This is a genomic window from Nitrosomonas mobilis (assembly GCF_900103035.1).
GTDB classification, from domain to species: Bacteria; Pseudomonadota; Gammaproteobacteria; order Burkholderiales; family Nitrosomonadaceae; genus Nitrosomonas; species Nitrosomonas mobilis.
This window is the reverse complement of sequence record NZ_FMWO01000070.1, coordinates 1-51,312: the sequence shown is the minus strand read 5'-3', so window position 1 is coordinate 51,312 and position 51,312 is coordinate 1. Positions and strand designations below refer to the sequence as shown.

Genomic DNA, 51,312 nt, shown 5'->3' with positions numbered 1-51,312 from the left:
AAGTCTTTTGAGTAGAAGGGCCAGGAAAGCCAAGTGGATGAACTGCAAACTGGTGTTAATCATTCGCTCGCAGTTCTTCCACAGTCTTCTATTCTTTTCCAGCCAGGCGAAACTACGCTCGACGATCCATCGCTTGGGCATGACCTTAAAGGTGTGTAGTTCGCTGCGTCTGGCAATCTGTACTTGCACATGCTTGCCCAGGATTTCGCGCACTCCTTGCGCAAAGGGCGGGCCCACATAGCCGCTGTCGCACAGCAGGCTTTGCACTCGCCCAAGCTTAGGTTTACAGCGGCGCAGCGCCTGTAGCACTCCTTTCCGGTCTGTCACCTCGGCTGTGGTTACGGCCACCGCGTGCGGCAGCCCTTGCGTGTCCACTGCGATGTGGCGCTTGATGCCCGAAACCTTCTTGCCCGCGTCATAGCCCTTCTGGCCTGCCGTGTCCGTGTTCTTCACGCTCTGCGCGTCCACAATCAAGAACGTGCTGCAGGCGTTGCGCCCCCGTTTCTCGCGGGCCACGCCAACCTGATTTTTTTAATGCCTGCTCCAGCAGGCTGCCTCCTTCGCGGGGCTCACTCCAGATGGCCCAGTATGAGTGCACTGTGCGCCACTTGGGAAAATCACTGGGCAGGGCTCGCCATTGGCAGCCCGTGCGCAGCAGGTACAGCACCGCGCAGAATACCTCGTACAGATCTACTTGACGTGGCGCTGTCCTTTTGCGGGCACTCTCCAGCAAAGGCCTGATAACCTCGAATTGCTCCGACTTGATATCACTTGGATAATCTCTTCTCATCTCCCAAGCTTCTCATAACTCGGAGACTTTGAACAGGTTCTAAGGGCCAAAGTAAAGTAGCGATATGAGACCATGTTTAGAAACCGTGCTATAAATCAAAAGCAACTGTATTGAAACCTGCATCCACATAAGTAATTTCTCCGGTAATGCCGCTAGCAAGGTCGCTGCACAAAAATGCAGCAACATTACCGACTTCGTCAATGGTGACATTTTTACGGAGTGGAGCAACTTTTTCTGTATATCCCAGTAATTTTCCAAAATCACCAATACCAGCCGCCGCAAGCGTCTTGATCGGTCCGGCGGAAACCGCATTTACTCTAATCCCATGTTTGCCCAGACTAGAAGCCATGAAACGCACATTAGCCTCCAGACTTGCTTTAGCCAGACCCATTACGTTGTAATTTGGCATGACGCGTACCGCTCCCAGATAACTGAGAGTAAGCAGTGCCGCTTGTCTGCCTTGCATCATTGGCATTCCGGATTTCGCTAACGCTGCGAAACTGTACGAGCTGACATCGTGTGCAATATGGAAAGCTTCGCGAGTAACACTTTGCAGATAATCGCCCGTTAAAGCCTCACGTGGTGCAAACGCAATAGAATGCACGATACCATCGAGACCATCCCAGCAACTGGCCAGTTGCTGGAAACACTGTTCAATTTCTTCATCCTTGCTGACATCACAGCGGAACAAGAGCTTGCTATCGAAATCTGCCGCCAGTTTTTCGACACGCCCTCGCAACTCTTCCGATTGATAGGTGAACGCCAGTGTTGCCCCTTCCCGATACATTGCGCGCGCAATGCCATATGCAATGGAACGATTGCTCAGTAAACCAGTGATTAATATTTTTTTATTGACAAGAAATCCCATGATGTTATTTTCCTGATTATTTTTTTGGTACGTTACATCTTAGAGCGGGTTGCCTTAAAATGTATATAAATTAATTTAATAGATCTCTTATTCGTTTGACTGCCGCCTGCAGGTTTTCCATCGATGTGGCAAATGACAAACGAATATAACCTTCAGACCCAAAAGCAGAACCTGGAACGACTGCAACGCCTGCTTTCTCAAGTAGGTACGCACTGAATGCTACATCACTCGCCTCTGCTATCAGTTGCTGTGCATATAATCGGCTGATTACCACACGCACGTCTACAAATGCATAAAATGCACCCTTGGAATATAGGCAACGAATACCTTTGATGGTATTCAGACTGTCAGTGAGAAAGCGATTACGTTCTTTGAAAGCGGTAGTCATTGGAATAATACAGGACTGATCGCCGTTCAATGCCGTTTCAGCCGCAGCTTGCGCAATAGAATTCGGATTGGAAGTGCTTTGCGATTGAATATTCTCCATCGCGGTAATGATGCTGGCAGGTCCACCGCAATAACCGATCCGCCAGCCGGTCATGGCGTAGGCCTTGGATACGCCATTCAATACCACTGTGCGTTCCTTCAGATCAGGGCAAGCATCGAGAATATTAACAAACTTATCGTCACTGAGCAGGATGTGCTCATACATATCATCGGTTGCAATCAAAATATCAGGGTATTGGCGTAACGCCTCTCCCAGTGCCCTTAATTCGGCCAGGTTGTAAACGCTCCCCGTAGGATTGCTGGGACTGTTGATCACAAACATGCGAGTGCGCGAAGTAATTGCAGCGGCAAGCTGTGCCGGTGTAATCTTGAAATCGTCCTCGATATCGGTCGAAATGAATACCGGCTTACCTTCTGCAATCAGTACAATATCCGGGTAGGATACCCAGTAAGGTGCCGGAATGATTACTTCATCACCGGGGTCAATCGTTGCCAATACCAGATTGAAAAAGCTCTGCTTACCACCACTGGAAACCAATATTTCCTTGCTGGTATAGTCCAGATTATTTTCCCGTTTGAACTTGTTGATGACCGCCTGCTTGAGTGAGGGAGTCCCGCCCACAGCGGTATATTTGGTAAAACCACAGTGAATTGCGGCAATCGCGCTTTCCTTGATATGCTGGGGCGTATCGAAATCGGGTTCACCCGCTCCCAACCCGATAATATCTTTACCTTCTGCTTTAAGTTTGGCAGCCTGAGCAGTAACCATTAGCGTAGGAGAAGGCTTAATGGCTTGAACGCGTTGCGAGAGTTTCACGAATTGACTCCAGAAGTGTGCGATTTACGCATGTTAAAATCAAATGACCGATAACCGGAAAATTATACTGTGATTATTACCTGTCCCGGCAGCCCTTTCAAGCTCAATCAGGCATTCCAGCCTGCGGGAGATCAACCCGAAGCCATCCGCCAGCTCGTAGATGGAGTGCAGTCAGGTTTATCGTTTCAAACTTTACTGGGCGTGACCGGTTCTGGAAAAACATTCACCATTGCCAACATGTTAATGCAGTTAGGGCGCCCTGCCATTATTATGGCGCCTAATAAAACTCTTGCCGCTCAGCTTTACGCAGAAATGCGTGAGTTTTTTCCAGAGAATGCAGTGGAATATTTTGTTTCCTATTATGATTATTATCAACCGGAAGCCTATGTACCTTCGCGCGATCTCTTCATCGAGAAGGATTCCAGTATCAACGAGCATATCGAGCAGATGCGGCTATCGGCAACCAAATCGCTGCTGGAGCGCGATGACGCCATCATTATTGCATCAGTCTCCTGCATATACGGGATAGGTGATCCGGTCGACTATCACGGCATGATTCTGCATGTGCGTGAACAAGAAAAAACTACTCAGCGGGATATTATCAAACGCCTCACTGAAATGCAGTATCAGCGCAATGAATTTGAATTCAGCCGCGGCACCTTTCGGGTACGCGGTGATGTGATCGATGTGTTTCCGGCAGAAAACGCGGAAACCGCGCTGCGCATTTCATTATTTGATGACGAAATCGAGAGTATGTCGCTGTTTGATCCTCTTACCGGACATATATTACGCAAAGTATCCCGCTATACCGTTTATCCATCGAGCCATTACGTCACGCCACGTAGCACGACCCTGCGCGCGATCGAGACCATCAAAACCGAACTGGAACAACGGAAAAACTGGTTCTATGAGAGCCATAAGCTGGCCGAAGCGCAGCGTATCGAACAGCGTACTCGTTTTGACCTGGAAATGATGAATGAATTGGGTTTCTGTAAGGGTATAGAGAACTATTCACGCCATCTGTCTGGCCGACAAGCGGGCGATCCTCCGCCCACCCTGATCGATTATCTTCCTAAAAACGCACTGATGATTATTGATGAAAGCCATGTGACCGTTCCGCAAATTGGCGGCATGTACAAAGGGGATCGTTCCAGAAAGGAGAATCTGGTGGAATATGGATTCAGACTGCCCTCCGCTCTGGATAACCGCCCGCTAAAATTCGATGAGTTTGAGCGACTCATGCCACAAACAATTTTTGTCTCGGCCACACCAGCTGAATACGAAATGGCGCATAGCGGGCAGATTGTCGAACAGGTTGCACGACCAACCGGTTTGGTTGACCCTATCATTATGGTGCGTCCCATTACTTCGCAAGTAGATGACTTAATGTCTGAGGTAACTGTCCGCGCAGCCAAGAACGAGCGAGTGCTGGTAACGACATTGACTAAACGTATGGCAGAAGATCTGACCGATTATTTCTCGGAACACGGTATTCGTGTGCGCTATTTGCATTCTGACATCGACACGGTAGAGCGAGTCGAAATTATTCGTGATCTACGCTTGGGGAAATTTGATGCGTTAGTCGGAATCAATTTGCTGCGAGAGGGACTGGATATACCGGAAGTATCGCTGGTCGGAATACTCGATGCGGATAAGGAAGGATTTTTGCGTTCGACACGCTCTTTGATTCAAACCATGGGACGTGCGGCACGCCACGTCAATGGAAGCGCCATCTTGTATGCTGACAGAATTACCAACTCCATGCGCAACGCGATGGATGAAATCGAAAGACGGCGTACCAGGCAGATATTATTCAATCAGCAGCATCATATCGTTCCTCGCAGTGTAAATAAACAGATAAAAGATATGATTGATGGAATTTACACTACGGAAAACGCATTACAGAATCTTCAAATTGCGCAAACTGAGGCGCGTTATTCCAATATGGATGAATCGCAGCTGGCAAAAGAAATTCAGCTGCTTGAGAAAAATATGCTGGCCGCAGCAAAAAATTTAGAATTCGAGCAAGCTGCACATATACGCGATAAAATCAGGCAGCTTAAAAACAAACTGTTCATCGGTATAACAGCATTACCTGGTGAAGAGACTGCTGATACCGACAACACGCCGGTATCAGCCAGAAAAAAGAGCAGGAGAGTTAGAAAAAGCTAATATTCCAACCAATTTGCCAATCCTGGATTTACGGATTGACTTTAACCTGGGTAGAAGTCACAAAAATCAGCCGATCAAAAGTCCGATTCAGCGTCTTGCTCGTAAAATTGTGCATGGACATACTTTCCACAAAACGCAGGTGATCACCATTTTTTACCTTGGTTAACGGAGCCGCAATCCAGAAAGTCTTACCACCATTGGCCAATTCAATATAGGTGTACCCGGTCGTATCAATTGATGAAACAACGATGCCTTCGTTCGTAGGCAATGTGGTAACCGCTGGCGCAGACTCAGCCTGAAGAGGGAACGAACTTATGGTAAAGAAAAAAATAATGACTGCTGAGATGATTTTTTTACGTAACACTTGATTTTCCTTAAAGAGAAGAAGTAGTTAATTTTGACTGGAAACGAAAATTGTATTGCGCATAAAACAGATCAGGAAATATTCCTGGACGCTGGTTTTTGACAAATTTACCAATAAAGAGTTTGGAATAACCCAACAATAAATGCAACTGTTCTGCAAGCTTATGCTGAATAGTCACGAAGAATTTTGTATAGCAATAAAGCAAGTGACCCAAATCACTAATGCTTCGTTTTAACATATATACAAGATATACCAGATATTAGTCTGCACTGAATTACCCCTTGAGAAATTGCCTGTCGGTAAATCTGCCCAAGATAGGCTGATGCCACCTCATGGCAAAGAAATAACAGGAGATGATGAATATTTCTATATGGTATTGACAGCCACTATACATTCTGTAGCAACAAATCATTGAGCCGTTTTACAAAACCAGCTGGATCTTCGAGCTGCCCGCCTTCTGCCAGTAGCGCCTGATCGTATAGAATCCGACTCCAGTCAGCAAATTTAGTTTTCTCAAATTTTAGACGCTGCACCATGGGGTGATGCGGGTTGATTTCTAGGAAGGGTTTGGTATTGGGGACTTTCTGGCCTGCAGATTTGAGCAAACGTTCCAGATTACCGCTCATGTCGTGCGTATCTGAGACCAGGCAAGCAGGGGATTCTGTCAGGCGGAAAGTTACGCGGACATCTTTAACATGATCTTGCAGAACTTCCTTCATTTTCGTTGCCAATTCCTGAAATTCGCCTGTTTCTTTTTCTTTTATTTTTTTCTCTTCCTCGTCTTCCAGTTTGCCCAGGTCAAGATCACCCTTGGCTATCGATTGTAGTGATTTACCTGAATACTCATGTAGATTAGCTACCAGCCATTCATCAATACGGTCGCAGAGCAGCAAGACTTCAATACCTTTTTTACGGAAGATCTCGAGATGTGGGCTGCTTTGTGCTGCTTTCAACCCATCTGCCGTAATGTAGTAAATCTTTTCCTGCTCCGGTTTCATGCGGGCGATATACTCGTCCAGCGAGACATTCTGTTCATCACTCTCGTCAAAAGTTGAAATAAATCTGAGCAGTTTGGCGATTCGTTCGCGGTTGGTAAAATCCTCGGCAATGCCTTCTTTCAAAACCTGGCCGAATTCACGCCAGAACGTTCTAAATTTATCCTGGTCGGCTTTTTCCTCGTTGGTTGCCAGCGACTCAATCAAACCGAGCACTTTTTTGATGCATCCCGCGCGAATGTTATCGATATCTTTAGATTCCTGCAGTATTTCACGGGAAACATTCAGCGGCAAATCATTCGAGTCAACGATACCGCGAATAAATCGCAGATACGCAGGCAGCAATTTCTCCGCATCATCCATGATAAAAACGCGTTTGACATATAATTTGAGACCGTGGCGATGATCGCGGTCAAACAGATCAAAAGGTGCGCGTGTGGGGATATATAAAAGTTGGGTATATTCCTGTTTACCTTCTACCTTAGCATGCACATAAGCCAGTGGCGGTTCGAAGTCATGCGCAACATGCTTGTAGAATTCCTCATACTGTTCCTGAGTGATTTCACTTTTAGGACGCGTCCAGATTGCGCTTGCTTGATTGACCGTTTCATCTTCATCACTGAGTTTGTAAGATTTTTTCTCCTCATCCCATACCTGCTTTTTCATCAGAATGGGCAGCGTGATGTGATCCGAGTAGCGGCGGATAATTGAATGTAGTTTATGGCCGTCCAGCAAATCTGTTTCATCTTCCCTCAAATGCAACACGATTTCAGTGCCACGGTTATGTTTTTCAACGGTTTCCAGCGTATATTCTCCTTCACCGGTAGATTCCCAGCGAACGCCATGCTCGTGCGTCAAACCCGCACGTCGCGTTGTCAAACTCACTTTGTCTGCCACAATGAATGCAGAATAAAAGCCGACACCAAACTGCCCGATCAGATGTGCATCCTTGGCCTGATCCCCAGTCAGTGCATTGAAAAATTCACGTGTACCGGATTTGGCGATCGTACCGATATTATCGATCACCTCTTGTCTTGACATGCCAATGCCATTATCAGTAATCGTCAGTGTGCGAGTCTCTTTATCAAAAGTAATTTGAATTTTTAGATCGGGATCATTCTCGTACAAAGCTGCATCGGATAATCCCTCGAATCTCAGCTTGTCAGCAGCATCTGACGCATTAGAAATCAACTCGCGCAAAAATATCTCCTTGTTACTGTACAAGGAATGGATCATCAGCTTCATCAATTGCTTAGCTTCCGCCTGAAAACTCATGTGTTCAACATTTTCTGCAACTTGCATATTTTTCTCCTCTTAAAATAGGTTAAGATTATGGGGGGCAAATGATGCGGAATCAAGCCATCTGCTCTAACCGGAATGCTGCGTCACTATTATCTCTTTATACTTACCAATCATTTCATGAAATATCAATGGCTGTTTTTTTATTTATCTCTTCTACAGGCAGTTACACTTCAAGCTCACGCACAAACCCCTCCGCTGCCGCTTGAAAAGATCAATTTACCTCCCGGTTTTACAATCAGCATCTGGGCAGAAGTACCTGACGCGCGTTCCATGACATTGGGTGACAACGGTACTGTTTTCGTCGGCTCCAAATCAGCAGGAAATGTTTACGCCATCACGCAAAGTAGCGGTAAACGGCAGGTTCGAGTTATTGCCAACAAGCTAAAAGAGCCTACTGGCGTCACATTCCTAAATGGTACGCTTTATGTATCGACACCCAGGCACATTCTGCGTTTTCGCGATATCGAACAAAACCTGGAGAACACAGTTATCCCGGAAGTGATCCCTGTCGAGTTACTGAACAAGGATAGCCAAAGTCCAGGATACCTTGCTGCGGGGCCAGATGGCAGGCTTTATCTGTCAATTATCGCGCCCTGCAATATATGCGAAGTCGACCCTGATCAGTTTGCGCTGATAGCCAGCATGCAGCCTGACGGAAGTAATCTGGAAATATTCGCACATGGCGTGCGTCATTCAGCAGGCTTCGACTGGCACCCTACTCAAAAAACGTTATGGTTTACAGACATCAGCCGCAACTGGATGGGTGATAATCTACCACCTGACGAACTCAATCATGCTACCCAAAAAACCATGCACTTTGGTTTCCCCTACTGCCATGGTAGTACTGTACTTGACCCGAAATTTGGCGCAAAACGTGGCTGTGAAAAATTTACGGCGCCTGTTCTCAACCTGAGTCCACACGTTGCTCCTATGGGTATACGTTTCTATACCGGTAGCCTGTTTCCAGAGCAATATCATCAGCAAATTTTTGTGGCTGAGTCCGGTTCATGGAACCGACGCGAGAAGGTAGGTTATCAAATTGAATCAATACAGGTTACCAATGGTCAGGTAGCCAACAAACAAACTTTTGCCAGTGGTTGGCTGGATAACAATGAGGCTTGGGGTCGGCCGATCGACTTGCTGAACATACCTGATGGCAGCATGCTGGTATCTGATGATATTGCGGGAGTGATTTACAACATCCACTATCAGAAACCAGAATAATCAAATCATAGCCTTCTTCTGCGAATTTTTTGAATTACTGTCCGGATAATACCGCGCTTAAGCTAAAATTCATCAGCATTTGCGGAAACATACCTAACAAAATAACAGCCAGACCGTTCATACTGATTAATAGCCGTACTTCTGACGCAAATTTGATAGGATGTACACTTTCTGATTCATCAAAATACATAAACTTGATGATTCGCAAATAGTAAAATGCTCCTATTAGTGACAACATCACTGCCGCGACCACAACCCACAAATACCCTGCTGCCAGCGCTGCCTGCAGTACAGATAGCTTTGCGTAAAAACCGATCATTGGCGGGATACCCGCCATGGACAGCATCACAAACATCATGATCAGGGCAAGCCAAGGGTTACGCTGATTCAACCCCTTGAAATCACTGATTGCATCAGCCTCGAATCCTTCCCGAGATAATAACATGATGACACCAAAAGCCCCGAGCGTCATTAGTACATAAGCACTAACATAAAACATAGAAGCGCTATAGCCATCTACACCAGCTGCCACAAAACCAAGCAGCACGAAACCCATATGGGAAATGGTTGAATAGGCCAGCATACGCTTGATGTTGGTTTGTGCAATAGCGGCAATATTTCCAACTGCCATCGATGCCACGGCTAGTAATACCAGCATACCTTGCCAGTCTGCAACCATATCGCCCAGTCCTTCCACAAGCAATCGCATAATAAAACCAAATGCAGCAAGCTTAGGCGCCGAGCCGATAAATAGCGTAACAGCTGTAGGCGCACCTTGGTAGACGTCCGGCGCCCACATGTGGAATGGTACTGCACTTAGCTTGAAACTGAGCCCCGCGACGATGAATACCAGTCCCACCACCAGAACAGCACGATCGGGAACGCCAGACCGAATAACACCAGCCATTTCTACGAGATGTAAACTACCCGTTGCCCCATACAGCATCGACATTCCATATAGAAGAAATCCAGAAGCAAGTGAGCCCAAGACAAAAAATTTTGTGGCTGCTTCCGTTGCGATAACAGAATCTCGTTGCAGCGAGACCATAGCATATAAAGACAAAGACAGAAGCTCGAGTCCAAGATAGAGTGTAATAAGATGACTGGCCGACACCATCACCATCATCCCCAATGTCGCAAATAGTGCAAGGCTGAAAAATTCACCTCGTATCAGACCTCTTGCGCCAAGATAGCTTCGTGAGTAGATCAATACCAGCGCAACAGTCGGGTAGATCATCAGCTTAAGCGTGTCCGACAGTATATCGTCGATGAACATCCCGGAAAAGGTCAGTACGGGTGCTTCCGAAAAATTCATAAATGTAAGTAGCGCGCTTCCTGCCAGCGCCAGAAGTGACAGAAAAAAGGGTAGTTTTCGGCTTTTTTCGCCTAAGAATAAATCAGCGAGCATTACCACGCAGATCATTATCAGCAAAAAGATTTCCGAATTTGCGGGTGCAAAGTCAGGCGCTTGAAAATCCATTAAATGTCCTCAGGTTCCTAATGAGAAAAAAATCAAACTCAAATATCAATGCTGGTGGCTACGCTCAACAACCCGTAACAAAATTACTCAAAGCTTGCTACGAGACACATGTTCAAGCAGATTATCTATACTGACATGCATCACCTCGGTCAAGGGCGAAGGGTACAGTCCCAACCACAGAACAGCTACGGCAAGAATAGCCAGAATCAAAAATTCACGGCTTCCTATGTCGCTGAGATTTTCTACTTTGGCGTTAGCTACCGCGCCAAATATCACCCTTTTATACATCCACAGCGTGTAAGAAGCTCCCAGAATAAGGGTCAGAGCAGCAAAGAAGGCATACCAGAAATTGACTTCGATGGCTCCCATAATCACCATAAATTCTCCAACAAAACCACTCGTGCCTGGCAAACCGGCATTAGCCATCGCAAACAGCATGAAAAATGCGGCAAAAATCGGCATTTTGTTGACAACACCGCCATAGTCGGCAATTTGTCGGGAATGCAGTCGGTCATATAATACGCCCACACACAGAAACATCGCACCTGAAATAAATCCATGCGAAATCATCTGCACCATGGCACCTTCCAAACCATAGCTGTTAAATAGAAAAAAACCCAGCGTCACAAAACCCATATGAGAAACTGAAGAATAGGCAATTAATTTCTTCATATCCTGTTGCATCAGCGCGACCAAGCCAATATAAACCACTGCAATTAGGGACAAAACAATCATCAAAGTTGCGAGCTCATGGCTGGCATCAGGAGCAATAGGTAAGGAAAAACGCAAAAATCCATACCCACCGAGTTTAAGTAAAATAGCTGCCAGAATAACTGATCCACCTGTGGGAGCTTCGACGTGTGCATCCGGCAACCAGGTATGCACGGGCCACATCGGCACCTTGACGGCAAAAGCGATTAGGAATGCCAGGAAAATCAGAATCTGAGCTGTCATTGGCAAGGGCAAACGATGGTAATCCTCAATCGAGAAGCTTCCATCGGATGTCTGATACAGATAAATCAGGGCGACCAGCATCAGCAAAGAGCCCATCAGTGTGTACAGAAAAAACTTTATCGCCGCATAGACACGATTAGGACCACCCCATATACCAATAATGATAAACATCGGTATCAGCGACGCTTCCCAGAAAGTATAGAACAGAACGGCATCGAGAGAGGCGAATACGCCATTAACAATACCAGACATGATCAAAAACGCACCCATATATTGGGAAACACGCCGCTGTATCACTTCCCAGCCAGCGATGATAACCAGTGGTGTAGTAAAGCAGTTCAAAATAATCAATGGCATTGAAATACCGTCTACACCCAGATGGTAAAAAACATTGAGCCTCTCAAACCATGAGATATGCTCAACAAATTGCATTGAGCTAATCGTTGTGTCAAATCCGCTTAAAAGTGGCAACGCCACCAAAAAACCAACAACTGCGCCTGACAGGGAAAGCCAGCGCGTAATTTTCAAATCGCGATCACCCAGAATCAGAACAGCTAGGCCAAAAATAATAGGTAACCAAATAATCAGACTTATTAGTGGGAATCCAAACAACATGATTTTTTCGTCTCGAATTGCATATTAATGCGTATTAGTAGTCCAAGGATGAAACCGGAGAAATTACGGTATGTTTATCCCGTCCTTGGTGCTCAGTAATAAAAGAGCCACAGGCTCATCAGCAGGAAAACACCCATGATCATGCTAAAAGCATAATGGTAAATATAGCCGGTCTGAAAATGGCGAACAATATTTGCAATCCAAGCAATCATTCGTGCCGTACCGTTGACAAAAAAACCATCAATAATTTTGATATCACCATATTTCCACAAGATCATGCTCAATCCGCGAGAACCACGTGCAAACATCCAGGAATACAACTCATCAATAAAGTATTTTCGATCCAGTAAAGTGTAGACTGGTCCAGATATCTGGCGAATTTTTTCCGGAAGATCGGTTCTGACTCGATATAAAAACCAGGCGCTAAAAATTCCTGCAATCGAGAACCAGAACGGGAGTGTCGTTAGCGCATGTGACATCATGCCAAATACACCAGTATAGGCCTCACCCATCAAGGCAACTGCATCATGATGGTCGTGTACTTGGATGGGGTCGGTGAGAAAACCGCCAAACAGCATCGGCCCAATCACCCAGCCAGCGATCACTGTGGGTATCGCTAAAATGATCAGTGGCAAAGTCACTACCCACGGGGATTCATGTAAATGCTTATGAGTATGGGCATCCATTCGCGGCTCACCGTAAAAAGTCATGAATATCAGCCGGAAAGTATAGAGTGCAGTAACAAACACTGTAATCAGTACACAGAAATAAGCAAACTCGGAACCGGGTATATTCGAAAAATGTACCGCTTCAATAATAGCGTCCTTGGAAAAAAATCCCGAGAAGCCTGGCACACCGGCACTTGCCAGCGCGGCAATAAACATAGTTGCAAATGTGATTGGCATATATTGCTTGAGGCCACCCATCTTGCGCATATCCTGCTCATGATGCATCGCGATGATTACCGATCCAGCTCCCAAGAACAGTAATGCTTTGAAAAAGGCATGCGTCATTAGATGGAAAATCGCTACCGAATACGCTGAAGCGCCCAGCGCAACCGTCATATAGCCCAGTTGCGACAAAGTCGAAAAAGCAACCACTCGTTTAATATCATTTTGAACGACTGCTACCAATGCCATGAACAGGGTCGTAATGCCACCAATCACCAGAATCGTTGATAGCGCTGTTTCAGAATACTCAAACAGGGGCGACATACGCGCCACCATAAAAATACCTGCAGTCACCATGGTGGCAGCATGGATCAGTGCTGAAATTGGCGTAGGACCTTCCATCGAATCCGGAAGCCAAACATGCAAGGGAAATTGTGCGGATTTGCCCATCGCTCCCACAAACAGTAGTAAGCTGATCACTGTCAGCAGCATCCAGGGTTGGCCCGGAATAATATCTATTGTTTTAGATGTCATATAGCCTGCATGTGAAAACACATGTTCATAATCAAGGCTGCCAAATGATGCCAATACCAATCCAATGCCCAACAGAAAACCGAAATCCCCTACCCGGTTGACGAGAAAGGCTTTCATATTGGCATAAATTGCCGTCGGACGTGTATACCAGAATCCGATCAACAGATACGAAACTAAACCAACCGCTTCCCAGCCGAAAAACAGTTGCAGAAAGTTGTTCGACATGACCAACATCAGCATCGAAAAGGTAAACAGCGATATGTAGCTAAAAAAACGTTGGTAACCAGGATCACCACGCATGTATCCAATCGTGTAGATATGCACCATCAACGACACACCAGTCACGATCAGCATCATCAGGGTTGACAAGGTATCAATCAGGAAGCCGACCTCAAATACAGTTTCCCCCGAGATCATCCACGTGTAAACCGTACCATTGTAGATGTTACCTTCGAGTACATCCATGAAGATGATGAGTGATGCAATAAACGATACGATTACCAGAGAAATCGTTACGCGGTGACTCCACACTAAGCCAATTTGCTTGCCAAACAGCCCAGCCATGATTGATCCTAACAATGGCGCTATTGGCACCAGCAAATAAAGATTTTCCATCTATTCGGTCAACTAAATTAGTTCGATTGATAGGCAGTTAAAAGTATCGCGTTTGATCCGGCCAGCCATGTCTAGCCCTTGAGTTCGTTCAGATCATCCACATTGATCGATCGCAAATTTCTGAACAGTGCAACCAGAATTGCCAAACCAATGGCCGCCTCGGCAGCAGCTACGGTCAAAATAAAAAAAACGAAGATCTGGCCAGCGGCATCCTGCAAGTAATGAGAGAACGCCACAAAATTCATATTGACTGCCAGCAACATCAACTCTATCGACATCAACAGAATAATGACATTTTTACGATTCAGAAAAATACCTACCACACCTATAGCAAACAGGATAGCGCCAAGCACAAGATAATGCGACAATGAAACCAAGGTATACCTCTTAACTCGAGTGATCTGTTCTAGGAGTACGCTGATAATTATATAAAAGATTATTCTTTCTTTTCAGCGGACATGGATATGATTTTAAGCCGATCATTACGCTTCACAGCAATTTGTCGGCCAGCATTGGTTAATTTTTTATCTGTACGATGCCTTAACGTTATTGCGATGGCAGCAACCATTGCCACCAATAAAATAACAGCGGCCAGTTCAAAAGCATAAACATAATCGGTATAGATCAATCGGCCTAATTCTTTCGTATTACTGAATTCGATATCTTTGGGTACTGGCTTAGGCAATGACTCAAGGTCAAATTGTCTACTCATTAACACCATCCCCATTTCAACCGCCATAACCAATGCAACAACTGCACCAAACGGAAACCATTTCCAGAAACCTTCACGGAGGCGATCCAGATTAATGTCCAGCATCATCACCACAAACAAAAATAATACCATCACCGCACCAACGTATACTAGAACCAGTGTAATAGCCAAAAACTCAGCCTCCAGCAATAACCATAACCCTGAGGAAGTGACAAATGCGAGCACTAACAGCAATGCAGCATAAACCGGATTTCTGAACGTCACCACACCTAAGGCAGACAACACTAGTACGCTGGCAAAAGTAAAAAAAACGAGATCCTGAAAATTCATGAATAAGTTATCTTTAGTTATCGATAAGGTGCATCGGCCGCTCTATCTTTAGCAATCTGCTCTTCATAACGATCGCCCACTGCAAGCAACATCTCCTTGGTGTAGGTTAAATCTCCCCGAGTCTCGCCATGATATTCAAGCACACGCGTTTCAACGATGGCATCGACTGGACAGGCCTCCTCACAAAAACCGCAAAAAATACACTTGATCATATCGATGTCGTAACGGGTGGTACGACGTGTACTATCTTCCCGCTGATCTGATTCAATTGTAATTGCCATGGCTGGACAGACTGCTTCACATAGCTTGCAAGCAATACAGCGCTCTTCCCCATTTGGATAGCGTCGGAGTGCATGCAATCCCCTGAAGCGTGGAGATTGCGGTGTTTTTTCTTCGGGAAAATGCACCGTAATTTTTGGTGCGAAAAGATAACGCCCAGTTACCTTCATGCCTTGCAACAGCTCAAACAGCAGGAAGGATTTAAAGAATTGTTTAATTTGTTCCATCATTTCTTCTCACTTTTAACCAAACCAGAGATTAAGCGGAAAGCTTCGCTGCACTGATTCCGGTAATTGCATGACAGCACCTAGCAAAACTATCCACACCAAGGTCATAGGAATAAAAATTTTCCAGCCAAGCCGCATAATCTGATCATAACGATAACGTGGAAAAGTTGCACGAAACCATAGGAAGAAAAACAGCATAAAGGCTATTTTGAGCATCAGCCATACCAACCCAGGAACCAGATTAAATGGTGCCATATCTATTGGAGGCAGCCAGCCACCAAGAAACATGATACTGGCCAAAGTGGCTACCAGAATCATATTAGCGTACTCCGCGAGAAAAAAAACGGTAAAGGCCATACCAGAATAATCCACATGAAATCCTGCCACAATCTCGGATTCACCTTCAGCTACGTCAAAAGGAGCACGATTAGTCTCAGCGACTCCCGATATAAAATAAACCAAAAACATTGGAAATAGCGGTATCAGGTACCAATTGAGAAAGCTATCACCCTGCTGACCAGCGACAATATCACCCAGATTAAGACTGGCCGACATCATCAGCACACAAACCAATGCAAACCCCATTGCTAGTTCGTAGGAAACCACCTGAGCTGCCGAGCGCATAGCACCCAGGAATGCGTATTTAGAATTGGATGCCCAGCCAGCAATAATCACTCCATAAACTCCAAGCGAAGTCATGGCCAGAATATAGAGTAAGCCAGCGTTAATATCTGACAAGACTAGTTCGGGTGAAAAAGGAACGACCGCCCAAGCGGCTAACGCTGGCGCCAATGAAAGTATCGGTGCAATAATAAACAGGAATTTGCTCGCTCCTGTGGGCACGATAATTTCTTTCATCACTGCTTTGACAGCATCGGCGATTGGCTGTGCCCATCCTTTCAACCAAGAGATCCCAAAAAAGGTTACTCGGTTAGGCCCTACCCGAACCTGCATGTATGCAATTATCTTACGTTCGGCGAATGTCAGATACGCCACAGCTAACAGCAACGGTACAACAATTGCCAAAATCAGCAGGAGATTTTTTATTAGCAGAGAAAGTGGAATACCCCAGTCATGCCCAAAAATCTGTACAAATAGTTGTTGTAAAGCATCCATTATTTGATCCTGAATTTAGATCTTATAATTTTTCAAGGGTGATCTCGTCAAACATACCGCCCAGCAATGCTGTCGGCAAACTTCCACTAGCCACGCGCAGACAGTTCTCAGGCAGATTGTCATCTACGAATATTGCCAAGGTCGCCGAACCATTACCTTGGATGATTCTAACGTCTTGGCCGGCATCAACACTCATTTTTTCCAGAAGAACGGAAGATGCAAATGCCAATGGTCGTCTGGCATCCTGTGTCGCCTGCAAAGCAGGCGCGCGCCGCACGATTGGATCGGTTTGATAAATAGGTACCTCACCGATTCTTTCCATCGCGCCGGAAGGCGGACGAAAGTTAATGACAGATGTATTCAACTTATTACTTAATCCTTTAGAGATTTGCTTTTCCGATGGAATAGCCTCCATTAATACTTCTTCAGAAGAGTTGAACTCAAACCCGTCCAGCTGCAGCAGATTACCCAGAACACGCAATATTTTCCAGGCAGGTCGAGCCTCTCCCAACGGAGCAACCACACCTTTGAACGACTGTACCCGTCCTTCCATATTGACAAAGGTACCTGATGTCTCCGTAAATGGTGCAATTGGCAGCATTATATCTGCATAATTAGAAATATTACCCTTGTAACTGCTGAGTGAAACCACAAATGCTGTTTTATCCAACGCTTTTCTTGCCTGAAGCCCGTCGTAAGTATCCAGCTCTGGTTCCAGATTTAACAGTAGTAAAGCAGCACAGGCGGCTTCTTCACTGTTATTTGTATCCAGTCTCAACATTTCCGCCGCATTTAAGCCGACATTATTTGATTCTGTTGGAATCGCAGATCCGGACTTCCTATCCCAAGGTATCGCATTTGCTATATACCCCCCCACGCTATTGGCTGCTTCACCTAGAACACCCAATCTAGCACCCGTCACCTCAGCTATCGCCTGAGCAACACTAAGCAGATCAGTATACAGTGGGTGATGCTGCGCCATATTTCCCAGAAAAACTGCTGCCGGCGCCTTTTCTATAAGGCTAACTGCGATAGCCTGAGCTACATCTGTCACCTTAACCTGTTCATTTCCCTGTATGACATTCTCGCTGATTGATTCACCCTTTATTGCTGATGCAGCCTTCAATATCTGTACGAGCATTTCCAACATCGCGCTTGGCGCCACAATGGCACGATTCTCAACTTTCGTTAACAAATCATCATCAATCGGATTGACAAGATTAAGCTGTGCACCCTTACGTACAGCTTGGCGCACCCGCTGAGCAAGTAATGGATGGTCTTTTCGAAGCGTGCTACCGATAATTAAAATAGCTTGCAAGCTGGATACTTCCGCTATCGACATTCCAAGCCAAGGAATACCTTGCATTAAAGAATCCGCACGGAAATCTGATTGACGCAAACGATGATCAACATTCTGACTACCGAGTCCACGCATCAGCTTCTGCAGTAGATACAATTCTTCCAGAGTACTATGAGGCGAGGCCAGTGCGCCGAGTTTTGTCTTGCCATACTTGGTAATCGCACCTTTCATTCCTTCCGCTACACGCGTCAGGGCTTCCTCCCAGCCGCAGTTTTGCCACTGGCCATTTTGCTTGATCATCGGTACCGTCAGACGATCTTCTGAATTGAGTCCTTCATAAGCAAAACGATCCTTATCCGAAAGCCAACACTCATTGATCTCTTCATTTTCTCGTGGCAAGACTCGCATAACACGATCATTTTTAACCTGCACAATCAAATTGCTTCCCAACCCACAGTGCGGACTGATGGATTTACGCCGCGACAACTCCCATGTACGAGCTGAATAACGGAAGGGTTTACTGACCAGCGCGCCTACCGGACAAAGATCGATGACGTTACCGGACAGTTCGGAATCAATCGTTTTACCGACAAACGCCAAAATTTCGGAGTGCTCTCCACGCCCTGCCATACCAAGCTCCATAATGCCGGCAATTTCCTGACCAAAGCGCACGCAACGAGTGCAATGAATGCAGCGCGTCATATCAGTAGAAATCAGGGAACCTAAATTTTTATTAGTGACAGCGCGTTTGGCCTCCTGATAACGAGATCCGCTAGCACCGTATCCTACCGCCAGATCCTGCAGCTGGCATTCTCCTCCCTGATCACAAATTGGACAGTCCAGGGGATGATTAATCAATAAAAATTCCATCACCCCTTTTTGAGCTTTGATTGCTTGCTGTGAGTGGGTTGAGACTTTCATGCCTTCTGTTGCTGGCGTAGCACAAGCAGGCAAAGGCTTGGGCGCTTTCTCTACTTCAACCAGGCACATTCGGCAATTTGCGGCAATCGATAATTTTTTATGGTAGCAAAAATGGGGGATATAGACCCCAACCTGTCTGGCAGCATCCATCACGGAACTGCCTTTAGGTACCGAAACTTCTTTACCGTCTATTTCTATCTTAATCATCAACCGAATACTCTCGGATTAGTGAACATCAAAGTCAAATGAAAATCAGATACCTACACCATGCATTTTTTATGCTCGATGTGGTAAATAAACTCTTCCCGAAAATGCTGCAGCATCGCACGAACCGGCATCGCAGCAGCATCACCCAGCGCACAAATGGTACGTCCTTGTATGTTGTCTGCCAGATTATCCAGCAGATCGATATCCTCGCTGCGGCCCTTACCATGTTCAATACGGTGAACAATTCGATACAACCAACCTGTTCCTTCGCGGCATGGTGTGCACTGCCCGCAGGATTCTTCGAAATAAAAATAGGAAAGACGCTCCAGAGCGCGCACCATACAAGTAGTATCATCCATAATGATAACCGCGCCAGAACCAAGCATTGACCCTGCCTTGGCGATGGAGTCGTAATCCATATCGGTTTCCATCATGATATCTCCAGGCAAAACCGGCATCGATGATCCACCAGGAATACATCCCTTCAGCTTTCTACCGCCTCGCATGCCACCCGCCATTTCCAACAATTTAGCAAATGGCATGCCCATGGGAACCTCATAATTCCCGGGTTTGTTGACATGCCCAGAAACAGAAAACAACTTGGTTCCACCATTATTGGGTTTACCTAACTGCAGATATTGTTCTCCCCCATGACGAATGATCCAGGGAACCGCTGCAAATGTTTCAGTATTGTTGATTGTCGTTGGCTTGCCATACAACCCAAAATTTGCAGGGAACGGGGGTTTAAATCGCGGCTGTCCTTTTTTCCCCTCGATTGACTCCAACAATGCAGTTTCTTCTCCGCAGATATACGCGCCGTAGCCATGATGATTGTAAAGATAAAAACTAAAACCAGACCCCAGTATATTGTCGCCCAGAAAACCAGCTTCATAAGCTTCGTCGACAGCCTCTTCCATACGCTCATAGGTATCCCAGATTTCACCATGAACATAGTTATATCCTCGGCGAACTCCCATCGCATAAGCTGCAATTAACATACCCTCTATCAGGATATGTGGATTAAAGCGCATGATGTCACGATCTTTAAACGTCCCTGGTTCACCCTCATCAGAATTACAAACCAGATATTTCTCGCCATCGTAGTTACGTGGCATGAAACTCCATTTCAGCCCTGTTGGAAAACCCGCGCCCCCGCGCCCCCGTAAAGCAGATTTCTTAACTTCCTCAATCACCGTCTCAGGTGCAATTTTCTGAGAGAGAATTTTCTTCAATGCAACGTAGCCATCACGACGAAGGTAGCTCGCCAATTTCCAATTTCCAGGGTCTTTAGTATCCACCCCCCCCAGGATCACCTGAACAGATTCAGTCATTTGCGTAATTCCTCAATTAGCTGGTCTATCTGCTCATTAGTCATAAAACTGCACATACGTTTGTTGTTAACCAGCAAAACCGGAGCATCCCCACAAGCACCCATACACTCACCTTCTTTCAGAGTAAACAAACCATCAGCAGATGTTTCGTTAAAATCAATTCCGAGTTTCTGTTTTAAATAGGTTGCGGTCTGATTTGCACCGCTCAGCGCACAGGGGAGATTGGTACAGACAGTCAGCTTAAACTGACCAGTGGGTTGCAAATTATACATGTTGTAGAACGTCGCCACCTCATACACTGCAATGGACGGCATGCCCAGATATTTGGCGATATAATCCATGGTTTCCGTCGCTAGCCACCCCTTTTCATCCTGTGCGATGGCCAGCGCGGACATCACTGCCGACTGCTTTTGGTCCTCAGGATATTTGGCAACTTCTCGATCAATTTTTTTTAGCGCTTCAATACTTAACATGAGTGAATTTTTTCTTATCTATCAATTTCACCAAACACGATATCCTGAGTACCGATCACCGCCACGAGGTCGGCAATCATGTGGCCTCGTGTCATTTCATCCATTGCCGACAGGTGCGCAAAACCAGGAGCACGTATTTTCAGTCGATAAGGTTTATTAGCACCATCGGAGATGATATAAATACCGAATTCCCCTTTGGGATGCTCAACTGCTGTATAGACCTCTCCTCGCGGAACATGCATTCCTTCAGTAAACAATTTAAAATGATGAATCATCTCTTCCATATTCTGCTTCATATCCAGACGCGATGGAGGGGCAACCTTATGGTTATCGGTGATAACCGGCCCATCGTTTTTTCTCAACCATTCAACGCACTGTTTAATAATACGATTTGATTGCCTAAATTCCTCGATTCTAACCAGATAACGGTCATAGCAATCACCATTGGTACCTACCGGAATATCAAAATCAACTTGATCGTAAACTTCATATGGCTGCTTCTTACGCAAATCCCACGCCACTCCGGAGCCTCGTAACATCGGACCACTGAATCCCAGCGCCTTGGCGCGCTCTGGTGAGACCACCCCAATATCGACCAAGCGTTGTTTCCAGATACGATTATCTGTCAGTAAGGTCTCGTACTCGTCAACGTACTTGGGAAAGCGGTTGGTAAAGTCTTCTATAAAGTCCAACAGCGTACCTTGACGATTCTCGTTACGCGCAGCCGTCGTTTTTTCGCTATGAATTTTAGATGATTGATACTGTGGCATGGAATCCGGTAAATCACGGTAGACGCCACCTGGTCGATAGTACGCCGCATGCAACCTTGCACCCGAAACTGCTTCATAACAATCCATCAGGTCTTCACGCTCACGAAAAGCATAGAGAAAAACCGTCATGGCGCCCACATCCAGCGCATGCGCACCAAGCCACAACAAATGATTGAGAATACGCGTAATTTCATCAAACATGACGCGAATGTACTGCGCACGAATAGGCACATCAATCTGTAGCAATTTTTCAATTGCCATCACATAGGCATGCTCGTTGACCATCATGGATACATAATCAAGACGATCCATGTAAGGAACCGATTGGATATAGGTTTTATTCTCAGCGAGTTTTTCGGTTGCACGATGCAACAAACCGATATGCGGGTCTGCACGGCGAATTACCTCACCATCCAGTTCCATGACCAGTCGCAACACGCCATGTGCAGCGGGATGTTGCGGTCCAAAATTCATGGTGTAATTACGAATTTCAGCCATTTAGTTATTACTCCTTCAGCCGCAGCAAAATATGATCCAGTTTTCTGAACTCATTATTCCTCCTGGCCGCCATATTGTTCTTCACGAATGATATAAGGCGTGATTTCGCGGGGCTCGATAGAGACCGGTTGATAAATGACACGTTTCTGCTCCTCGTCATAACGCATTTCAACATGACCGGATAAAGGAAAATCTTTACGGAACGGGTTGCCGATAAAACCATAGTCAGTCAAAATACGTCGCAAATCTGAGTGCTGATTGAAAACAATACCATACAGGTCGAACGCCTCGCGCTCGAACCAGTTTGCAACTGGCCAGATCGACATCACAGAATCAACTACTGGAAAATCATCATCATCAGCAAATATTCTCACACGCAACCTGTGATTATGCTGAACAGAAAGCAGATGATAAACCACAGCAAAGCGTCTTTTCTTGCGACATCGACCAGCATGAGTATCGGTTGAATACTCGCTGAAATCAACACCACAGATATCAATTAGCGTATCAAACCCAAGATCGGGGTGGGTTTTTAAAAGCTCCGCAACATCCAGGGAGTTTGCCGAATCTACTACAATGGTAATTTCGTCCAATGCTTGATTAATATCTACCAGCCTCTCACCCAGGATTTGCTGGAGCACTGTTATCTGTTTCTCAAGACGAGTATTTGTCATCACGAATGTTTAGCGTGCGATTGTGTTAGTGCGCAAAATTTTATTTTGCAGTTGAATAATGCCGTAGAGCAATGCCTCAGCCGTAGGCGGACACCCGGGGACATAGATATCTACAGGAACGATCCGGTCACATCCTCGCACAACCGAGTAAGAGTAATGATAGTACCCACCACCATTGGCACAGGAACCCATAGAAATTACCCAGCGTGGCTCGGCCATCTGGTCATAAACTTTACGTAGCGCCGGAGCCATCTTATTACACAGCGTTCCAGCAACAATCATCACATCCGATTGGCGTGGGCTAGGCCGAAACACAATACCGAATCGGTCTAGATCGTAGCGCGAAGCCCCTGTCTGCATCATTTCAACCGCACAACAGGCCAAACCAAACGTCATCGGCCACATCGATCCAGTTCGCCCCCAATTAATCAATGAATCCAGACTAGTCGTTACAAACCCTTTGTCTAAAGCTCCTTCAATACTCATGGCTTAATCCCACTCCAAAGCACCTTTTTTCCATTCGTAAATAAAGCCAACCACAAGAATGCCCAAAAAAACCAGCATGGCGACAAAACCAAACCAACCTATTTCATTTAACACTACTGCCCAAGGAAATAAAAACGCGATCTCCAGATCGAACAGAATAAACAGAATAGCAATTAGATAATAGCGGACGTCGAATTTTATACGCGCATCCTCAAATGCGCTAAATCCGCATTCATACGAAGACAATTTTGCTTCATCCGGCTTGTTCGGTGCGAACAGCCAACCAGCAAGCATTGATAAAATCCCAATAGATAATCCCACAAAAATAAATAACAAAATCGGAAAGTAATTACTAAGCATCGTGTCAACCATGATTAACTCTCGCCATCAACAGCATATTTATAATAAGGAACAAACACCTTCATTAAGTTAAGTTTCCAGCAATTGCCAATTATATTTATCAACAACAAAGCAAAGAATTAAACATCATGCGCATAATTCCTGCCGAAGGAGCATCTTTCTGAGAAGAAGGAATTGTATCATCCCATTCCCTTTCGACGCCACCAGATTGTCATTATTGCAGTCAGTAGCTGGGTACAAAAACAGAATGAACCCGCTATCAACATGGAATTATCCATTTTTTACAGACATGGATTAAACTCCGAAGTGCAACGCTTAACAGTGATTTAGGGCAGCAAACCTGTTTCCGCCGATTTATAAAAACCGAATGCCTCGATTTAGCACCAGCACACGACTAACTTGCCAATTATCAGCAAAGTACCATATAATCACAAATGCTGATCACTAACAATGAATGAAAAGGCATTTAAAAGATATTTGAATTGCATATATGTTGGTGTGATGGGGGCATGCTTATGGATATTTTTGATCATTGCAACGAAAGTTATAATATCGCTTCTCAGGAGGCGCTCTCAATTCAACAAGGGGCACTATGGTAGTAGTAAGGCTAGCACGGAGTGGCGCGAAAAAACGTCCTTTTTATAACATGGTAGTAGCAGATTCCCGTTCACGGAGGGATGGCAGATTTATTGAGCGCGTTGGATTTTATAACCCCAGAGCAACGGGTGGTGAAGAAAATTTGAGAATCCAACTAGACCGGCTAACCTATTGGCAGTCTCAGGGCGCCCAGTTATCTGATACCGTTTCAAGACTCCTTAAACAATTTGGCAAACAGAAAAACGTCTAGCCATAAAGCTGATACGAGCGCAACTTTACAAAAGTTAATAACTGACGAAAACATGGTAATCCTGGGTCATGTTAATGGCCCTCATGGAATTCGAGGACAAATCAAAGTAGTCAGTTATACCGAAAGAAGCGACGGTTTGCGTGATTACCCAATTTGGTGGTTTGGCAAGCAGGACGAGCAATGGATAGCGCTGCATCCGGAAGACTGTTCTGTTTCTGGCAAGTACATTATTGCAAAGCTCAGAGAATACAATGATCGCTTAAGCGTTGCAGCTTTAGCAGGGCAGCAAATAGCCGTACCACGCAGTCACTTACCGTCACTGCCAGATAATGGTGAAGATGGATACTACTGGGCAGATCTTATAGGGTCCAATGTTATTAACCTAAGAGGTGAAATTCTGGGGCAAGTCACTGGTTTGCTAGAAACTGGTGCAAATGATGCGTTACAGATACGATTACCGGAAAGTACGCGAGTGTTATTGATTCCATTTATCGATCAGGTCATTGCCAACGTAGATTTATCATCCAGAGAAATTACGGTTGACTGGAGCGCAGACTATTGAAGATGCCGTACTACTTTGACTTTTGAGTTTGATGTTATTACGCTGCTACCCGGCATGCTGGAGGCAGTTACCCAGTTTGGTGTAACAGGCAGAGCATATAGAAGAGATCTCTATCGTTTACGCACGTGGAATCCACGTGATTACAGCAGCAACCGTTATCGCAAAGTAGATGATGCGCCCTACGGTGGGGGGGCGGGTATGGTTATGATGGCAGAGCCGCTAGACCTGGCTATTTCCAGTGCGAAGAGATGGCAGAACGCTAATCTCGCTGGTAAAACTCGGGCTATCTATTTATCGCCACAAGGTAAACACGTTGACCACGCCAGAGTCTTACAGCTAGCTTCGATGAGTGGAATTACTTTGGTTTGTGGGCGCTACGAAGGCATAGATGAACGTTTCATTGTACAGCATATTGATGAAGAACTCTCGATTGGGGATTATGTCATTTCTGGCGGCGAACTTGCCGCCATGGTGTTAATTGATGCAATAGTCAGACAGCTGCCAGGAGCGTTAGGGGATGCGGAATCTGCTGATAAAGATTCTCTAGTCGATGGCTTACTGGAATACCCACAGTATACGCGCCCCGAGGTTTATCGAGAGCAATCAGTTCCCAGAATATTGCTTACAGGCGACCACGCTAAAATTAAACGCTGGCGATTACAGCAGTCACTTGGTAGAACCTGGCTAAAGCGGCCGGATTTACTAATAAAGAAATATCCTGATGGATTACCTGACCAAGAAAGATTATTATTAGAAGAGTTCAAGCTTGCAGAGAAAAATATAACATCCGGGTAACATAGATTCTTAGTAACTATCTGTTACTACGGCGAACAAATAAAAGTCATCATCCCAATCACAATTATGATTATAAACAGGAGCAAACACGATATGAATCTAATCGCACAACTTGAACTTGAGGAAATTGAAAAGCTAGGCAAGGTTATTCCGGATTTTTCCCCTGGAGACACTATTATTGTCAATGTCAATGTAGTAGAAGGTGACCGCAAGCGTATCCAGGCATTCGAGGGTGTTGTTATTGCCAAGCGGAATCGAGGACTGAATTCTTCCTTCATTGTCAGAAAAATTTCCAGTGGTGAGGCGATAGAACGCACCTTCCAAACCTATTCACCGTTGATTGCCAGCATGGAGGTCAAGCGGCGCGGTGCCGTCAGACGCGCAAAACTTTACTATTTAAGAGACCGATCAGGAAGATCTGCCAGAATCAAAGAGAAATTACCTGCACGTAACACAAAAAAAGCTTCTGCTAAATAAATGCCAGAATAATGATGTCAAGTAGCAAGCTTGTGCTTCTCTACTTGACGTCATTTTAATCGAGAAACCGTTTGATATTTTCAGGTGGACGTCCCAATACCGCCTTAGCACCACGTACAACAATGGGTCTCTGAATCAGATCAGGATGATCCGCCATTAATTGCAATAACGCTTCATCATCCATGGAGTCCGTCCCTCTAGCAAGTGGTTCATCCTGACGCAGCAGTCCTCTGACAGGAATTGCCAGCTTCTGTACTAAATCACGCAGTGCCGTTACTGTCAATGGCGATCGGTAATAATCAATACGTTCAAACTCCTGACCACTCTCATTGAGGATATTCAGTGCAGCCCGACATTTACTACAGGTCGGCTTATAGTAGATCGTCAGTCTGTCTGCCATATCATGCTCCATTAACTATTCTAGTTTATACCACATTCCTTGCTAATCGCCGCATACGCAGCAGACGAACCTTTCAGGCCGAAGGTATCGGTTGTCGGCGTTCCCTTGGCTGATGTACCTTTAACAATCATGCTGCTACCACTGCGAATCGCTGCAGCCAAGCGACTATCCGTCGCGGCATCTGCTGCCCAAGCCGTTTCATTCTGGGTAAACAGTTTAAAGCTCTGTTGACCAATAGTAACATTCACTTCACTGTCTGCTTTATAAGCGTAACCGGCAACAAAGCTAAATACATTGTTACTTTTCTCGGCAGGTCGGTGAGTGACCAGCGCAAAAACATCACCTCGTTTTGCGTAATTACCTTCCTGCTTGTTCGGTTTGCTGACCATATAGCAGACTTTGTTGTTGTCTTCCATGAATAAATAGGCTGTCCAATCACCAAATTCACCAATATTTTTGGGTTCAGCTGCATAAACTAACGTAGCGGATGTTGCAAAAGTTAAAAAGGCTAACGCACAAATTAGATTTTTTTTCATTACCTAGCACTCTCCATGATCATTAGCGACAACCTTCCATTTTATAAATGTAATAACCGCTCTTCCTGATCGCCTCGGTTACCTCTTCAGGCGCAGCCTGACTATGACAAAAGCGGCATTCTTCGCTGGTCACGACCGCATTTTGTTCTCCGATTGAAGCAAGCCATTGTTTGGCATACTCTACGGCTTTTTCGTCATCTTTGACGTCTGTGAATACATCGAAATGCATGGTATGGCCATCACTGGCTTTGACATAGGTATCATAAACATGAATTTGCATATTTTTCCTCTTTAATGAAATCTTAGAACAAGATTGCTACTAGCAAAGTGACATTATGCCATTTTTCGACGCGCAACAATAACGCCGTCACGTGTTGGGTTGATAAAGGCATCAAATTCCGGATCATTGAAAATCAGATGGTTATGTTCTCTGATCGCCTCGGTCCAGCCAGGCTTGACATCGACAAAGCTGCCAGGGGCAAGTACTACGCGGCCATGCCACAACACATTGTCTGCAATATACAAACCACCTGGACGTATGCGGCTTTTTGACATCAACCAGATATCGGGATAACCTCCCTTGTCTGCATCGTTATAGCAAATGTCGAAATCCCCCTTGGTCTGCATAAAAATATCCTGCGCAAATCCAATCTGGAAATCAATACGTTCCCATAAATTAACATTCGTCAAATATTGTCTTGCCGGTTCCTGATTTTGTGGATTGCCATCCGCACAGATGACCTGCCCACCCTCCCCAACAGCTCGTGCAAACCAGTAAGCTGAGTAGCCATAACCACTGCCAAACTCAAAAACCCTTCTAGCATTGATCATTCTTGCTTGTGCTTCTAGAAAAATTCCCACTAATCTACCCACGATGGGAAATCCATTCTGTCGGGCATAAGACTCCATCTGCAGCAGTACAGGATGATCGGTTTGCTCGGCCAAGCTCAGCAAGTAGGTCTCTATTTCAGGATGAACGGGATCAATGAAATTCTGGTTCCCGGTCGTTGGAGTTAGCAAATCATGCATATAATTTACCTTCCACGTTAAGATTTTTTTCTTTCTGGCAACAGACAACGGTTATCCCGGTTATGATCAGCAGCAGAACTGGAATACGATAAAAAATCATCAGCACCTCTGTCAATCCTGATAAAAATATGAAACAAACCATGCTCATGCCTAGCAAGACCATTCCACATCGTTTGAAAGTTACATACCACGCCCAAAATAAATACAACAGGGAAAAAATACCCAGCAGCCCCACATGCATACCAATCTCGACCCAATCATTGTGGTAATGCGCATAGGGTTGGAAATCAAGCAAATCCTTATAAACTCCATCTTTATATTGTGTAATTGTCTGGCTAAAGTAGCGCTCCGGTGAACCCGTACCATGCCCCCACAAAGGTTGCTGCAGAATACCATGCACCCCCACATCCCACATCGCTAGCCGGTAGCCAATGCTACTGCTGTAATCAGCCTGCTGCAATTTCGCAATATCTTGCTGCGCCTGTCCCCATCGATCCTGCATGGCAGGGCTAGTGTAAGCAAACAGTCCAACTAATACTATCAACACTAGTATCAAAGAGACAAATCTACGTATATTTGCCCGGAAATGATTACACACCAGCACCAATAGTGTAAACAGAGTCGCCAGTAGGAAACCACGCGCATTTTGCTGAAATTGCAGAAAAAGCAACGCCAAACCGAACATAAGCAAGGCTATCCTTATCACGCGGTCACGACTGCAACAAGCGAAATAAACCGAAAAAATGGCACCAATGCCCAGGATTGCAGAAAAACGCAAATAGGACAAGCCCAGAGCCGGTATTCCCTGCTCCCTGTCAACCACCCAATAATAAACACCAACAGACAGAATGAATCCATATCCAACAAGCAGGCCACCGATTGCCCAGGGCAGCCGTTCTCGGTTTAACAATGACAGAAATGGCAGGTAAAGCAGGAGCAGCAGATATTTGACCCATTTTTGGTGACCACCCAATGGCGTTTCACTCCATAAAGTACCTATTAGCAATACTGCACACAAAACTAATATGGCTTGGACCAGTGGCTCTTTAAGCAAATATTTAAATTTTGCAATCCCGCCATCTATCAGCCACGCGAATAGGAATAGCGGTATTAAGAATTTATATAGCGGACCAAACCAGAAAATAGCACAAAATATAGCCAGAATGACTTTGACTATGAATTCGCGTTGAGATGGATTGATTATGGTCAGAATTGACAAATTCATTTTTTCAACCAATTAAGAATTGTCTGGTACACAGCACCTCTAAAAGATGAATATTTTAATTAAAATCAGAGATATGTCAGCCAAACTGGTCTTTGAAAAATCTGCCGCCGCCAGTTATTTTCCATGCATGGTTTTTATAATGATAGACATAACATCTAGGAATAATAATTGCCCTGCTATGGGCATCCAATGCCCTCAGTAATTTCTTATTCCTTGTATTATCCGCAGTTGGCTGCAAATTGAATAATCTTAGTTGAAACTCCGTCTCGTTACCTTCGAAAGGAAAATCCGGGTTGAAATAAAGCTTCTCATTGTATCTATTGTTTATGAATGTTTTTGTTGTACAGCCAAAGCAAAAACCATTAACAAACCCAACATTCACAGGATCTTCATCTCTGCTCTTACTGTTACTGCAATATTGTTTCTTTTTGTTACGGCCAAGAAAATGCTTGAGCGTCCAACATTCATGCCTGTTAGTCCAGGCACTCCCAGGGTTATTTGTTATAGGGCCATAAATAACATTATCATCAGCTATAGCCTGCACAAAAAAACACCAGGTATCATTAATCAAAATATCGTCGTTTATGATAAAAATCATTTCACAATCGTGCTGAATGCATAGATCAATACCGATATTCCAAGTAGCTGTCAGCCCACCATTTTCGCTCTGATCATTAATTCTGATATAAAAAAAATCTTTATTTGCATGACAGAAATCCACAACTTTATAATTATCTTTATGTTCAGACTCATTATCAAAAACACATACAAATTTTGGACAATCTATATTCCTGTTTAAAGAATCCAGACAGGGCAAGATAAATTTATTTACAAAATTGTGATAGGTTACAACTATGCCAATCCTCATTGTAGTCTGCTACCAATTTTTTCAATCAATTTCACATAGCGCGGCAATACTTCCGCCCCTCCCACATCCAGCATTTCGCTGAGAAACCGCTCTCGATGCGCAGGTATGTAAAAATTTCGGTAGCCATGCGAGAGAAAAAGGCTGATTTTTTCATAAACATCATCACGACAGCGTAATTCGGTTTCCGGCATGTACGCCGCTACCGCAGAGCGCCCAGCGTGCAGATAATCCGCTGCCAGTACCGGCTGTCCTCGCCTGACCGCTTCAAATACCACTGAAGTGGCGAGATCGATACAAACATCTGCCCAGTTCATCAAATGGATCGAATGCATGTCGTCACTTGCCACACTGACATTGGCCAGTTTCTTCAGCGATTGACTGCGGGTGAGGGACTGCTTCCAGCCGCTGCGGGTATGAGGTTTAATGATGAGCTCAACCTCCGAAAATGCCGCCAGCATATGCACCACCTCGCTGACTTCTTCCCAAAAGGTCGTGAAATTGGCCTTGCGCAGAAACATGACGATCTTGAGCTTGTCTGGATTCGCCGTTAACGGTGCAGGCGGCATCAGCACCGATAGCTTCGCCAACCACGCCTCGCAGTAACGTGGCGAGCCAAGAACCGCAATAGCATCTTGTTGCAGAAAAGGCAGGAAACGCTGTGCACACAGCTGATTCGGCACCACCACACGATCAAAGATTTTTGCGGCGGCAAAAGTTGCATCTGGTCCGAGTCGCCACTCCCCGCGCCGGATCAGCTGGTTGGCATGAGGGCTATCTCCATGCGGCAAAGAAACACACCCTATTCCCTGTGCACGCGCCATTGAGATGACGGTTTCCACCCACTCCAGTGCAATCACGGAATTACGCTCAATCCAATCAAAGGCGACCACCCCCTCTCCATCGTTGGAAAAAGTACGTTTCAGCAGGAATTGCACTATTTTCCGCCACAAGCGTGCCCGCTGTTTCTCATCATAAATTTTTGCAAGATAAGCAATAACTGGTCCCACGGCGAGCCTGCGCAGATTGCCGGTCAATAGCAGCATCTGCAACCGCCAGGCCAGATAAATCCATGCTGAAAACAGCTCACGTATATGCGCAACCCGGACCCCTTGCAGAGTCGCCAGATAATTTACGCGATAGTCACGCCGAAACCTGAATGCACCAATCAGCACCACATCACAGTGATGTCCGGCTGCAACCCATTGGGCAATCACCGGCGTAATATGGTCAATGTCGTTATAATGACGCAGAAAAAAAAGGGCTTTCATCGGTAATGATATGTTCGATTCCAAGATATTGGCATAAACTGGCAGGATTGTCATTCAGGATACTGAATAAGACCGGGCGCGAATAAAGTATGTTGACGCAACATATAATTAATTAATATGTAAGGAAATATTTTTTATAAACAGCACAACATTGTGACGAAATATGGATTTTTAGAGATGCCCACAAATGAATTGTTTGGCCTGCAGCATAATCGGGCATTATATACTGATCACCTCTGTATCTGACTTTCGACTGTAATTGACCAGGCAATATTCACCGTTACTTCAACTCCTATATCTATCCAAGAAATCAGGATTTTAAATACATTCAACTTTCATGCAAACCATCGCCATCATCCCTGCACGCATGGGGTCCACCCGTTTTCCGAACAAACCGCTGGCGCCATTGCTGTCTCGTACCATGCTGGAGCATGTCTACAAACGTGTCGCCATGAGCCAGTCACTGGCAGCCACCTATATCGCCACCTGTGATGAAGCCATCCGGCAGGCAGCAACCACGTTCGGTGCACGTGTCATCATGACATCAGATCGCCACGAACGCGCCAGTGATCGTGTTGCAGAAGCTGCAACGCAAGTCGATGGTGATCTAATTGTCATGGTACAAGGTGATGAACCGATGGTACATCCGGAAATGATCGATGCGGCTGTCGCCCCCTTTCATCATGATACGCAATTGGCCTGTGTCAATCTCGCACGCCGCATCGACAACGAAGATGATTTCCGCAATCCCAACACCATCAAAGTCGTCATGGATCGCCAGGGTAATGCGCTGTTTATGACTCGTCAGCCAATTCCAACACTGGCCAAAACAGGTTTTGCTGCAACTGTTACTTACAAACAGGTTTGCATCATCCCTTTTACACGCGCTTGCCTGGAGGCATACAGCGGTCTGCCGCCCACCCCGCTCGAACAGCTCGAATCCATCGACATGCTGCGACTGATGGAACACGGTTACCAAGTCAGGATGATAGAAATCAGCCACGATACTCAGGCAGTCGACACCGAGTCGGATCTGACACGGGTTGCCAGTCTGCTGGCAAATGACCCTCTTATCAAACAATATTGAAATTTTTATGTCTCTCAAACAACGCCTCTCCCAATGCGAGCTGACCATTGGTTCATGGATCACACTTGGCCATCCTTCCATTGCGGAGATCATGGCGAGTGCCGGTTTCGATTGGCTGGTACTCGATGCCGAACACAGCGTGCTGGAACTGAGCGAAATTCAAACCCTGATCCAGGTGCTGGATGGACGGCAATGCCCGGCAATCGTGCGCCTGACTTCCAACCATCCCGACCAGATCAAGCGTGTTATGGACGCGGGTGCCACTGGCGTCATGGTGCCGATGATCAAGTCTGCTGAGGATGCCACCGCCGCAGTAAGTTCGGTTTACTACCCCCCGTCGGGTAATCGCGGTGTGGGTCTGGCGCGCGCTCAGGGGTATGGCGCAAGTTTTCCAGCTTACAGACAATGGCTGCAGGACAATGCGGTGGTAATCGTCATGATCGAACATATCGAAGCAGTGAAAAATATCGATGCTATTTTAGCGGTAGCGAATGTTGATGCCTATATCATCGGCCCCTATGACTTATCAGGCTCAATGGGACGTCCTGGCGAACTCGATCATCCTGATGTGCAAGCAGCAATCGAACAGGTGCTGCTTGCTGGTCTGCGTCACCGCAAAGCGGGCGGTATCCACGTAATTGAACCTGATCACGCTTTATTGCAACAACGCATTCAGGAAGGCTTCACTTTTCTGGGGTACAGCCTGGATATCCGCATGCTGGATTCCCTTTGCCGCACGCATCTACAGACCATCAAGGCAAGCTCATGAAAAAAGTTATTATTTCCACCTCTTCTTTCGACCTGGATAACAATCCGATCATCCAGCGGCTGCTATCGCACGGCATCCACATCACCTGCAATCCCTACCGGCGCAAACTGACGGAAGACGAAATTCTGACGCTGCTCGGCAATGACACCATCGGTCTGATCGCCGGTGTCGAACCGCTTACGCGGCGGGCATTATCGGAAGCGACCAACTTGCGTGTCATCGCACGTTGCGGCACCGGGCTTGACAATGTCGATCTGAAAACTGCCGAACAGCTCAATATACGGGTATTCAACACGCCGGAAGCCCCCGCACAAGCCGTTGCCGAATTAACGTTGGGGTTGATGCTCGACTGCCTGCGTCAGATCGCACAGACTGACCGCCTGATACGTCAGGGCGAGTGGCCACGTAGCCAGGGACATCTGCTGGCGGCGCAAACGGTTGGTATCATCGGAATGGGGCATATTGGGCGGCGTGTCGCGCGGCTCTGTCAGGCATTCGGCGCCAATATCATTGCCTACGATCCCTATCTGCACAATCTCCCTGAAACGCCTCTGGAAACCATTCCCCTGATTCCGCTGGAAAATCTTCTGACACAATCCGATGTGGTCACGCTCCATTTGCCCTACTCCGATCAGGCCCATCATTTACTGAATGCAAGCAGTATCGGCCAGATGAAACCTGGCGCCATTCTGATCAATGCCGCACGTGGCGGATTAGTGGACGAAGCCGCGCTGGATGCAGCACTGTCATCCGGCCATCTTAGCGCAGCGGCCTTAGACAGTTTCGAACACGAACCCTATCGTGGTACGCTGTGCAATCAAAATAACATCCTGCTGACTTCCCACATTGGCTCTCTGGCGCAAGAAGCCCGGCAACGCATGGAACTCGAAGCCGCAGAAAATTTATGGGCAGGATTGATTCAGGCAGGAGTGCTCGATGCAGCATTCTGACCAATCGCAGACAGAAATTGCCGTCGTACTTGGCGCCGGCGGTTTTCTCGGCAGTCATGTAGCAGATGCGCTGTCCGCTGCGGGCTTCAAAGTGCGCTTGTTCGATCGTCAGCCCTCGCCTTACCAACGCGCAGATCAAGAAATGATCGTCGGCAACCTGATGGATCTCGATCAGGTAATCAAAGCCACACAAAATGCCTCGATCGTCTATAACTTTGCCGCCATTGCCGATATCGACGAAGCGCACAACGATCCGCTTGCCACAGCTAACATCAATGTCATCGGCAACATGCATGCGCTGGAGGCCGCACGCTTTGCAGGTGTACGACGTTTTGTCTTTGCCAGCAGCGTTTATGTTTTCTCAGAATCAGGCAGCTTCTACCGCGCCAGCAAGCAGGCGGCGGAGCGTTTTACTGAAACCTACCATGAACGTTACGGACTGGATTACACCATTTTGCGTTATGGTTCACTGTATGGCCGCCGCGCGGACAAACGTAATGGCATCTATCGCATGCTATATGAAGCCCTGCAAAAACATACCATCACGTACCAAGGCAGTGGTGAAGCCCTCCGGGAATATATTCATGTCGAAGATGCCGCGCGCATGAGCGTGCAGATCCTCGCTCCCGAATTCGCCAACCGTCATCTCGTACTCACGGGGCAGGAAAAGCTACGGGTACGTGACGTCATGACCATGATCGCGGAAATCATGCCGAACCCGGTTGCATTGCACTTTGATGAAGCCCATCTGGTGCATCACTACCAAGTCACGCCCTACGCCTTCCAGCCGCGTATTGGCCGTAAACTGGTGTTGAATGAACATGTCGATCTCGGACAGGGGCTAATCGACTGTATCCGTGAAATTCACCAGCAGCTTGATCAGCAGCAAGAAACAAATAGAACATCACCTACCACTTCCGACAACCGCGCATGAAACTGACAGCCCGACCGATTGACTACTGGCAGGCCATCATTTTCGATTTTGATGGCGTCATTGTTGAATCCGGAGATATCAAAACTGAAGCTTTTGCAGAGCTTTATCGTCAACATGGAGAACCAATCATGCAGGCAGCGGTTGCCTATCACCGCGCCAATGGCGGCATGTCCCGTTATCTCAAGTTTCGATATTTCCAGCAGAATTTGCTGAAAAAACCTCCTTTGACTGAAGAGGAAGAGCGTTCACTCGACCAACAATTCTCCGAACTGGTCATGCAGGCAGTCATCAGAAGTGAAGCAGTAGCAGGTGCGGAACCACTGATCCACAGGGCTTCGCAACGCATGCCACTATTTATCGCGTCCGGAACACCAGAGAGGGAATTGTGCGGCATCGTCGAGCAACGCGGACTTGCTCCCTTTTTCACCACAGTAAGAGGAGCGCCCGCGCTCAAACAGGCTATCATTGCCGAAATCATTGCAACGCATAATCTTGATGTGCAGCATGTGCTAATGATTGGTGATGCATTGATCGATTATGAAAGTGCGCAACAGAATGCTATCGCCTTTCTTGGCCGCGTGCGCCCACAGGATGCGAACCCCTTTCCGGTCGAAGTTGAAATCATTGAGGATTTATGTCCACTGATAAACTGATCGTTCGCCATTATTTTGATGAGCCCTGCAAACTGGCCGATGGCATAGCGCGCTTTGCCGCAACTTCTTTACTCGAATCACTGGCCAGCAAGAATTTTGCAAGTCTGGTACTGCCAGGCGGAAAAACGCCTCGTCTGTTTCTCCCACAACTTGGAAAATTGAATTTACCCTGGGAACGGATTCAACTCACTTTAAGTGATGAGCGCTGGGTAAGCACAACCAATCCCGATTCGAATGAAAGACAACTTCGTGAAATTTTCCTTAAGGGTATGTCCAGCGCACCCCGTTTCATCCCACTCAAAACAGATCATGCGCATCCGAAGGAAGCCCTGAGCATCATCGATGCACACCTCGCAGGCATGTCATTACCATTCGATCTCGCCATTCTTGGTATCGGCGAAGATGGCCATATCGCCTCCCTTTTTCCCGGCATGACGCTTGATTCACATGAGGCGCATCTTTGTCAGGTTGCCACACCGCCTGCCGCACCTTCGTTGCGGATCAGCCTGAGTTTCCGCACCCTGGTTGAGGCCAGACAGGTAGCGTTCGTTATTCTCGGAAAAAGCAAGCGGCAGCTGCTTGACCGCCTGCTATCATCAATGGATGAGACCATACCTTTTGTCAAACTTTTACAGCATCGATCCGTCACAGTATTCGAATCAGATACGTAATCAATCAACTGGCCAGAAATGAGATCATGAATTCGCCCATCATCGATCACGACCGGCGCAAACTGTGCAGACTTGGCCTGGGAGGACTGAGCGCATTGTTCATCGCACCTTTCACCTTCACCACACAAAACATCGCCGCTCCGCTTCAGTCAGCGACGGTTGGCATGCTACAGGCACCGGATGAGAATGGTGTACGCCTGCCAGTTGGACTTGCTTCCCGTATCGTGGCACGCTCGGAACAGAATCTGTTTGGCTATCAATGGCATGCCGCACCAGATGGTGGCGCAACTTTCAGCACGCCTGATGGTGGCTGGATTTATGTTTCCAACAGTGAATGCAGGAAAGGGAAAGGTGGCGCGGGCGCGTTACGTTTCAACCGGCAAGGGGTGCTGGTTGATGCCTATTCGATTCTGCAAGGCACCCACAACAACTGTGCCGGAGGCGCCACACCGTGGCAAACCTGGTTGTCCTGTGAGGAAGTCGAACGTGGCTCAGTCTGGGAGTGCGATCCTTTCGGCAAGCGAGAACCCGTGATACGCGAAACACTGGGCCGATTCCAGCATGAGGCGGTTGCCGTCGATACGCACACCATGCAGCTCTATCTGACCGAGGATAAACCGGATGGTTGTCTGTATCGCTATACCGCCCTTGAGTTCGATACAGCTGGATTTCCTGACCTCACGACCGGTCGACTGGACGTCATGCAGATAGTCGACCGTCAGAATAACCGGGTAGCCTGGCACCCTTTACGCAATCCCGCTGCACGCTACCAGCCCACCCGCAAGCAATCAGTCCTTGCCACCCATTTCAATGGTGGCGAAGGCATCTGGTATCACAATGGTTTCATCTATTTCACGACCAAAGGCGATAATCGTATCTGGGCACTGGACACGACCCGGCAAACATTGAAAGTTATCTACGATGCGGCGCAGCATCTCAATCCCATACTGACCGGCGTAGACAACATCACCGCCAATGCCGCAGGCGAATTACTGGTTGCCGAGGACGGCGGCAATATGGAAATCGTGATGCTAGCCGCAGGCACGATCAAGCCATTGCTGCAGATCGTCGGCCATGACCGTTCCGAGATAACCGGCCCTGCGTTCAGTCCGGATGGCTCAAGGCTTTATTTCAGCTCACAACGCGGTGCAAATGGGCGTGATCAGGACGGAATCACCTATGAAATAAGTGGGTTCGGCTCATCGCTCCGATAAACGATGCAGTTTCGTTAATCCGAAATTGTCATCAGACATCAGTTTTCTAGTTGCACAGACAAGAGACCTTCTGTCACAAGACGTTTTTGCCAGTCAACGAGCCACGCTTCAAAAGCATCGGCAGGCATGGCGCGGGCGATAAAATTTCCCTGCGCCAGGTTGCAGCCGGTTCGCCGTAGCAGATCCCAGTCCTGCCGGTCCTGAACGCCTTCCGCAACCGCTTCCATGTTCAGCTGTTTCGCCAGTGCAAGACTCGTGTCATAAATAGCGCGCAGCGTTTCATTTTCCCAGGCACGATGCACAAACCCCTGATCAATTTTGAGCTCATCAAAAGGAATATCGCGCAACTGTGACAACGAGGAATGGCCAGTACCGAAATCGTCGATGGATAGATGAAAGCGTTTCAACCGCAGCCGGGCCAGAATTTCCAGCGAAACCCGCATATCTCCCATCAACTGGCTTTCGGTAATCTCCAGTACAATTTTATTTGGCGCAATACCCGCCTTGGCGGCCAGAGCAACCACCACGTCCTGAAAATCGAGTGAAGCCAGATTATCCATGGATACATTGACTGCGACTTTTAATTCATGGCCGGCCTGCTGCCAGGTTTTCGCCTGAATGCAAGCCTGCTCAAGTACTTTGCTGGTGAGTTCATTGATCATGCCACATTTTTCGACAAGCCCGATAAATTGATCGGGATAAACCAGGCCATCGACCGGGTGCTGCCAGCGCACCAGTGTTTCCACCCCTGCTATTTTCCCGGTATCCACCCGCACTTTTGGCTGATAGTAATTCACGATAGCGCCAGACTGAATAGCAGCGCTGATGGCTTGCGCATCATAAGCTTTATCTGAACCCTCAAGCTTGGCCGCCGCGTCATTGGAAGCAGTCGACTGTGACAGTAACATTAGCAGGGCATCAGGTTGTACCGGTTTTTGCAGATACCCCAAAATCTGAATTTTATGTGCCTGCACCAGTTTTTCGGCAGTTCTGAGTATACGCTCACCTTCTCCACTCACCAGAATCAGACTACCCATGTAATTCCGTTCAACTAGATGACGGACAAACTCGATGCCATCCATACCCGGCATATTCAGATCCAGCATAATCAGATCCGGTCGGGTGGCAGCATCATCCACGAGCCGCAAGGCATCCTCACCTGCTTCGCAACAGCTTACTGATGGAAAACCATGATTCGTCAGCATGCGTGCCAACAGCTTCAGCATGAAAGGCTCATCATCGAGAATCAAAATTCTGGGATCAACAGGTAGTTTCGACATAATCTGCTTTCGTAAAATTGGGCAACGTGCCGCGACTATCATACTGAAAGTTAACTACCCAACGGAAAAAAATTGGTAATCATTTTTTACGCTCCTCTACTCCAGAAGCACCATACCCTACTATTCCAATTTACCGATAGATACTCAAGTACGTCGACGTGCACCACTCGTCGTATTTGTCGTTTGCGGGGCAGCGAAATTCTATCAGCAGATGACAATCGGTCACGGTTGTACCTGACTTGAAATCGTCCGACATTCTCAAGCTAACCTGTTTCTACGACCCGTTCTGTAGCGCTTAGCCTGTCGCATCCAGGGCCGGATATCTGGCTTCTGCCACCAGTTTGAGGTGTCACCTGGATCTGCGTACTGATCCGCTCCTTCAAGGCGGGTACGTGTGAAATGACGCCTATCAGCTTGCCGTCCTGCTGCAAACCTGCGAGGGTTTCCAAAGCGGTGTCGAGGGCTTCCTCGTCCAGCGTGCCGAAGCCTTCATCCAGAAACAGCGAATCCACCCGGACATTCTTGCTGGCCATATGAGATAACCCCAGTGCCAGGGACAGGCTGACAATAAAACTTTCCCCGCCGGAAAGGTTCTTCGTGGACCGAATCTCCCCAGCCTGGTAGTTGTCAACCACGTTGAGCTCCAGGGGCTGAGCATCGTCACGGACCAGCAAGTAGCGGTCGGTCATTTTCTGCAGTTGCCGGTTGGCGTGACCAATCATCATTTCGAAGGTTAGCCCCTGGGCGAAATTGCGGTACCTCTTGCCATCTGCAGAGCCGATCAAATCGTGCAGGTTTTCCCACCTGTGACACTCTTTTTTCTGGACTTCGATAGCTGCCTGCTTCTCCTTTATCCGCTCTTTTGCGGCCGTATTCTCACTTAACTTGTGCTTGAGACCAGCTAGGATGTCCCGCAGCTCTTTCAGGGATTCATCGTACCGCTTGAATTGGGGTTCGAGCTCCTCCAACGATTTATCGGTAACTTTCCGGGCCATTTCCGTAACCAAGCGCATTTCCCGATCCTTCTGACGGGCGTGGAGATCGGTTTGGCGTTCATCCAGATTCCTGGCCGTCGCCGTCAACTCAGCCTTGCGCTCAGAGGGAAGCCTGGCTGCCAGAAACTGTTCTTCAGTTGAAAAGCCCACGGGCGCAAGTCCTGTAGAGAATTCAGTTTCCAATTTTTTCAGTTCCGGCGCTCGCTGGTCGATACGTTTTTTCAGAGATTCGACATGGGCCTTCGTGGTATTCCATTTTTGCTGGCGCTCATTGTGCCGTTCTCTGGCTTGCTTTTCGGCACCTTCGGCATCCGAAATCGCTTTGTTCAAACGGCGCTCTTCATCGTCGGGATGCTTGTCGCCGTACAGTACATTACGCTCATCACTTCCGTTGGCGAATTCCTTTTTTAAGACTTCCAGGCGCTCCAGCTTCTCGGCCAGGGCAGCGCTTTGCGTTTCGATCACCGCATCCAGCCGCTTCACTTCGCTGTCGATGGCGGCAATCTGTTTCTCAATGTCCGCCTTTTTCTTGACTTGAGCTTGCCATGCCTCCAGCCGCTTCTTAAGGGTTTCGATCAGTGATGAAATGCCCGTTTCAGGGATGTCCGCAATACCAAGCGGCTGGAGTTTGGTAGAAACAGCCTGCCTGCGCTCGACAAAATCGGCCCAGAGTTTCACCAGGCCGTCCTTCACCTCGGCCAGGGCTTTCTCGGCAGTCTTCTTGTCATTGGCCGCTGCTGACTCCAGCTTTTCAGCCTCCGTCAGGTTTGTGCGGGCCAGGCTTTCAGCATCGAAGAGTTTCTTGATAGCTACTTCCTGATCCTCGGCTTTGCTGATCAGCCCGGTCAGGGCGTCGATTTTCTTTTCGGTTTCATCGGGGACAGGGACATTCCCTTCTGCAAAGGGGTGGCTGGTTGCACCACAGAGTGGGCAAGGCTGGCCGTCTTTCAGTTTTGCCCGGTGATTTTCAAGCTCCGCAATTTTCGAAAGGTACACCATTTCACGTAGCAGCGTTTCCTTCTCAGTCCGGTATTCCCGCAACAAGCGGTCTCCCAGCAACTGGCTCAATACATCTTTGCCCTGCTGAATCTGTTTCGAGACGTCCTCCAGTTCCTGCTTCCGAATGCCGGATTGCTTCTGACAGCCGTCGAGTGACTTTGTCGCCTGTTCCAGAGTCGTCGTGGCCGTTTGTTGATCAACCTCTTTTTGAACGATTTCTTTTTGCGTGGAAAGCAGGCTGTTCAACTGTTCTTCAACACCAGCCAGACCGCTGATCAGCCATTCATCTTGTGCATGCTCCTTGAGGTAGCCGTCTACAAGCTCCAGCGTTTCCTGAGCCCTGGATCGTTTTTTCTGCTCTTCGAGCCGAGCTTTTTTGTCTGCATCAATCTTTGCCACATCCTTCTTGCCGCTCTCATCACCTTCCGAAACCGCCTTTTTCTGATCGGCAAGTTTCTGATCAAGAGAGCGAACCTTCTGCAATATCGGCGCGGCCACTTTCAGCGCTTCTTTAGCTCGAATGGTCTGTTGCTCCGCCGATTTCAGTGCCTCGGCCTGTTCCTTGGCGGAGGATTCCAGTACAGGAAGCGCCTCTTCCTCAGCTTTCAAGCCTGCCCTGTCATCCGCCTGCTGTTTGCGGGTGGCGGTGAGCGTTGCGTATATGCCGTCCAATGAGGCGGCACTCAAAGCCCGGTTGAGCTTTTCACGATCCGGTTTGAACGCCTCGATATCGATTAGCAGCTTGCTCGCCTCGTCAGCCAGGTTGCCGATTTCCTTCTTCAACCCATCGATGGTAGTGAGCCAGACAATGGCCTTCCCAGTATCAGCGGACTTGGTGGTAAGGTCTGCCTCTTCCTTCTGCTTTGCCTCAAGTGCCTGCCCAATCTCTTGCTCCTGCTCCGGATCAAGCATTACGATGCCCGCCGTTTCGGCCTGAAGCAGGCTCAGCTTTTCCCGCTCTTCACGCTGGCGCTCATGAACACGGATGGATATCTGGCTGTAGATCTCTGTACCCGTTATTTGCTCCAGAATTGGAGCCCGATCATCCGGTGCCGCCTGGAGGAATGCGGCAAAGCCGCCTTGGGCCAGCAACATGGAGCGAGTGAAACGATCAAAATCCATGCCGGTAGCCGACTCGATCTGCTCGGCTACCCCTCTGATCTTGGATTCGAAGATCTCGCCGGAATCGGCATTGGCCATTTCGTGTTTCGGGGCCTGGAGCTCGCCATCCGGCTTCTTGCGTGCCCGGTGCTGGCTCCAGTGACAGCGGTAACGTCCAGACTGGGTTTCGAAGGTCACCTCGGCAAAGCATTCGCCGGTCTGGCGGGACATGATTTCGTTTCCGCTCTTGGTGACCTTGTTCAGACGCGGCGTCCGCCCATAAAGGGCGAGGCAAATAGCATCGAGGATCGTGGTTTTCCCCGCGCCGGTGGGGCCGGTAATGGCAAAGATGCCGTCAGAGGCGAAAGCCGGGTGCGTCAGGTCGATTTGCCATTCGCCGACCAGCGAGTTCAGATTCTTAAAGCGTATCTGCAATATTCTCATCGACAGCCGCTCTACTCCGCCTGTACGTCATCTTCATAGAGAGACAAGAGCGTCTCCTGATAGGCTCGGTGCAATTCCGGCCGCTGCTCCTCAGGCACATCATGAACGGCGAGGCATCGTTCGAACACGTCGTTCACGTTCAGATCGTCGAGTGTTTCCTCCGCATGGATTTGTCCCAGCACGCGGTCGATGATGCGGTTATTCTTTATCCGCAGAATTTCCATTTGGGTGCCGGAAATTGCAGCCTCCAGACGCTCACGCAGGTCGCCAATGACTTCAATACCGTTGTAAATGATTTCGAGCCAACCTTTGTCCGTTGCCGACAATTCGAGGAGACGGCTTGAGATGCTATCCCAGTCTCCCTTAACGCGCTCGAGTTTCTGAAACACCGGCACGTCGATCAGTTGTACGGATGCAGTTGTGCTGTGGTCATCGTGCTGCCCAAAGGTGACGTGGCAAACGCTCTTCTGCTGCCTGGCTTCTCCGAATCCCATGGGTAATGGAGAACCGCTGTACCGCATGGTCTCAAGGCCGCTCACCTTTTGCGGGACGTGGAGATGCCCAAGCGCCAGGTAATCAAAACTCGCAGGAAAAATCCCCGCCGTCACATGCGCCAGGGAACCAACGTAGAGTTCACGCACGCCATCGCCGTCAATAGTTTGTCCGCCAGCGGTAAACAGATGCCCCATGCCTACAATAGGAAGATCAACCCCAAGTTCCTCGCGCTTCTGTTCGGCCAAGGCAGCGACAGTGGCATAGTGAGTGCGGATGCCGTCAATCAATTTCCGCTCTTTGTCCTCGACACTTTCACCCGCTTCCGCCACGCGGATATCCCTGTCGCGGAGATAGGGTACGGCACAGACAATCAATTCCGGAGCCCCCTGCTCATTACGCAGCACCAGCACTTCGTCTTCTGGGTGCTCGATCGTCGCACTTCCAACCACGTGGACATCAAGGGCCTTGAGCAGCTCCCTGGGGGCATTGAGAAATGAAGGAGAATCGTGATTGCCCGCGATGACAACAACGTGGCGACAAGATGAGGCAGCCACCTGGCACAGGAAACGGTAATAAAGCTCCTGGGCGCGATTGCTCGGAGCGCTGGTGTCAAAAACATCACCCGCCACCAGCAGGACGTCAATTTCATTCTGCTGAATCGTCTCCGCCAGCCAGATCAGAAAAGCCTCGAACTCCTCGTAGCGTTTTCTGCCGTAGAGCGTGCGGCCGATATGCCAGTCAGAGGTGTGGAGGATTTTCATATAGTCTCCTGCAGAATCCGATCGCATTCCAATACAACGTATTCAGGGGCCGTGTCAAACTTCGCGGGATCAAGCTGGCAGATGAATTCATTCTCAATATGGTACGTTTCATCGATAAACTTCTTAATAACAGAATTTTCAATATTCAGATTTAAGAGGCGAAAAATCTGAAGCTTCTCATAGCCATTCGGGGGCGCGTTGTATAGCGCCATCAGAGCGTCCAGGTCACCGACCCGATTCAAAAGTTGTGAGTATGAAAAGCCATTTAGATGGCTTGATATTTCAGTGCAACCATTGGAGTATTTTTTGGCTCCATTTTGGGATATTGGTCGTCTGGTCTTTTTGGCTCTCTGCTGTCAGTCGCATGCTTTCTCTTGTGCAGCACATTGGGGGTAATCTGATAAGCATCGCCCTTGTTGTTAAAGCAAAAAGGGGACGCTACCCTTTCTTATTTGGATCCAGTTACAATCCATGAATGCCAAGACTAAGCGGAACTGTATTTGCCTGGGTACTGCATCACATCACGCTGCGAGGAAACCCGTGAGAAAGAATAATATAGGATAGCGTCCCCTTTTTCTAAATTGCCGACAACACCTGATTCTGGGTAGAACTGGAAGCATGACGTCGGGTAGCTAGATAGGTCAGAAACCTCTCAACCTTAGCAGTACCCATCTCCGTTGGATGACGCTCATCATTAAAAATAATAAATTGCTTGATCCATGAAATACAGGTACTTTCTGTACTCAGGCTATTGTGTTTGAAACGAATTCTATCACGCACTTGATCCAATAGTTTTCTGGCAGATGATTGTGTCGTATTTGTCTGATTGTTATAACATTAAGCATGTTTAACAATAGTATATGTGGCATCTATATGATTATAAGGCTATTTATCGGCTTTATCAGACAGGAAATGTCATATATATTGCGTTGTACCGATAAATATGTAGCCTGATTTTTGGAGATTTTGTGTTTGTACGATTTTTAGGTTTCTCAGTGGAAGCGCCGAAAGCAATCTCAGTAGAAGAGGTTATGAAGGCGCTGGCCAAGCAGGCTACGAACTATGAAAGTTTTGATGAAGCTGGACGCTTTCTGTTTGTTGATACTGAATCGGATGGTGAGTATTACCTTGGTTTGATCGTGACAGTTAAGAGTCAAAGAACGTTCTGCGAGTTAAGAGAAGCCGGTAGCTCATTTAAGGTACAGGTGAACAAGTTGGATCGAAACTCGAATATTATGGAATTTAACTTCTTCATAATAAATAAAGAATCAGGAGTCGGTCTCTACCAACACTACCACCAGTCCTGCAGCATCGGGCAGGGCATGAATCTCATAAAAAAGCGTTTCAACGAGCTTAAAGGGCAAAAGCGAGAGCAAAAGAAAAATGATCTCATCGCTGGTAAAAAGAACGCAGATAAAGCTGAAAAGATGGCGAACAAAGAGTTCAAAGGTTTTTTTAAATGGCAACTGCTCATAAGAAAGGAAAAACTAGCTAGCGTTTTAAAGGAGCTGGAGCACATTAAGGCGTTAGAGGTCGACCTCTCATATCTTGAGCCTGACTCAAAAGAGTTTGGTCAACTCTCCGGATTTGTTATAAAGCAAAAGAGAAAGTTCTCTTTTGGGAAAAAGTTTTCTCCCTCAAGTTTGATAGATCTTATTGTGTCTGCCGTAAATAGATCTAAGACTGATTCGGGTCGCGTTTTTGGCGTTGATGAAGATGGCCTGGATCGAATAATAAAAATTCAAAATAACCCGGATAACTTCGGCGAATTTGGCTACGATGAGGTCGCTGAGCACATCAATAATCTAGATGTCTTGAGCTTTCAGAGTAGCTGGATCATTAAAAACTTGAGAGAGGTTTGCCAGAATCATTCGTCTATTTTTAAGGCGAAGATCAAATGACTTTAAGGCTACTCATATGCGCTCTTTTGGCCACTCTCTCTGTGGCATGCATTGAGTGGCTAGCGATCGACAAGAGCGAACTCGTGTTATTTTATGAGCAACACTTAAGAGGTAATTTATTTGCTGGGTTTTTAACTGTTGGAGGTTTTCTGCTGTCGCTCAAAACCTTCATATTGATAAAATTGAAGGAAAATGTCTATGACCATGCTGAATATAGAAAAATATTTAGAGCTCAAAAGGAACTGGACCCTTCATTAAGACTCTATGACCCCTTGAAGAACTTAAGTGACTTTTTGTTTTGGTCAGTTCTTTCAACAATAATTGCCGCTGTTGCACAGTTAACTATTGGTTTGTTTGGAAATTACTGGCTTACTCTTGGTTCATTGTGGCTTTCATTTTTTGCACTATCTATTTTGATTGTTTCTCTCATTCTTATAAAGTCAAGCTTGAATGATTGGTTTAACTTTATAAATGATGCCGATGAATAACGATACAACAACAGCGGAAAAAGTGGACACCCTCTTTTTTATTGAATTCAGTTATACTCTTTATTTATAAATAAATACAAATGCTTGTGTTACATAGAAACCAAAATTTTATGAACAAGCAGTACACAATCAATGAATGCCAAGACTAAGCAGAACTGTATTTGCCGGGATACCGCATCACATCACGCAGCGAGAAAGAATAATATAAGGTAGCGTCCTCTTTTTAAAAAACAAAGAGTACATTACGTTATGTGTAAATTGCATTACGCAAGCCGAGGTGTTCTACAAAAGGTTTGAAATCTTTATCTGAAAAGAGTAAGGGGAGGTTATGCTCAATGCAAAACGATGCAATTATTGCATCGGCGGTCTTTCTGATAGTAATTCCTTTTTTACGTAGCTTGCGAAAATTATTCGCGCTCTTCTCTGCCATTTTTGTACCGAGCAATTCGAAGATCGTCAGCTCACCCAGCAAGTGCCTGGCGGTTTTGTAGTCCTTGTCATGCCTAAAGCCCTGGAGAACTTCAGCAAGAATCAAATCTCCTATTGCAACGGTGCCAACTCCCAGCATCCCGTCCAGAAAATCAGCTTCCGGAGAGCCGTTGCCACCGAAGTAGTCAATCCAAACGCTGGAATCAACCAAAATCATGAATCGCTTCGCATCTCATCAAGATTACCAGACCATTGTAGCTTCCCTCTAAATCGTTTAATTCCTTCTTGTTTTTTTAATTTTATCAGTGTTTTAAGGCCAAGCTCTACTGCCTCTTTCTTGGTCTGCAAACCAGTCGCTTTGAGCGCATCGTTCATTAGTTTGTCATCAATTTCGATATTAGTACGCATAGGGTTTAACTCCTGGAAGGATTGTCAATGTGTATAAAACTAAGTGTACATACACATAACAATTGCGTCAACTCGGAGCGCCTAAAGCTGCGTTGCGTTGCGTCGCCCCGCTATGCAGCTTCGGGCAGCCGGTTACGCGAAGCGTTAGGCACGAAAAACATCGACACATTACCAGAGAGGAAATATGCCACTAATCAAACAAATCTATGAGGCAGTTGAAAATGGCTCATTAAGTCAGCCATTTACAGTTCAAGACGTAAAGCAATGGATGAAAAAGCATCAAATCGTAAAAGACGAATTTGTTAGATCTATCAATTAGTTTTAGTCTTAATAGGGCCGGGCTTTGAAACCTGCTCCATTAAGTCATTATTCCATTTGCCATTTACTTCCACATGGGCTTCGCCGCCAAGCATAAACGCTTGAATCAAATCATGATTGAGATAAGCATAAAGACCTGGCTGCTTAAATGTGTAAATAGCTGCTACTGCCTCACCGCCATTGACATGCCAAGTTTCTCTGTCGACCGTTGGTGTATTCATAAAAGAGCCACCAGGCCAAACTAAATCACCATGTCCCCCTATTAAATGGATACGAGAATCTTCATTAGCCTGCGAATGAATAAACAAGACGGTTTCACCAACCGTAGCCTTCATCGCATTTTCACCAGTTAACGCACCTTTTTTTCCGTTGTAAGTTACATGTGTCGGAACAAGCCCGCGCATAACGGTTAAAGTATCAGCATAAGGCTCTATTGCATTTGAATATCGTTTGTAGTTTCCATTTTGGTCCTTTGGAATGTACCAGCCCTGTTCACCAATATAATAAGCCCTGTCATAAATAACTTTATTTCCCTTATGATCTTTTAAGCCATCTTTTGGTAATATCATTAGCGCACCATACATACCTGAAACAACATGATAAGGAATCATAATTCCTCCTGGCGCGCAGTGATAAACATAAGTACCAGGCTTATCAGCTTTAAAGCGTAATGTGACTTGCTCTCCTGGAGACACCATGGTTAACGCACCACCGCCTAGCGCTCCCGTTGAGGCATGAAAATCAATATTATGTAAAAGCGTGTTTGTACTAGGGTTTTTAAGAGTTAACTCAACATAATCACCCTCATGCACCACCATCATTGGACCAGGATTCGTACCATTAAAAGTCATCGCTTGAACAAAAACATTTGGTTCAATTTCTATCTCTTTTTCCTCAATCACCATTTCCATTTCGATGATTCGAGACTTCCCGGAATAAGCTTGTTGATGCTTCGGTAAAAAGGGCGGCGCAACTAATTCCTGTTGTATTCTCTCCAGGCCTTTTAAGTTTGACTGGATGCCTACATTAGCAATATAAGATGATGCTCCCTCATCAGCATACGAAACCGATGAAAATGACATGAGACAGAAAGCAAAACACATGATTAATTTTTTCATTATTTGTCTCTTTGGTATATTAAATTTCGAAACAGAAAGGCTATTCGAGCACCTGACGTAAAGTTGATGAGCCTGTGATTTTACGAGTTATAACTAGATCTAAGTCTCCCAAATTTAGGCACATAAATCCGCCAAGTTTTAGGAGTTAGTAAAAAAGAAGGAGCAAAAAAGGGGGCGCTACTCTTTCTTATTGGATTCAGTCACAATCCATGAATGCAAAGACTAAGCAAAACTGTGTTTGCCGGGCTACCCTATCACATCACGCAGCGAGGAAACCAGCGAGAAAGAATAATATAGGATGGCGTCGCCTTTTTTTAAATTGCCGACAACGCCTGATTCTGGGTGGGACTGGAAACATGACGTCGGGTAACCAGATAAGTCAGAAACTTCTCAACCTCAGCAGCACCCATCTCCGTTGGATGACGCTCATCTTTAAAAATAATAAATTGCTTGATCCATGAAATATAGGTACTTTCTGTACTCAGACTATAGCATTTGAAACGAACTTTATCGCGCAACTGATCCAACAGTTTTTTGGCAGATGATTACGTCGTATTTGTCTACACGATTTGTCAGGTTGTTATAACATTAAATGCGTTTAACAATAATATAGATAGTTAGTATATGATTATAAAAATGATTATCGACTTTATCAGACAGGAAATGTCGTATATATTACGTTGGGCGTAACGTATTTACAATTTGCTGTTATGAAATATATGTTTCTACGGTCATCACTAGAGCTCTTTGTTAAGCGACCGCGTTCAAGCGCAGCTCTGGCTTTGCTCTGTGTCGTTCTTGGTATCGTTTCCATTAGCGGTCTTGTGCCTCTATCACCAAATCGTTGGTACTTCCCCGGCCACGAATGGCTTTTGGCTTCATTAAGTTGTGTCCTCGCATTTATTTTTGGCTACTGCACCTTTAAGGGCTTCAAGTCACAGTCACGCCCAACCCGGCGCTCAAGCGGGACACCGCAAAAGCGCGATGATATAGTCTAATAGACCATATCAAAACGCACTGATCGATCTTCTGGTATTCCTCGATCCTGACTTCATTCGGTTCCCAAAGGAGCGACGAACAAAGGTCATCAAGTAAGCTGCTTCAGGTCAAATTGGAAATGCAACATTCGCCTAACAAAGATAGTTAAAAATGCTTTGGGATCAATTTTAATTACTATAGCGTGATTTATTCTACTTCTTCCGAAGTTGCAAACTCTTCCATTTTTGTAATCAGATCGTTTTCCACGGTATATATCTGAACCCATTTTTGCTTCAGTTCCCTTCCTGAGCGTTTTACTTTTTGATGTTCTCGGCCTAACACAACCACCATATTTCCTTCAACGATATATTGTTGTGGCTCAAAGTTGATGATTTCAGTTCTTTCGAGAATATTGGTGAAAAATGTCCTTACGCCTTCCTTCTTTTCAAAAGTTCCTGCCGGAATAATTTGCGTTCCGTGATAAATCCAAACGGTGTCATTGGAAACTGTTGCGACGAATTTCTCTACATCGCCACTACTAAATGCGGAGAACATTTTTTCTACTACTGTTTTTGCTGAATTTTTCATTTTTTAAAATTTAGTTCTCATGGTAAATGGCTTCCTGATTAGTTACTTCTCTCAGAAATCTTGTAAAATCTACAAATTGCGAAGAAACGTAGCAAAATCAGAGGAGGATGGCAATGGCGATGAATAAAATTCAGTTTCAGGCAGGCCTGTCACTGCATGAATTTCTGCATCAATATGGCACGGAAGCACAATGTGAAGCAGCATTGTTTGCTGCGAGGTGGCCACATGGCTGGAGATGCCTGCGCTGCGATGGGGAGCGATATTCCTGTACCCATAACGGCCGCAAGCTATGGGAATGCCTGGATTGTGGCTACCAATGTTCTTCAATTGTCGGCACCGTGTTTGAAAATACTAAATTACCGCTAAGAACCTGGTTTCTGGCCATTTACTTGATGACGCAAAGCAAGAATGCGGTCAGTGCATTGGAACTCAAACGTCAGCTGGGGGTAAGTTACAAAACGGCATGGTCGATCAAGCATAAGCTGTTACAGACCATGCTGCTGCGCGAAGAGCAACGCCGTCTGGATGGACGCGTGGAGGTTGACGATGCTTATCTGGGAGGTGAAAGGCCGGGAAAGCGCGGGCGGGGCGCGGCAAGTAAGACGCCATTTGTAGCGGCAATACAAACAAACAGCGAGGGGAAGCCACTTTATATACGCTTGACTCCCGTAGCGGGTTTTACATATGAAGCGCTCAAACAGTGGTCGGCTGAATGTCTGTCATCTACTGCACGAGTCGTATCTGATGGTTTGGGGTGTTTCGGGGCGGTTACGCATACAGCCGCGCAGCATGAGCGCCATATTGTGGGAAGTGGCAAATCTGCTGTGCAGCGTGCCGAGTTTCGCTGGGTCAATACGCTTCTTGGCAATCTCAAGACTGCCTTCAGCGGAACCTACCATGCATTCAATCACGCCAAGTATGCACAGCGCTATCTTGCAGAATTCTCCTATCGCTTCAATCGCCGTTTTGATTT

General features: G+C 46.6%; 52 protein-coding genes. 17 read left to right on the top strand and 35 right to left on the bottom strand.

The annotated features are described in order from the left end of the window. The 3 genes from NSMM_RS11890 to NSMM_RS11880 all read right to left on the bottom strand — a co-directional run. Window positions 1-790 (bottom strand): IS5 family transposase gene (locus NSMM_RS11890; protein ID WP_176753814.1). Its coding sequence is split into 2 segments (ribosomal slippage), with 792 coding nucleotides annotated over them: window positions 1-532 and window positions 531-790; the frame shifts between segments, so codons are not numbered across the junction. This gene is flagged as partial in the annotation. 88 nt (window positions 791-878) lie between these two features. Next, a complete protein-coding gene (locus NSMM_RS11885) occupies window positions 879-1,658 on the bottom strand; it encodes an enoyl-ACP reductase FabI (protein WP_090287703.1) in 780 nt (259 codons plus the stop codon). A gap of 70 nt (window positions 1,659-1,728) precedes the next feature. Beyond that, a complete protein-coding gene (locus NSMM_RS11880) occupies window positions 1,729-2,922 on the bottom strand; it encodes a pyridoxal phosphate-dependent aminotransferase (RefSeq protein WP_090287701.1) in 1,194 nt (397 codons plus the stop codon). Window positions 2,923-2,991: 69 nt separating this feature from the next. Here NSMM_RS11880 and uvrB point away from each other — a divergent pair, with 69 nt between their 5' ends. Further along, on the top strand, window positions 2,992-5,094 hold the full coding sequence (uvrB, locus tag NSMM_RS11875) for an excinuclease ABC subunit UvrB (protein ID WP_090287699.1): 2,103 nt from the start codon (window positions 2,992-2,994) through the stop codon (window positions 5,092-5,094). 28 nt (window positions 5,095-5,122) lie between these two features. On the opposite strand, the gene NSMM_RS11870 is transcribed toward uvrB, so the two are convergent. Then, window positions 5,123-5,458 carry an NrfJ gene (locus tag NSMM_RS11870; protein WP_090287697.1) on the bottom strand — a complete coding sequence of 112 codons (336 nt, stop codon included), beginning with the start codon at window positions 5,456-5,458 and terminating at the stop codon, window positions 5,123-5,125. Between the two features lie 386 nt (window positions 5,459-5,844). After that, window positions 5,845-7,755, bottom strand: coding sequence for a molecular chaperone HtpG (gene htpG, locus NSMM_RS11860; RefSeq protein WP_090287694.1), 1,911 nt, complete (start codon window positions 7,753-7,755; stop codon window positions 5,845-5,847). Between the two features lie 117 nt (window positions 7,756-7,872). Between htpG and NSMM_RS11855 the strand changes: the two genes are divergently transcribed. Beyond that, the gene (locus NSMM_RS11855; protein WP_090287713.1) at window positions 7,873-8,979 is read left to right on the top strand and encodes a PQQ-dependent sugar dehydrogenase; all 1,107 of its coding nucleotides are present in this window, start codon (window positions 7,873-7,875) and stop codon (window positions 8,977-8,979) included. Window positions 8,980-9,013: 34 nt separating this feature from the next. On the opposite strand, the gene nuoN is transcribed toward NSMM_RS11855, so the two are convergent. The 14 genes from nuoN to NSMM_RS11785 form a co-directional block, all read right to left on the bottom strand. Continuing rightward, window positions 9,014-10,459, bottom strand: coding sequence for an NADH-quinone oxidoreductase subunit NuoN (gene nuoN / locus NSMM_RS11850; RefSeq protein ID WP_090287693.1), 1,446 nt, complete (start codon window positions 10,457-10,459; stop codon window positions 9,014-9,016). Window positions 10,460-10,546: 87 nt separating this feature from the next. Further along, window positions 10,547-12,028 (bottom strand): NADH-quinone oxidoreductase subunit M, encoded by a 1,482-nt coding sequence (locus NSMM_RS11845; RefSeq protein WP_090287691.1) that lies wholly within the window; start codon window positions 12,026-12,028, stop codon window positions 10,547-10,549. A 92-nt stretch (window positions 12,029-12,120) separates the two neighbouring features. Beyond that, complete coding sequence (gene nuoL / locus NSMM_RS11840; RefSeq protein ID WP_090287689.1) at window positions 12,121-14,067, bottom strand: NADH-quinone oxidoreductase subunit L; 1,947 nt, start codon at window positions 14,065-14,067, stop codon at window positions 12,121-12,123. A gap of 71 nt (window positions 14,068-14,138) precedes the next feature. After that, window positions 14,139-14,444, bottom strand: a complete 306-nt coding sequence (gene nuoK, locus NSMM_RS11835) for an NADH-quinone oxidoreductase subunit NuoK (RefSeq protein WP_090287687.1) — start codon at window positions 14,442-14,444, stop codon at window positions 14,139-14,141. Between the two features lie 59 nt (window positions 14,445-14,503). After that, window positions 14,504-15,109, bottom strand: a complete 606-nt coding sequence (locus NSMM_RS11830) for an NADH-quinone oxidoreductase subunit J (RefSeq protein WP_090287685.1) — start codon at window positions 15,107-15,109, stop codon at window positions 14,504-14,506. Window positions 15,110-15,126: 17 nt separating this feature from the next. Then, window positions 15,127-15,615, bottom strand: coding sequence for an NADH-quinone oxidoreductase subunit NuoI (gene nuoI / locus NSMM_RS11825; RefSeq protein WP_090287711.1), 489 nt, complete (start codon window positions 15,613-15,615; stop codon window positions 15,127-15,129). 15 nt (window positions 15,616-15,630) lie between these two features. Continuing rightward, window positions 15,631-16,731 carry an NADH-quinone oxidoreductase subunit NuoH gene (nuoH, locus tag NSMM_RS11820; RefSeq protein ID WP_090287683.1) on the bottom strand — a complete coding sequence of 367 codons (1,101 nt, stop codon included), beginning with the start codon at window positions 16,729-16,731 and terminating at the stop codon, window positions 15,631-15,633. A gap of 22 nt (window positions 16,732-16,753) precedes the next feature. Beyond that, entirely contained in the window at window positions 16,754-19,159 is a 2,406-nt protein-coding gene (gene nuoG, locus NSMM_RS11815) for an NADH-quinone oxidoreductase subunit NuoG (protein ID WP_090287681.1), read from the bottom strand. Between the two features lie 53 nt (window positions 19,160-19,212). Further along, window positions 19,213-20,490 (bottom strand): NADH-quinone oxidoreductase subunit NuoF, encoded by a 1,278-nt coding sequence (nuoF, locus tag NSMM_RS11810; RefSeq protein WP_090287679.1) that lies wholly within the window; start codon window positions 20,488-20,490, stop codon window positions 19,213-19,215. Further along, entirely contained in the window at window positions 20,487-20,963 is a 477-nt protein-coding gene (nuoE, locus tag NSMM_RS11805) for an NADH-quinone oxidoreductase subunit NuoE (protein WP_090287677.1), read from the bottom strand. Before nuoE ends, nuoF begins: the two co-directional genes overlap by 4 nt. A gap of 14 nt (window positions 20,964-20,977) precedes the next feature. Beyond that, the gene (locus tag NSMM_RS11800) at window positions 20,978-22,231 is read right to left on the bottom strand and encodes an NADH-quinone oxidoreductase subunit D (protein WP_090287674.1); all 1,254 of its coding nucleotides are present in this window, start codon (window positions 22,229-22,231) and stop codon (window positions 20,978-20,980) included. A 53-nt stretch (window positions 22,232-22,284) separates the two neighbouring features. After that, window positions 22,285-22,905 (bottom strand): NADH-quinone oxidoreductase subunit C, encoded by a 621-nt coding sequence (locus NSMM_RS11795; protein WP_090287673.1) that lies wholly within the window; start codon window positions 22,903-22,905, stop codon window positions 22,285-22,287. A gap of 9 nt (window positions 22,906-22,914) precedes the next feature. Further along, complete coding sequence (locus NSMM_RS11790) at window positions 22,915-23,391, bottom strand: NuoB/complex I 20 kDa subunit family protein (RefSeq protein WP_090287669.1); 477 nt, start codon at window positions 23,389-23,391, stop codon at window positions 22,915-22,917. Between the two features lie 3 nt (window positions 23,392-23,394). After that, the gene (locus tag NSMM_RS11785; protein ID WP_090287709.1) at window positions 23,395-23,751 is read right to left on the bottom strand and encodes an NADH-quinone oxidoreductase subunit A; all 357 of its coding nucleotides are present in this window, start codon (window positions 23,749-23,751) and stop codon (window positions 23,395-23,397) included. Between the two features lie 592 nt (window positions 23,752-24,343). Between NSMM_RS11785 and rpsP the strand changes: the two genes are divergently transcribed. The 4 genes from rpsP (at window position 24,344) to rplS (ending at window position 26,432) form a co-directional block, all read left to right on the top strand. Further along, entirely contained in the window at window positions 24,344-24,598 is a 255-nt protein-coding gene (gene rpsP / locus NSMM_RS11780) for a 30S ribosomal protein S16 (protein WP_090287667.1), read from the top strand. Further along, complete coding sequence (rimM, locus tag NSMM_RS11775) at window positions 24,576-25,160, top strand: ribosome maturation factor RimM (RefSeq protein WP_245654791.1); 585 nt, start codon at window positions 24,576-24,578, stop codon at window positions 25,158-25,160. Before rpsP ends, rimM begins: the two co-directional genes overlap by 23 nt. A gap of 15 nt (window positions 25,161-25,175) precedes the next feature. After that, entirely contained in the window at window positions 25,176-25,955 is a 780-nt protein-coding gene (gene trmD, locus NSMM_RS11770) for a tRNA (guanosine(37)-N1)-methyltransferase TrmD (RefSeq protein ID WP_090287664.1), read from the top strand. Between the two features lie 93 nt (window positions 25,956-26,048). After that, the gene (gene rplS, locus NSMM_RS11765; RefSeq protein WP_090287662.1) at window positions 26,049-26,432 is read left to right on the top strand and encodes a 50S ribosomal protein L19; all 384 of its coding nucleotides are present in this window, start codon (window positions 26,049-26,051) and stop codon (window positions 26,430-26,432) included. A 55-nt stretch (window positions 26,433-26,487) separates the two neighbouring features. Here the strand turns inward: rplS and NSMM_RS11760 are convergent, their stop codons facing one another. The 7 genes from NSMM_RS11760 to NSMM_RS11730 form a co-directional block, all read right to left on the bottom strand. Continuing rightward, on the bottom strand, window positions 26,488-26,832 hold the full coding sequence (locus NSMM_RS11760; RefSeq protein WP_090287707.1) for an arsenate reductase family protein: 345 nt from the start codon (window positions 26,830-26,832) through the stop codon (window positions 26,488-26,490). A 20-nt stretch (window positions 26,833-26,852) separates the two neighbouring features. Beyond that, the gene (locus tag NSMM_RS11755) at window positions 26,853-27,368 is read right to left on the bottom strand and encodes an invasion associated locus B family protein (protein ID WP_090287660.1); all 516 of its coding nucleotides are present in this window, start codon (window positions 27,366-27,368) and stop codon (window positions 26,853-26,855) included. Between the two features lie 22 nt (window positions 27,369-27,390). Next, entirely contained in the window at window positions 27,391-27,648 is a 258-nt protein-coding gene (locus NSMM_RS11750; protein ID WP_090287658.1) for a DUF2024 family protein, read from the bottom strand. 53 nt (window positions 27,649-27,701) lie between these two features. Continuing rightward, window positions 27,702-28,397, bottom strand: a complete 696-nt coding sequence (locus tag NSMM_RS11745) for an O-methyltransferase (protein ID WP_090287655.1) — start codon at window positions 28,395-28,397, stop codon at window positions 27,702-27,704. Further along, window positions 28,390-29,370 (bottom strand): O-antigen ligase family protein, encoded by a 981-nt coding sequence (locus NSMM_RS11740; protein WP_245654790.1) that lies wholly within the window; start codon window positions 29,368-29,370, stop codon window positions 28,390-28,392. The genes NSMM_RS11745 and NSMM_RS11740 overlap by 8 nt, the downstream gene beginning before the upstream one ends. A 328-nt stretch (window positions 29,371-29,698) precedes the next feature. Further along, the gene (locus tag NSMM_RS11735) at window positions 29,699-30,490 is read right to left on the bottom strand and encodes a glycosyltransferase family 2 protein (RefSeq protein ID WP_090287650.1); all 792 of its coding nucleotides are present in this window, start codon (window positions 30,488-30,490) and stop codon (window positions 29,699-29,701) included. Further along, window positions 30,487-31,812, bottom strand: coding sequence for a hypothetical protein (locus tag NSMM_RS11730; protein WP_245654789.1), 1,326 nt, complete (start codon window positions 31,810-31,812; stop codon window positions 30,487-30,489). The genes NSMM_RS11735 and NSMM_RS11730 overlap by 4 nt, the downstream gene beginning before the upstream one ends. A gap of 283 nt (window positions 31,813-32,095) precedes the next feature. Here NSMM_RS11730 and NSMM_RS11725 point away from each other — a divergent pair, with 283 nt between their 5' ends. From NSMM_RS11725 to NSMM_RS11695, 7 genes are read left to right on the top strand one after another with little or no spacing between them, the layout of a single operon-like run. Further along, a complete protein-coding gene (locus tag NSMM_RS11725) occupies window positions 32,096-32,845 on the top strand; it encodes a 3-deoxy-manno-octulosonate cytidylyltransferase (RefSeq protein WP_090287648.1) in 750 nt (249 codons plus the stop codon). A 7-nt stretch (window positions 32,846-32,852) separates the two neighbouring features. Beyond that, window positions 32,853-33,614: an HpcH/HpaI aldolase family protein gene (locus tag NSMM_RS11720; RefSeq protein WP_090287646.1), complete on the top strand. Its 762-nt coding sequence runs from the start codon at window positions 32,853-32,855 to the stop codon at window positions 33,612-33,614. Further along, a complete protein-coding gene (locus tag NSMM_RS11715; RefSeq protein ID WP_090287645.1) occupies window positions 33,611-34,564 on the top strand; it encodes a phosphoglycerate dehydrogenase in 954 nt (317 codons plus the stop codon). Before NSMM_RS11720 ends, NSMM_RS11715 begins: the two co-directional genes overlap by 4 nt. After that, window positions 34,551-35,498 carry an NAD-dependent epimerase/dehydratase family protein gene (locus NSMM_RS11710; RefSeq protein WP_090287643.1) on the top strand — a complete coding sequence of 316 codons (948 nt, stop codon included), beginning with the start codon at window positions 34,551-34,553 and terminating at the stop codon, window positions 35,496-35,498. Before NSMM_RS11715 ends, NSMM_RS11710 begins: the two co-directional genes overlap by 14 nt. After that, window positions 35,495-36,151: an HAD family hydrolase gene (locus NSMM_RS11705; protein WP_090287641.1), complete on the top strand. Its 657-nt coding sequence runs from the start codon at window positions 35,495-35,497 to the stop codon at window positions 36,149-36,151. Before NSMM_RS11710 ends, NSMM_RS11705 begins: the two co-directional genes overlap by 4 nt. Then, window positions 36,133-36,822, top strand: coding sequence for a 6-phosphogluconolactonase (pgl, locus tag NSMM_RS11700; protein WP_090287640.1), 690 nt, complete (start codon window positions 36,133-36,135; stop codon window positions 36,820-36,822). Before NSMM_RS11705 ends, pgl begins: the two co-directional genes overlap by 19 nt. A 26-nt stretch (window positions 36,823-36,848) precedes the next feature. Beyond that, window positions 36,849-38,036 (top strand): alkaline phosphatase PhoX, encoded by a 1,188-nt coding sequence (locus NSMM_RS11695; protein WP_090287638.1) that lies wholly within the window; start codon window positions 36,849-36,851, stop codon window positions 38,034-38,036. A 38-nt stretch (window positions 38,037-38,074) separates the two neighbouring features. On the opposite strand, the gene NSMM_RS11690 is transcribed toward NSMM_RS11695, so the two are convergent. The 4 genes from NSMM_RS11690 to NSMM_RS11670 all read right to left on the bottom strand — a co-directional run bounded on the left by NSMM_RS11690 (window position 38,075) and on the right by NSMM_RS11670 (window position 44,891). Then, a complete protein-coding gene (locus NSMM_RS11690) occupies window positions 38,075-39,316 on the bottom strand; it encodes an EAL domain-containing response regulator (RefSeq protein WP_090287636.1) in 1,242 nt (413 codons plus the stop codon). A gap of 263 nt (window positions 39,317-39,579) precedes the next feature. Further along, window positions 39,580-42,855, bottom strand: a complete 3,276-nt coding sequence (locus NSMM_RS11685) for an AAA family ATPase (protein ID WP_090287635.1) — start codon at window positions 42,853-42,855, stop codon at window positions 39,580-39,582. Window positions 42,856-42,866: 11 nt separating this feature from the next. Beyond that, a complete protein-coding gene (locus NSMM_RS11680; RefSeq protein ID WP_090287633.1) occupies window positions 42,867-44,111 on the bottom strand; it encodes an exonuclease SbcCD subunit D C-terminal domain-containing protein in 1,245 nt (414 codons plus the stop codon). A 576-nt stretch (window positions 44,112-44,687) separates the two neighbouring features. Next, a complete protein-coding gene (locus NSMM_RS11670; protein ID WP_245654788.1) occupies window positions 44,688-44,891 on the bottom strand; it encodes a phage integrase N-terminal SAM-like domain-containing protein in 204 nt (67 codons plus the stop codon). Window positions 44,892-45,106: 215 nt separating this feature from the next. Between NSMM_RS11670 and NSMM_RS11665 the strand changes: the two genes are divergently transcribed. Together NSMM_RS11665 and NSMM_RS11660 are read left to right on the top strand one after the other, a co-directional pair. After that, window positions 45,107-46,012, top strand: coding sequence for a hypothetical protein (locus NSMM_RS11665; protein ID WP_143001941.1), 906 nt, complete (start codon window positions 45,107-45,109; stop codon window positions 46,010-46,012). Further along, complete coding sequence (locus NSMM_RS11660) at window positions 46,009-46,500, top strand: hypothetical protein (RefSeq protein ID WP_090287626.1); 492 nt, start codon at window positions 46,009-46,011, stop codon at window positions 46,498-46,500. Before NSMM_RS11665 ends, NSMM_RS11660 begins: the two co-directional genes overlap by 4 nt. 247 nt (window positions 46,501-46,747) lie before the next feature. Here the strand turns inward: NSMM_RS11660 and vapC are convergent, their stop codons facing one another. Continuing rightward, on the bottom strand, window positions 46,748-47,146 hold the full coding sequence (gene vapC, locus NSMM_RS11655) for a type II toxin-antitoxin system VapC family toxin (protein ID WP_090287624.1): 399 nt from the start codon (window positions 47,144-47,146) through the stop codon (window positions 46,748-46,750). After that, window positions 47,143-47,337: a type II toxin-antitoxin system VapB family antitoxin gene (locus NSMM_RS11650; RefSeq protein ID WP_090287622.1), complete on the bottom strand. Its 195-nt coding sequence runs from the start codon at window positions 47,335-47,337 to the stop codon at window positions 47,143-47,145. Before NSMM_RS11650 ends, vapC begins: the two co-directional genes overlap by 4 nt. Before the next feature lie 184 nt (window positions 47,338-47,521). Between NSMM_RS11650 and NSMM_RS16800 the strand changes: the two genes are divergently transcribed. Next, a complete protein-coding gene (locus tag NSMM_RS16800; protein ID WP_281200913.1) occupies window positions 47,522-47,656 on the top strand; it encodes a hypothetical protein in 135 nt (44 codons plus the stop codon). Here NSMM_RS16800 and nirK read toward each other — a convergent pair. From nirK to NSMM_RS11635, 3 genes are all read right to left on the bottom strand, one after another. Beyond that, window positions 47,649-48,773, bottom strand: coding sequence for a copper-containing nitrite reductase (gene nirK, locus NSMM_RS11645; protein WP_090287620.1), 1,125 nt, complete (start codon window positions 48,771-48,773; stop codon window positions 47,649-47,651). The genes NSMM_RS16800 and nirK overlap by 8 nt on opposite strands. 314 nt (window positions 48,774-49,087) lie before the next feature. After that, the gene (locus tag NSMM_RS11640) at window positions 49,088-49,300 is read right to left on the bottom strand and encodes a phage integrase N-terminal SAM-like domain-containing protein (protein ID WP_245654787.1); all 213 of its coding nucleotides are present in this window, start codon (window positions 49,298-49,300) and stop codon (window positions 49,088-49,090) included. 658 nt (window positions 49,301-49,958) lie between these two features. Next, complete coding sequence (locus NSMM_RS11635; RefSeq protein WP_090287617.1) at window positions 49,959-50,339, bottom strand: nuclear transport factor 2 family protein; 381 nt, start codon at window positions 50,337-50,339, stop codon at window positions 49,959-49,961. Between the two features lie 113 nt (window positions 50,340-50,452). Here NSMM_RS11635 and NSMM_RS11630 point away from each other — a divergent pair. Further along, window positions 50,453-51,312 (top strand): IS1595 family transposase (locus NSMM_RS11630; protein WP_090283480.1); only part of this gene is annotated, 860 nt, incomplete at its 3' end.

What these genes read in the sequence shown, in the direction of transcription:
- NSMM_RS11885 (WP_090287703.1), bottom strand. Translation starts at nt 1,658, where the DNA reads ATGGGATTTCTTGTCAATAAAAAAATATTAATCACTGGTTTACTGAGC.
- htpG (WP_090287694.1), bottom strand. Translation starts at nt 7,755, where the DNA reads ATGCAAGTTGCAGAAAATGTTGAACACATGAGTTTTCAGGCGGAAGCT.
- NSMM_RS11855 (WP_090287713.1), top strand. Translation starts at nt 7,873, where the DNA reads ATGAAATATCAATGGCTGTTTTTTTATTTATCTCTTCTACAGGCAGTT.
- nuoN (WP_090287693.1), bottom strand. Translation starts at nt 10,459, where the DNA reads ATGGATTTTCAAGCGCCTGACTTTGCACCCGCAAATTCGGAAATCTTT.
- NSMM_RS11845 (WP_090287691.1), bottom strand. Translation starts at nt 12,028, where the DNA reads ATGTTGTTTGGATTCCCACTAATAAGTCTGATTATTTGGTTACCTATT.
- nuoL (WP_090287689.1), bottom strand. Translation starts at nt 14,067, where the DNA reads ATGGAAAATCTTTATTTGCTGGTGCCAATAGCGCCATTGTTAGGATCA.
- NSMM_RS11830 (WP_090287685.1), bottom strand. Translation starts at nt 15,109, where the DNA reads ATGAATTTTCAGGATCTCGTTTTTTTTACTTTTGCCAGCGTACTAGTG.
- nuoI (WP_090287711.1), bottom strand. Translation starts at nt 15,615, where the DNA reads ATGGAACAAATTAAACAATTCTTTAAATCCTTCCTGCTGTTTGAGCTG.
- nuoH (WP_090287683.1), bottom strand. Translation starts at nt 16,731, where the DNA reads ATGGATGCTTTACAACAACTATTTGTACAGATTTTTGGGCATGACTGG.
- nuoG (WP_090287681.1), bottom strand. Translation starts at nt 19,159, where the DNA reads ATGATTAAGATAGAAATAGACGGTAAAGAAGTTTCGGTACCTAAAGGC.
- nuoF (WP_090287679.1), bottom strand. Translation starts at nt 20,490, where the DNA reads ATGACTGAATCTGTTCAGGTGATCCTGGGGGGGGTGGATACTAAAGAC.
- nuoE (WP_090287677.1), bottom strand. Translation starts at nt 20,963, where the DNA reads ATGTTAAGTATTGAAGCGCTAAAAAAAATTGATCGAGAAGTTGCCAAA.
- NSMM_RS11800 (WP_090287674.1), bottom strand. Translation starts at nt 22,231, where the DNA reads ATGGCTGAAATTCGTAATTACACCATGAATTTTGGACCGCAACATCCC.
- NSMM_RS11795 (WP_090287673.1), bottom strand. Translation starts at nt 22,905, where the DNA reads ATGACAAATACTCGTCTTGAGAAACAGATAACAGTGCTCCAGCAAATC.
- NSMM_RS11790 (WP_090287669.1), bottom strand. Translation starts at nt 23,391, where the DNA reads ATGAGTATTGAAGGAGCTTTAGACAAAGGGTTTGTAACGACTAGTCTG.
- NSMM_RS11785 (WP_090287709.1), bottom strand. Translation starts at nt 23,751, where the DNA reads ATGCTTAGTAATTACTTTCCGATTTTGTTATTTATTTTTGTGGGATTA.
- rpsP (WP_090287667.1), top strand. Translation starts at nt 24,344, where the DNA reads ATGGTAGTAGTAAGGCTAGCACGGAGTGGCGCGAAAAAACGTCCTTTT.
- rplS (WP_090287662.1), top strand. Translation starts at nt 26,049, where the DNA reads ATGAATCTAATCGCACAACTTGAACTTGAGGAAATTGAAAAGCTAGGC.
- NSMM_RS11760 (WP_090287707.1), bottom strand. Translation starts at nt 26,832, where the DNA reads ATGGCAGACAGACTGACGATCTACTATAAGCCGACCTGTAGTAAATGT.
- NSMM_RS11755 (WP_090287660.1), bottom strand. Translation starts at nt 27,368, where the DNA reads ATGAAAAAAAATCTAATTTGTGCGTTAGCCTTTTTAACTTTTGCAACA.
- NSMM_RS11750 (WP_090287658.1), bottom strand. Translation starts at nt 27,648, where the DNA reads ATGCAAATTCATGTTTATGATACCTATGTCAAAGCCAGTGATGGCCAT.
- NSMM_RS11745 (WP_090287655.1), bottom strand. Translation starts at nt 28,397, where the DNA reads ATGCATGATTTGCTAACTCCAACGACCGGGAACCAGAATTTCATTGAT.
- NSMM_RS11735 (WP_090287650.1), bottom strand. Translation starts at nt 30,490, where the DNA reads ATGAGGATTGGCATAGTTGTAACCTATCACAATTTTGTAAATAAATTT.
- NSMM_RS11730 (WP_245654789.1), bottom strand. Translation starts at nt 31,812, where the DNA reads ATGACAATCCTGCCAGTTTATGCCAATATCTTGGAATCGAACATATCA.
- NSMM_RS11725 (WP_090287648.1), top strand. Translation starts at nt 32,096, where the DNA reads ATGCAAACCATCGCCATCATCCCTGCACGCATGGGGTCCACCCGTTTT.
- NSMM_RS11720 (WP_090287646.1), top strand. Translation starts at nt 32,853, where the DNA reads ATGTCTCTCAAACAACGCCTCTCCCAATGCGAGCTGACCATTGGTTCA.
- NSMM_RS11715 (WP_090287645.1), top strand. Translation starts at nt 33,611, where the DNA reads ATGAAAAAAGTTATTATTTCCACCTCTTCTTTCGACCTGGATAACAAT.
- NSMM_RS11710 (WP_090287643.1), top strand. Translation starts at nt 34,551, where the DNA reads ATGCAGCATTCTGACCAATCGCAGACAGAAATTGCCGTCGTACTTGGC.
- NSMM_RS11705 (WP_090287641.1), top strand. Translation starts at nt 35,495, where the DNA reads ATGAAACTGACAGCCCGACCGATTGACTACTGGCAGGCCATCATTTTC.
- pgl (WP_090287640.1), top strand. Translation starts at nt 36,133, where the DNA reads ATGTCCACTGATAAACTGATCGTTCGCCATTATTTTGATGAGCCCTGC.
- NSMM_RS11695 (WP_090287638.1), top strand. Translation starts at nt 36,849, where the DNA reads ATGAATTCGCCCATCATCGATCACGACCGGCGCAAACTGTGCAGACTT.
- NSMM_RS11690 (WP_090287636.1), bottom strand. Translation starts at nt 39,316, where the DNA reads ATGTCGAAACTACCTGTTGATCCCAGAATTTTGATTCTCGATGATGAG.
- NSMM_RS11685 (WP_090287635.1), bottom strand. Translation starts at nt 42,855, where the DNA reads ATGAGAATATTGCAGATACGCTTTAAGAATCTGAACTCGCTGGTCGGC.
- NSMM_RS11680 (WP_090287633.1), bottom strand. Translation starts at nt 44,111, where the DNA reads ATGAAAATCCTCCACACCTCTGACTGGCATATCGGCCGCACGCTCTAC.
- NSMM_RS11660 (WP_090287626.1), top strand. Translation starts at nt 46,009, where the DNA reads ATGACTTTAAGGCTACTCATATGCGCTCTTTTGGCCACTCTCTCTGTG.
- vapC (WP_090287624.1), bottom strand. Translation starts at nt 47,146, where the DNA reads ATGATTTTGGTTGATTCCAGCGTTTGGATTGACTACTTCGGTGGCAAC.
- NSMM_RS11650 (WP_090287622.1), bottom strand. Translation starts at nt 47,337, where the DNA reads ATGCGTACTAATATCGAAATTGATGACAAACTAATGAACGATGCGCTC.
- NSMM_RS16800 (WP_281200913.1), top strand. Translation starts at nt 47,522, where the DNA reads ATGCCACTAATCAAACAAATCTATGAGGCAGTTGAAAATGGCTCATTA.
- nirK (WP_090287620.1), bottom strand. Translation starts at nt 48,773, where the DNA reads ATGAAAAAATTAATCATGTGTTTTGCTTTCTGTCTCATGTCATTTTCA.
- NSMM_RS11635 (WP_090287617.1), bottom strand. Translation starts at nt 50,339, where the DNA reads ATGAAAAATTCAGCAAAAACAGTAGTAGAAAAAATGTTCTCCGCATTT.